The sequence below is a fragment of the Leisingera thetidis genome (assembly GCF_025857195.1).
Taxonomy (GTDB): domain Bacteria; phylum Pseudomonadota; class Alphaproteobacteria; order Rhodobacterales; family Rhodobacteraceae; genus Leisingera; species Leisingera thetidis.
The window spans coordinates 1-57,671 of record NZ_CP109790.1 but is presented as its reverse complement, the minus strand read 5'-3'; the positions used below and the strand labels follow the sequence as shown (position 1 = coordinate 57,671).

Sequence of the window (57,671 nt, the reverse complement as noted above, 5' to 3'; positions counted from 1 at the left end):
GAGACCCGCAGGGACAGCATCACCGCTTGCCATTCCTCAGGTCCCAGCCATGCCGCCTCAGTGCTCACGGCGCCGGGACTCCGAAACCGTGCCGCTGAAAGATGCTTCTGGAGGCCGGGCTTTGCAAGTAGTCCAGAAACGCCTGGGCCTCATCCTCATTGCCGCCGGAGACCCTTGCAGCGGGATAAGTGATCGGGGGGTGGCTGTCTCCGGGGAAATCCGCGATCACTGTCACATTCCTTTCCGCAGCTGCATCGGTGGCATAGACCACGCCCATCGGCGCCTCGCCGGACGACACCAGCGCCAGCGCCGCCCGCACATTGGCGGCCTGCGCCACCTTTGGCGCCACGGCAGCCCATTGCCCCAGTGCGGTCAGCGCGGCCTTTCCATAGATGCCCGCAGGCACGGAATCGACCAGCCCCATGGCCAGGCGGCCTTCGCCCAGAACAGCGCTCAGATCAGCGGTTTCCAGGTCCAGCGGAGCCGCGCCGGTGCCATGGGCGATGAGGACCAGCCGGTTGGACAGAAGATCCAGCCGCGACGTCGCCGCCACCAGCCCGTCCTGCTGCAGCACGTCCATCCAGCCGGGATTGGCCGAGATGAAGACATCCGCCGGAGCGCCGAGCTGGATCTGCCTGGCAAGGGCCGGGGAACCCGCATAGGAGATGGTCAGAGCCCGCCCGGTTTCAGCCCTGTAATCTGCGGCCGCCTCATCCAGCGCGGTTTTGGTGCTGGCCGCGGCGAATACCGTGACCTGGGCCTGGGCCATGGCTGCCAGGCCCGCAAACAGGACGGCGGCGGCCAGCAGGCATTGCCGGAGTCCCGGCAAAACCAAAGAAACTGCAATTGAAATCTGGTTTGTTCTCATAGCCCCTAAGGGACTACCTGTGCCGGCCGGCGCGGGCAAACGGAATTTGCTGCAGGCCCGGCGGCCCGCAATCCCCGCGCATGCGGATCAGAACAGGGTGACCGCGCCCACACCATCGGCTGCCGGGGCTGGTGCCGGCGCCGGACGGATTGCCGCGCGCTGCTCCAGTTCGCCGAGCTTGCGGTCGTCTTTCACATGGGTCTGCTGGGCGGCGCCCGAGCAGGGGTGGAAACGCACCCGCCGTGCCGAAGTGCCGCCTACGCTGGAGGATATGCAGGGAATGCCCTCATCCCGCAGGAAGCGCTGTACGAAATCGGCATTGGCGGCACCAATATCCGACAGGTTTGCCGACATCTTGGCGCCGCCGAAAACCTTGGCTTTCAGATTGGACCGGACCGCGCCTTTCTTCATGATCCCGTTGATCAGCAGCTCCATTGCGTGAATGCCGTAGCGGGCGTTGGCCGCTCCGCCCTGGCGGGCATTGGCCAGCAGAAAATGGTTCATCCCCCCCACGCCATTTTCAGGATCATAAATACACGCCGCGATGCACGAACCAAGCACTGTGGAGAACATGGTTTTCGGATCCATGCTGACCTTGTATTCCCCTTGCAGAACCGTTACGGATTTCGAGTTTGCGAAAACAGTGGTCAATGTCAGGTCCCTTCTTGCGGTGAGTTCAAGCCTTGCTGGCCTGTAGTATTGTGCTGGCCATCCGGGTCAGCGGCACCTGCTGCTGGGCGGCGCCGATGTCCCAGGCTACCCTGGGCATCCCGTAGACGACCGAGGACTTTTCGTCCTGGGCAAAGGTTTTGGCGCCGGCCTTGCGCAGTTCCAGAAGGCCCCGGGCACCGTCCTGGCCCATCCCCGTCAGGATGGTGGCAACAACGTCCTTCCCATATGGCACGGCGGAGGTGAACAGAGCGTCAACAGAAGGCGTATGGCCGGAAATATCCGGACCTTCCTTCATCCTCAGGCGCAGCGGCTTGCGGTTGCTCAGCCCCATGTGGCGGCGCTGGCCTGCGGCAATGTATACATAGCCGGCTTCCAGTGCGATCCCGTCCTCGGCAGCGCGCACCCGCGCCGGGCAGATCCGGTCCAGCAGCGAGACCAGACCGCTGCCGAAGTTCTTGCCCGTATGCTGCACAATCAAAGTAGGCGGGCAATCGAAGGGGAAGCCGACCAGCACACTGCGCAGAGCTTCCACCCCGCCGGTTGATGACCCGATCAGAATCAGCTTTTTGCTGGCGCCGGCGGCGGCAGCCGGGCGGCTGGCAGCAGGGCCGCCGGCGGCACGGGGGCTGCGGCGCGGCGCCTTGACCATCATGTCGAAATACTGCGCGAACTGGCTGGGATGATCGGCTTTCGTCAGTTCGAAGATGCCCGCCCCGACATCCAGCAGCGGCGAGGATTTCCGGGCTGGTGTGGCGCCTTGCGTGTCCATGACGGACACCCAGCGGGTATCCATGGCGGAAAACAGCGCCATCATCATTTCGAACTCGGGCAGCTTGGTGAACCCGTCTTCCACAAACGCAAATACCGGCTGAGCGGCTTCAGCCTGGTTGTAGGCCATCATCAGATTGTTTGCCAAGAGCACTTTCATGCCGGAATAGGCGGTTTCCATATAGCTTTGCAGGTTGCGGGCAAAGCTGCGGTCAGTGGTAATGATCAATAAGTTTCGCGAAGGCAATGGATTCCCCAGTTGGTTTGCAGTGCCCTGGGAATTTCAGGCACAGGTTGCCAAGGTCTGAAGGCGCCGCAGCCTGAGCCGCGGCGCCTCCGGTGAGTACTTAGAAGTCCTGCCACAGATCGCGGGCCGCATTGCCGGCGCCCGCAGCGGATGCCGCTGCCGGTGCCGGGCTGGCCTCAATCTCCCAGCCTTTTTCGCCATGCGCCGAAGGCGCCGGTTTGGCCGCAGGAGGCGCCGCAGGGGCGGAGCGGACCGCCGGGCTGCCGCCCGCCACCCGGAACCGGGAAACCAGTTCCGACAGTTTGGTGGCATCGGTGTTCAGCATGTGGCCGGCTGCGGTGGCCTGTTCCACCATGGCCGCATTCTGCTGGGTCACCTGATCCAGCTGAGTGACTCCGGTGTTGATTTCATTGAGGCCGGTCGACTGCTCGGCAGCGCCTTCGGCGATGCCGGAAACCAGCTGCGAGATATGAGTGACCTGCTCGACAATGCTTTGCAGCGCCTCGCCGGCCTTGCCGACCAGATCGACGCCGCGCTCCACCTGTTTGGAGCTGTCGCTGATCAGGGTCTTGATCTCCATCGCCGCATCCGACGAGCGCTGCGCCAGGGCACGCACCTCGGAGGCGACCACCGCAAATCCCTTTCCGGCCTCGCCTGCCCGCGCCGCCTCGACACCCGCGTTCAGGGCCAGAAGGTTGGTCTGGAAGGCGATGTCGTCGATCACCGAGATGATCTGGCTGATGTGGTTCGAGCTCTGCTCGATCTCGGTCATCGCGGAAACCGCGCTTTGGACCACTTCACGGTTGTTCTCCGCTTCGGTGCGTGCCTCCGACATTGTGGATTCGACGCTGCGGGCGCCTTCGGCGGCGGATTTCACCGACGCAGTCAGCTCATCCAATGCCGCGGCGGTTTCTTCCAGCGTGGCTGCCTGGCTTTCGGTGCGGTGCGACAGGTCGTCCGAGGCCTGGCTGATCTCGGCAGCGCCGTTGCGGATACTGCCGGACGCTTCGATCACCTGCTGCACGGTAGTGCTGAGGTTGCTGACGGTGCTGTTGAAGTTCTGCCGCAGCTGTTCGTATTCCTCCGGGAACCGGCCCGTGATCGGCTGCGAGAAGTCCCCGTCCGCCAATTGCACCAGGCCGGCGCTCAGGCTTTCGACCACCTGCTGCTGCTGGCGCTGCATTTCAGCGCGTTCTTCTTCAGCCGCGCGCGCTTGTTTCAAGTCGTCCTGCATCGACACCAGCGTTTTGCCGATCTTGCCGATTTCATCGGTGCGCCCGGCCGCTTCAACAGTGATATCGAGGTCGCCGGAAGACACTGCCTCCATGTTCTCGCAGATCCGGTCAATCGGCTTGGTGATCGAACGGGCGAACAGCCAGCCGAAGAACGACATGCCGCCGGCGCAGATCAGCGATGCCATAAGCAGCATGTTGCGCTTTCTGGCAGCCGGAGCCATCAGCTCCGCCCAATCCTGCTCGGCAATGATCACCCAGTCCGCAAATTCAAGCGGCAGCGGCTCGGAATAGGCAAGTACCGGATGCCCGTTGAGACCGGGAACACCAGGCAGCGCATGCGACTTGCCGTCAAAGGCTTCAACCACTTGTTTGGTGGATGGCAGTTTCGAGAGCACTTCGAACCCGCCTTCGAACCGCGAGCCGGTCCGGGCCAGCATGTCAGCCCCCGCCAAGTAGATCTGGGTGGTTTCCCCCATGCCCTGCTCATTGTTGATGATGGTCCCGAGCAGGTCGACAGGGATTTGAACCGCCAGGACACCCACCGTGAGATTGGCGTCATTCACAACCGGCGCCGCGGCAAAGGCCGCAGCAGCCCCACCCGAAGGCGCGTAAGGCTCCATATCGGCAAAGAACACTTCGCCACGGCTGCCGTCAAGCGCCGCACGGTAAACCTTGGCCAGGCCGGAATCCTTGAACGGGCCGGACATCATATTGGTGCCGAAGTCGTTTTCCTTGAACACCGAGTAGACGATGTCGCCCGCCAGATTGATCAGGAAGGCATCATAGTAGCCCTTGCTTTCGATCAGGGTCTTATACGCCGGGTGGAAGCTTTCATGATGCATGTGGAAAGGCGAGTCGCCCTTCGCGCGCGCCAGCAGATGCTTCTGCCCGATGGGGTGCGGGTTGTCGTCGATATAGGCCTGGCGCAGGACCTGGCCCGGATTGCCATCCAGATCATTCCAGGTCATCGTCAGCCATTCAATTGCTGTCGCCGTCGACGGCACCGCCGACAGTGTCTGCACGTCCGCATGAATTCCGTCCAGCAGTGTCTGCACCGAGAGTTTCCGGTCCGCCACCATTGAACTCAGCCGGTCCTGGGCATTGCTTTCTGCACTGCGCTGAAAGCTGATCGTGCTGATCGTGACGAGAATCGCCGTCACCAGCACACCGAACCCAACAACAAACAGCGGCAATTTATGTGCCAGCTTGAGCGATTTAAGCGCTTTCATTCCGTCCTCCTAAGAGTAATGCGGTCTAGGCCACCGCAAAAGTGATGCCTCTCAGGATGCGGCGCATATGTTAATTTGCAGCTTACGGAAGGGCCGGTGCGCCCCGATTCTCCGTCAAATTTCCAGGATGTCCGCAGCGCTCCAGCGTCACTCTGTAAAGACCCGGTAAAAATGCACGCCCTGGCTGCGCGCGGCCGTTGGAGCACACTCCGCTATGGCCTGGGGCGGCCGACGGGGTGATTCCCCGGCCTGCCGGATGCCGATAAAAATTGAGGGGAATTTCTGTGCGGATTTGCCCGCGAGCTCCTTATGAATCCTCCTCTGTGCGCGCGGGTCGGCAATCAAATGTTAAGGACCGGCGCCTATCAATTTCATCATCAAACTCGAACTGATCGCCGACAACGGGGGTGCGAATCGCCGATTATGACAACGGAAACGCAAAAGCACATTTTGGAGCTGCCGAACGCCTTCGCGGAACTGGATCCGCTGATCGCATTTTTGCAAGGGGCACGCTCCCGGGCAGTCGAAATTGACTGCCGCGGCGTTGCTCTGATGCCCTCGCGCTGCCTGCAGCTCCTGCTCGGCGCAGAGCAGCAGTGGCGGTCCGAGGAGGTAGGCTTCTCAGTCACCAACATCACCGCATCCTGCCGCAAGTCCCTGACCCTTCTGGGGCTGGAGCCCAACCGTTTTGAAGACGAGGAAACAGCATGAAAACCAAAGTTCTGGCAATCGACGATTCCCGCACGATCCGGAATCTTCTGGCCGCGACCCTGGAAGAGGCCGGATTTGAATACCACTGTGCAGTGGATGGCCGCGAAGGTGTGGACATGTATCCTGACGTCGATCCCGATGTGGTGATCACCGACATCAACATGCCCAACCTCGACGGCTTCGGCGTGATCGAGGAGCTGCGCGGCGACGGCATCAACTCCAAGGTTCCGATCCTCGTGCTGACCACCGAGAGCGCGCCTGAGCTGAAAGCCCGCGCCCGCGGCGCCGGCGCCACCGGCTGGATCACCAAGCCGTTTGACGATGCCTCGCTGATTTTCGCGCTCAAGCGCGTCACCGGAGCCGCGGCCTGAGATGTCGGGGTCGATTCAGGATACCTTCTTCGAGGAGTGCGAAGAGCTCCTCGAAGCAACGGATGAAGGGCTGACTGCCATCGAAGGAGGCGATCACGACCCTGAGGTTGTCAATGCGATCTTCCGCGCTGTGCACTCGATCAAGGGCGGCGCCGGAGCCTTTGGCCTGGATGATCTGGTGGCATTTGCGCACCGGTTTGAAACCGTCTTTGACGAAGTGCGTGCCGGCCGGATGGAGCTGGACGAAAAGCTGATCCAGCTGCTGCTGCGCTCAAGCGATCATCTCTCGGCGCTGGTCGAGGCCGCCCGCGACGGCGGTGAAATCGATGAAGCGCATCACGATACGCTGCTGGCCGCACTGGATGAATACATCCCGGAGGAAGAGGAAGATCTGACCTTTGAGCCGATGGGCCTCGGCGCCCCGGCCCCGGTGGAAGACCTTGGCGCCGGGCCGTCGGCGCCGGCGGAACCGCAGGAGGAAACCTATCGGATCCGCTTCCAGCCGCTGAAGGAAATGTACGGCACCGGCAACGAGCCTTTCTTCCTGTTCCAAGCGCTCAGGGACATGGGTGAGCTGACGGTGAAGCTCGACGAGAACGAGCTGCCCGGGTTTGACGCCATGGACATGGCTGAAAGCTATCTGGCCTGGGACCTGACCCTGGTAACCAAAGAGTCCCGCTCAATTGTCGAAGCCGTCTTCGAATTTGTCGAAGGGCTTTGCGAACTGTCGATAGACGGCGACGGCGACGCGGAGGCAGAAGCGAATGCCCTGGCAGCGCTGGATGCCATGTTCAGCGCGCCTCCTGCGGATGATGCCGCACCTGCCGGCGAACCGTCCCCTGACCCAGACACGGGTTCTGCCGCAGTCCCTTTTGAGCCGCCGGCCCCCGCACCAATTTCCGAAGCCAAGCCGGCAGCTGCCGAAAACAAGGCATCGGCCCCGAAAGCCGAGAGCGGCAAGCAGGAGCAGCGCGGCGGTCCGAAGCCGACGCTCCGTGTCGAGCTCGAGCGGGTGGACCGGCTGATCAACGCTGTCGGGGAGCTTATCATCAACCATTCGATGCTGGCCCAGCAGATTGCCAATCTCAACGTTTCGGACACCCGGGATGTTGAAACCGAGCTGGAAGGCTTCAAGAATTTGGCGCGCGATATTCAGGAAGGCGTCATGGCCATCCGCGCGCAGCCGGTGAAACCCCTGTTCCAGCGCATGGCGCGGATCGTGCGCGAAGCATCGGCCGCGACGGGCAAAACCTGCAAGCTGGTGAACGAAGGGGAAAACACCGAAGTCGACAAGACAGTGATCGAGCGTCTGTCCGATCCGCTGACGCACATCCTGCGCAATGCGGTCGACCACGGCGTTGAAAAACCCGAGGACCGGGAGGCGGCAGGCAAGCCGAAGACTGGTGAAATCCGGCTTTCGGCATCGCACCGGTCCGGCAGCGTGTGCATCGAAATCAAGGATGACGGCGCCGGCGTGAACCGCCCGCGGGTCAAGCAGATCGCCATCGAAAAAGGCCTGATCCCGGAAAATGCCGAGCTGACCGACAGCGAGATCGACAACCTGCTGTTCATGCCCGGTTTTTCCACCGCCAAGGAGGTCTCCAACCTCTCCGGCCGCGGCGTGGGCATGGATGTTGTGAAGAATGCGGTGACCGGCCTTGGCGGCCGCATCAATATCTCCTCCACCCCGGGCAAGGGCTCGACTTTCACCATCATCCTGCCGCTGACCCTGGCGGTGATGGACGGGATGGTGGTGTCGGTTGCCGACCAGACCATGGTGGTGCCCATCACCTCGATTGTCGAGACAATGCGCGGCAGCGATGACATGATCAACAGCCTCGGCGCCGACGGCACCCTGCTGTCGATCCGCGGCAATTTCGTGCCGATCTGCGATGTTGCCGGCGGTCTCGGATTGTACCGCGAGAGCGATCAGCAGGCCGGCGTCTATCTTCTGGTGGAAACCGAAACCGGCCAGCGCTGCGCCCTGGCGGTGGATGACATTCACGACCAGCGGCAAGTGGTGATCAAGAGCCTGGACGGCGTCTGCGGGGAGATCCCCGGCGTCGCGGCGGCAACCATCCTGGGCGACGGCAAGATCGCCATGATCCTGGACCCTGAAAGCATCATTGCGGCTTCGCCCACGGCGGCCGCCTTTGACACCGAGCGGAGAATGAGCAATGCAAGCTGAAGTGAAGCAAACCGATCAGGAAGTGAAACACGCTGAACACAGCGAGTTTGTCAGCTTCACCGTGGCCGGGCAGGCGTTCTGCCTGAAGATCACCCAGATCCGTGAGATCCGGCGCTGGTCGCCGGTGACCATCCTGCCGCATGCCCCGGCCGATGTGCTGGGGGTGATGAACCTGCGCGGCGCGGTGATCCCGATCTACGACCTCTCTGCCCGCTTCGGCCTGCAACAGACCGAAGCCAGCGAGCGCAACGTGGTCATCGTCGTCTCGGTCCATGGCAAGCCGGTTGGCTTGCTGGCGGAATCGGTTTCCGAGATCATCTCGATCAACCCGGATGACATCCAGGACACACCGCCTGTGGATAGCCGCAACACGATGGAGTACATCCAGGGCATCATCTCGCATGATGACACCATGGTGCGCATCATCAATCTGGATGCGGTGATCTCGGCCCCGGAGCAGGTGATGCCGTGAGCGCTGAAGGTACCATCACTCCCGCCGCCGAAAGCTTTTCGCTTACGGACCAGGAATTCGAGGCCATTGCGAAATTCGCGCATAAGCACTTCGGACTGGCCCTGGCGGCAAGCAAGAAGCCCCTGGTGTCCTCCCGCCTGGCGCGCAAGCTGCGCCAGCGCAATTTCACCAGCTTCAAGGATTACCTCGCCTGCCTGGACGGTCCCGATGCCGAACAGGAGCGCAGCGGGCTGCTGTCGCTGCTGACCACCAATGTGACCCATTTCTTCCGGGAACCGCATCATTTCGAGACGCTGCGCCATGACGTGCTGCCGCCGCTGATCGAACAGGCGCGCCGCGGCGGGCGGGTCCGGCTGTGGTCGGCAGGCTGCTCCAACGGGCAGGAGCCGTATTCGATTGCGATGACAGTGCTGGATCTCTGCCCGGACGCGGCAAAGCTGGATTTCAAAATCCTGGGGACCGACATCGACCCGGTTGTGGTGCGCCATGCCCAGGCCGCCAAATACCCCGAGGACGAACTGGCCCAGATCGACGCCAAATACAGCAAGCTTGTGCCCAAGCGGGATCCGGACGGGCGGCTGCCGGACAGTCTGCGCAAGCTGATCACCTTCGGGGTGCTGAACCTGATCGAACCCTTCCCGTTCCGGGGCAAGTTCGATGCGATCTTTTGCCGGAACGTTGCGATCTATTTCGACAATCCGACCCAGCAGAAGGTGTGGAGCGCCTTTCAGAACGCCCTGAACCCGGGCGGCACCCTCTTCATCGGCCACTCCGAGCGCATGTCAGGCCCGGCAGCGCAGCACCTGAAGACGGCCGGGATCACCACTTATGTCAACTCACCCGCTGGCAGAACATCCTGACCACAGCTGCAAGCAGAGCAGAAGGAAAGAAAAATGAGCTTGAAAGACTCTCTCCGCGTTATGGTTGTCGACGACATGTCGACGAGCCGGGGGATCATCACACAAAGCCTGGATGAGATCGGCATCAAGAACTACATGGTCGAAAACGCCGGCCAGTCTGCCTACCAGAAGCTGACCCAGACTCCGGTTCACCTGGTGCTGTCGGACTACAACATGCCGGGCATGGACGGGCTGGGACTGCTGCAGGCGGTGCGCGGCCATCAGGTGACCCAGCGGGTCGGCTTCATTCTGGTGACCGGAAAGCCGACCCCGGAGATGATCCAGGTTGGCAAGAAGCTGGGCCTCAACAACATTGTCCGCAAGCCGTTCACGGTGGCCACGATGAAACAGGCCATTGAACAGGTCGTCGGGCGGCTGTAACCATGCAGCACCCCGACAAAGCCCTGAGCGAACTCTGCGCCGCTTCGGCGTGGGAGATGGAACAGTTGCGCAGCCAGATGCAAACGCTGGAAGACGTTGTCCTCGACGTGCTGGAACGGGGCACCGCCCCCACCAGCCAGGAGCTGCGCTCTTTGCAGGACTTTGATCTGGTGATCCAGACCCTGGCCGGGCTGTCCGGATTTTACAAACGGGTGCAGGACCAGGTCGAAGAGTCCGGACCGGCCGATCTTCCGGCGGCGGCGGCCGGCGTCACCCTGGAAAAGCTGCGTGACCGGCTGCGCTCCGCAAGCAGCCTGGCAAGCACCTGATATCTGACTGCCCCGCCCTGGACCGGACGGGGCAGTATTGCCGCTGCCGGCCGCGGCGAATTTTCTTTTTCTTTGCCGCAGCCGCGGACTACATTGGGCCATAGCAGAAACTGCCAGCCCGGATATTCGCATGTCTTTCCTTTTCAAATCCTTGATTTTCACCGCCTGCCTGCTGCTCGCGGCCGGGGCGCAGGCTGCAAGCGACCGTATTGCCCTGGTGATCGGCGTGGCAGAGTATCAGCATCTGCCGCCGCTGGAGAATACCCGCAACGATGCGGTGGCAATGGCGGACACTCTGGAAGGGATCGGTTTTGACGTCAGCCTGGCGCTGGATCCGGGCACTTCGGAAATGGTGCAGCTGCTTGATGATTTTGCCTTCCGCTCGGAAGTCGCCGATTTGGCGCTGGTCTATTTCGCCGGCCACGGAATCGAGGTGCAGGGCGAAAACTTCCTGATCCCTGCAGATGCCAGAGTGGCCAGCAACCGCGATGTGCAGCGCCAGTCGCTGTCCCTGAAACAGTTGCTGGGTGCGGTGGACCGGGCCCGCAAGATGCGTATCGTGATCCTCGACAGCTGCCGCGACAACCCGCTGGGCGATTCGATCGCTCTGGATGAGCAAAGCAGCACCGAAACCGCCGAAACCACCGAAACCACCCGCGGCGGCGGCGGCATGGCGCCAGCCGACCCGGACCGCGGCACACTGGTGGCCTTTGCCGCCAAGGATGGCCAGGTCGCGCTGGACGGCAGCGGCAGCAATTCGCCCTATGCCACGGCGCTGATGGAAAAAATGGTGCAGCCGGGACTGGAAATCAGCCTGATGTTCCGCCAGGTGCGGGACCGGGTGCTGGAAAACACCGCCAATCTGCAGGAACCCCATACCTATGGCTCGCTGACCGGAGTGCCCTTTTATCTGGCCGGCCCGGGCGCGGATGACGCACCGGTCACGGTTGCGGATGCTTCCGAAGCCTGGGCCGCGCTGAAACCGGATCAGGAAGAACAGCTGCTGGCGCTGGCCGAACTTGGCGATACCCGCTCGATGCTGGGTCTGGCATATATCCGTCTGAACCCGAATGAAGGCCGGTTTGACCCCAAGGCGGCGGTGGACTTCCTTCAGCGCGCCGCGGAAGCGGGATCGCCCGAGGCGCAATTCGAGCTGGCCAAGCTTTTTGAGCGCGGCACCGGGGTCGAGGCGGACCCAGCCAAAGCGCTGGAACTGTATCAGGCGGCCGCGGCTCAGGATTTTGCGGATGCGATCAACGATCTCGGCTTCCTCCACTATCAGGGGGGATTGGGTCTTCCGGCCAACCCGAAGAAAGCGCTGAGCTTTTTTGAACGCGCCGCAGACCTGCGCCATCCGCAAGCGCAGTTCAATTTTGCAGCGTTGATCGATGATGGGCTGATCCCTTCGAAAGGACCGGAAGATTCAGCACATTACCTGTACGCAGCACTGCGCAGCGGCAGTTCCGATGTGCTGAACCTGCTGAGCGAACGCCCGAATATGTTCACTCCGCAAACCCGGCGTGCCCTGCAGCAGAAACTGCAAGACAACAACTTCTACGCAGGCGCCATTGACGGGGACTTCGGCCCCGGAACCCAGCGGGGTATCCGTCAGGCGTATGGACTGGAAGGATAACCGTCCTATTTCAAGCTGATGTCGTTACATCGTGCTTTGTTCCTGGTCCTGATTACTTGTTTCCTCAACAGCCCCTTGGATAGCCAAGCCGGCGGCTGCGGCTGCGGCGGTGGTGATGGCGGCGGCGATGGCGGCGGCGATGGCGGCGGTGACGGCGGCGGCGATGGCGGCGGTGACGGCGGCGGCGATGGCGGCGGTGACGGCGGCGGCGATGGCGGCGGCGATGGCGGCGGCGATGGCGGCGGCGATGGCGGCGGTGACGGCGGCGGCGATGGCGGCGGCGATGGCGGCGGTGACGGCGGCGGCGATGGCGGCGGCGATGGCGGCGGCGATGGCGGCGGCGGTGACGGCGGCGGCGATGGCGGCGGCGATGGCGGCGGCGGTGACGGCGGCGGTGACGGCGGCGGCGATGGCGGCGGTGATGGCGGCGGTGATGGCGGCGGTGACGGCGGCGGTGATGGCGGCGGTGATGGCGGCGGTGACGGCGGCGGCGATGGCGGCGGCGATGGCGGCGGTGATGGCGGCGGTGGAGGTGTCAGTGCCGGTGGCGGCAGCGGCGGCGACGGCCAAGCCGGCAACATAGGTTTTGCAAACGGGCGTTCCGTCTCCAAACGTCTGAGATCGCCAGATGAAGTTGATGGCCGGGTTGAAGAAATCCGTACGCTCTGCGGCGGCGCCGGCCCCTATCTCATTGACTGCCTGGCTGAGAGGTTCGAAACACTGGAAAAGGACATGGCGGGTCTGCCCGGCCATGCACCGGTGCGCAAAGTCCTGCGCCAGGCGTCGCGCGACCTGCGCCAGATCGCACTGGAGAACCGGGATCCGGCAAAACCGCGGGCCAAGCTGCGCACCATTGACAATACGCAGAAATCGAACCGGCCGCTGATAGCGGTTGCCCCCGAACGGCAGGCCATAGCGGCGGCCCAGGCCTTTGCGGTCCTGGAACAGGCGCAGACCCAGCTGCTGCGCTCAGCTGAAACCTCGCCGACGCGGTCGATTGTGCGCTACCAGCGGATTGCAGCAGCCATCAATTCCAGCAAAGTCCTGCTGCGGTCCGCCTGACCGGGGCCGGGACAGAGCCTTTACAGCTGGCCCTCAGCCAGCCACGCATCCAGCTGGCGGCGGCTGATTTCGAAATGCATACTGTCCTCGCGCCGGAAGCCCGCGCCCCAGACCCAGCCCTGATCATAGAAGAAATCCGCCATGATGGTGAGCCCGAGCTGGGTCTTGCCATCGGTGAAATTGTCCAGCTTGCCGTCGATGTTCAGGTCGACTGCCAGCCCGTAGCTGTGGGTGGACAGCGAATTCGACGTGCCGCGGATACGGCGCACGCACAGCGCCCCGGCGGTATTGATGCGGGCGTAAAGATCCGGATCTGCCTGGCGGATATTCTCGAACACCACCTTCAGGCTTTCGATTGCCGGGCGCAGCATGCTGACGCGGATCGGTCCGACCTGCTCGGTCACCAGCTTCTCCTTCAGCTCCGGGTTGGTCATCGGCTGGCAGGTGTCGTTCAGATCCTCCCGCGGGCGGCCCAGTTTCTCCGTCAGATACCTGCCGCCGGTCACTCTCAGCCCGCGGTTCACATTCAGCCGGTCGGCAATCAGAACCACCTGGGCATAGTCCAGATCGGCGCCGCCAGTCTGGTTCCAGATAGCGGCCTCGCCGGCCGCGTCATCAGTGAAAGGGCTGCCGTCGCCTGCCCCTCCGGCGGGCAGGCTCGCAATCTCGTTCTGCAGATCGGACATCCGGGCCTGCAAATCCTCAACCTGCTGGCGCAGCATCTCGATCTCGATCCGCGCGGTGGAATCCACGCCGCCCGCACCCTGGAAGTCCTCTTCGCTCAGCAGCCAGCTGAGCCCGAACCAGACGGCCGGGGCCAGCACCAGGCCAATGGCTATTATGACAGCTGGAAGAACCCGCATTTTCCCTCCCGGTCCATTTGCGCCCATTTCAATCGTTACCCGCCCCGCAGTAAACCCCCCTGATTACAACTTGCCGGAAACACCGTGTTTTTTTCCCGCGCGGCACTCTGCACGCCATTGGCAGGCTGCAGGTGCTGGTATAGACTGCCAGCAATGTTGCAACGGTAGGGGAGGGTGCTGAGCATGGTCCGCCTGAATGGAATTTTTGCTAGTGTATTGGGTGCCGGCCTGGTTTTCGCACCACTTGCGCAGGCGCAGTCATCCGGCGGCGAACTGTCGGTCGAGGAAATCACCGAAGCGTTCAAGAAACAGAAGACCCGCGGCCTAGTGATCGTGCCAAGCAGCGCATCCGCGGCAGAAGATCCGGCGGCAGAAACAGCAACCGTGGCCGCGGCTGCAGAAGCATACAATCCGGTCGACCGGCAGACCCAGATCAATGTGCAAATCTCCTTTGATTTCGACAGCGCCGCGCTGCGTGCCGACCAGGCGCCGAAACTGGCCAATATGTGCGCGTCGATGAAGGCGCTGGATGGCACCGTATTCCAGATCATTGGCCATACCGACAGTTCCGGCTCGGCGGCCTATAACGAGCGGCTGTCGCTGCTGCGCGCACAGGAAGTGCGCCGCCACCTGATCAGCTCCTGCGGCGTTGCCGAAGATATGCTCAAAGCCATCGGCATGGGCGAAACCGCACCCTTTAACGAGAACAACACGCGCGCCGATGAAAACCGCCGCGTTGAATTCCAGGCTCTGGGCTAAGCGCAGCCCGGACCCGCGCCGGATTTAGGGCCAGGGAGAACTACATGCTTGAATCGCGCCCTGGCGACTTGTTCCAGCCGGGTGATCTGCTGAACAATACCTACAGGATTGAATGCCTGCTGGGCCGCGGCGGCACGTCCCATGTTTACAAGGCACGCTCGGAAATTTCCGGCAACCTGGTGGCCTTGAAGGTACTGAAGCAGGAACTGGCCGCCAATGAGGACTTTACCGTCCTGATGGCGCGCGAAGAGAATATCCGCGAAATCCGCCATGCCGCCGTGGTGCGATATTCGGAAAACCACCGCACGCCGGACGGCCATATCTACCTGCTGATGGACTACGTCGAAGGGCCGGGACTCGACAAACGGCTGAAACAGGGGCCGATGGCGGCTGAGGACCTGCTGGTGATCTGCCGCCGGGTGGCGGAAGGGCTGCAGGCCGCGCATGCCCGCAACATCGTCCACCGCGATCTCAGCCCCGACAATATCATCCTGCGCGGCGGCGACCCGGCCGAGGCGGTGATCATCGACTTCGGCATCGCCAAGGACACCAACCCGGGCGCCCAGACCATTGTCGGCAATGAGTTTGCCGGCAAGTATTCCTATGCCGCGCCCGAGCAGATGAGCGGCAACACCGACGCGCGCTCGGATATCTACTCGCTGGGCGCACTGCTTCTGGCCAATTTCCGCGGCGCAGCGCCCAAGCTGGGCGCCAATCCGATGGAAGTGGTTGAGAACAAACAGAAACACCTTGACACGGATGGTCTTCCTGAGCCGCTGAAAACACTGATCGAGCGGATGTGCGCGCCCGATCCGAACGACCGGTTCCAGACAGCTGCTGAGGTGCTGGCATTTCTGGACACCCCCGATGGCGGCAGCCTGAGCGATGTGCTGGATGCCCCGGCTGAAGACGCCACCATCATCGTGCCGCAGACCAGCAAACCCGCACCGCCGCCCGCCCCCGCTTCCAAGCCGTCTCCGGCCGGGGCATCAGGGGGCAAGGGCGGGCGCGGCGGGCTGTGGGCTGGACTGGCGGTCCTGCTGCTGATCGGCGGCGGCGGGGCGGGCGCCTTTTTCACCGGAAAGCTCGACAGCTTCCTCGGGCCCTCCTACCCGGTTGCGCGCCCGTATTCACTGATTGCCGAGAAACCCGCCGATGGCCCGCTGCAGATTGTCGGCAATGTGCCGTCCGAGGCGGCGCGCAACGCCCTGCTGGCGCTGTCCCAGGATGCCGATCTGACTCTGGCCACTGGTGCAATCGCCGACACCTGGGGGGCCGATGTGCTGGACACGGTGAAGCCGCTGGAGGGGCTGCGCGAATGGCGTCTGGTGATCAGCAACAACAAGGCGCGGCTCACCGGCACCACTGACGACACCAATGTTGCGGAAATGCTCAACGAGATGTTCCGCAACGGTCTGCCCGGCGCGCTGGAAGGCAAGGCCGAGATCCGGTTCGAACTGCCAATGCTGCCGTTGGCAGAGGTCAAGGCGGTGATGGAGGCCTTTGCCGATTGCGGCCCGCTGCTGCGTGACGGAAACGGTCATTACGACGGCTATGCGCCCAATGATCCCGTGCTGATCAGCGGCCGGGTTGCCAGCACCGCCACCCGGCTGGAGCTGTTCGACGCGCTTCGCGCACTGGCCCATGAACGGCAGGTTGTTCTGGATGTGGAGGTGCTGAACGACTCGCTCTGCGTGGTTGAGCAGCACCTGCCCAAAGCCCCCCCCGGCGGCGCCGAAGTGGCGTTTGCCGTCGGCGGCGAGACCGTGGAACCCAACCCTTCCGGCCGCTTTTTTGTCGGCGAAAACCCTGTCATCGATGTGGTGCTGCCGGATGACGTCACCGACGGCTATTTGACCGTGTCGATCCTTGATGTGTCAGGCAATGTGTTCCATTTGCTGCCGAATATCTCGCGGTCGGATAATGCGGTGGCCAGCCTGCGCGGCGGCGCGGCCGGCGAAGTCCCGGTCCGGGTCGCCTACAGCCTGGAGGAATCCGCATCCGGCGGCGGCATCGCGTTCAAAGTCGATGACAGCACCCTGGGCAAGAGCAAAGTTGTTGTGTTGCATTCGTCGGAGCCGCTGTTTGACGGCATGCGCCCGACCTCTGAAAGCGCGGTGGGTTTCGCCGAAGCCTTGCAGGCCAGCTATGAGGCGGATTCCAGCAGCATCCGCTCGCTGGACAGCCGCATCCTGGTGACTGCCAAGCCCTGAACCAATGGCTGCTCAGGCACCCGGCCCGGAGAATACCCGCTCGCCCGGCGGTCCGGCGGCGGCAATGTCCTGCGGGAAAATCTTCTGCTTGGATCCTAGCGGAAAACGGCCGTGTCAGGTCACGTCGACCACCACCGCCGTGATGTTGTCCCCGCCGCCGCCATTCAACGCGATTTGAATCAGCTGGTCGCCAACGGTTTCCAGCGGCGTGCCGCCCAGCACGTCCTCCAGGATCTGAAAAGTCGCATATTTGGTCAAACCATCAGAGCAGATCAGAAACCGGTCGCCAGGCACAGTCTCGCCACGGATCTTGTCGATCTCCAGCTCGTCTCCCACACCCACTGCACGGGTGATGGCATTGGACTGCGGATGCTGTTCCGCTTCGTCCCAGGTCATCTTGCCGGCCAGCACAAATTCAGCCACCGCCGAGTGATCCTCGGTCAGCATTTCGATGTGCCCGCCGCGCAGCCGGTAGATGCGGCTGTCCCCAGCCCAGAGGCCGACAAAATGCTGGTTGGCCATGATCAGCGCCGCGACCGTAGATCCGATGGTGCCGCCGCCGCGCGCCGCCGCCTCGGCGCGGATGGCTTTATGCGCATTCTGGATCGCATCCCGCAGCGCATGCATCCGGGCCGCCGGATCCAAGCCCAGCGGAATCATTGCCACGGCATCGGCAATCAGCCGGCTGGCAAAATCACCTGCATCATGGCCTCCCATGCCATCCGCCACCAGCCAGATGTCATGCTCCGGCAGCGCCAGAACCGCATCCTCGTTGACCTTGCGCACGAGCCCGACGTGGGTCTGCGCGGTGTAGCGGTATTTGCGCAGCGGGTTCATCATAGCGGCCGTGCCCCGCTCCAGACCGGAGCAGCCAGATCAAACAGTCCCATCGCACTGCCGCCCTGCGGCAGGCCGGGACAGGCCATCATGCGCGGCTCCCCGTCCAGCACCGCGGCCCACAGGCTGCAGCCGGACAGACGTTGCTCCAGCAATTCGCCCGACAGGGCTGGCGGCAGCGCCTCCCGCCCCTGCACCCCGGTCACTGTGATTGCCGCACCGGCAGAGCCCAGCGGCACAACCGTCTGCCTGTCCGGAACCGGAATACCTGCAAGCGCCTCTGCCAGGCTGTCTTTGGTCATCTCGTCCTCCAATGCATCCAGTGCCACATCCTCCAGCCGTTCAAACAGCGCCCCTTCGCTGAGGTGGTCCAGGGCCGCAGGCCCCGGCGTCGGCACACCCGCCATCAGCGTCAGCGGAAACCGCCGCCCGACCCGGTCGACCGAGGGCATCATCACCCCCATTACCTTCCCTGCTCCGGCCTGCCCGGCCGGCAGGGTGAACCGCCAGATCGGCGCCGACATGTAATGCGCGTCGAACCCGGAGCCATAAGCCCCCTGCCCCTCCAGCATAACCTGCTGCAGCCATTCATCCCACACCCGCACGAACCCGCCCGGCGTGTTCAGCCGGAAAAAGTCGCCAACCGAGGGCATCTTACCGAATGCGCCGAACCCTGCCATCACATCGACTTCGGGCAGCTGAACTTCGCCATCGCCGGCAGGGCGAAGGGGTTGATCACCGAACCGGACTGCAGCTCGAACAGCGCCAGCCGGCCGCCAACGCGGAAATTCACCCGGCGCCGGTCGGAGACATTGGTGCGCCGCACTTCGGCAGCATCCAGCAGCCGGAACCAGGCCCAGGGCCCGTCCCGCGACATCACGTTCTCGGCGTCACGCTTCTGCGGCAAGAGGGTGATCCGTGCCAACCCGACCGAGCCCGGCCAGGTCACCGCCACCGGCGTCGGCGCGCCGGAACGGTGGTTGTAGGCCACTTTGGTGCCGTCGATCTCCAGCACGACCTCCTTGGCCTTGGGATCCAGCGCGTTGACGGTGATCTGGAACTGCACCGCGGGCTGGGCGCCGCCGGCAAAAAATGCCTCCTTGATTTCAGCCGCATACTGCATCTGCTGCAGCACGGCCGGGCTGATGCCCAGATCCACGTCATTGACCCGTTTCCAGGTCCAGGGGCGGCTGCGGGTATCCACATATTTCAACAATTGATCATTGAAGAACCCGTCTATCATCCCGCCCGGCGCGAACAGTTTGGCAAAATCCGCCATTGCCACATCGGCCCGTGCCGAGCGGTTGAACGGATAGCGGTTGGCCAGAGCCTGTTCGCAGAATGGCAGCACTGCCGATTGCCAGCGCGCGTTGATCGAGGCGCGGGTGCCTTCTGAGGTGATCCCGGAAGAGCCAGCAGAGATTTGCGTCGCCCAGCGGGGCAGAGGCCCACCCATCCGGCTGGCGGTCTGCTGGAACTGCAAGAGCGCCTGGCCGCTTTGCCCGCCCGTGGCCACGCCAGAGAAGGACATCTTGTTCAGCTCCTGATAGACCAGCTGCAGCTGCCCCATCAGATCATCCAGCTGCGAGGGCTGGCCCTCAGGCCGGTTCACCAGATTAAACAGCCATTCGAACCGCTCCTGCACATAGGCGCCCGGCGGCTTGGCCGCCTGCCCCGGTGCGTTTGTGGCCGAATTAACCAGCGCTTCCAGCAGGATCTGGCCCTGGATCGACAAGTTGGACCGCGCCTCGATCGCCGCTACATTCTGCGCGCCTGCACCAAGCGTGCCTGCATCCAGAACCGACTTGTCCTCGTTCAGCCGGGTCTCGTTGCTGACCTCAGTCAGGATATTGACGATCGGCGAGGTCGGCCCGGACAGCACATTTGTCACCTCCACGGCATGGGACAGCGATTCCAGCGGGATGATGTCGATATCCCCCAGGATCTGGTCATACCGGCTGATGAAGTCGTTATAGTAGAGATCCAGCACGTCGCGGCTGAGCTTCAGCAGGACCGCCTCATTTTGGGCAGCTTCATTCTGCTCGCCCAGCACCCAGGCCTCGCGATGCACCCGTTCGGCGACACTGACTGCCTCCGGCAGGAACACGTTGTGGAAGCCGTCATAGGTGAAGATCCCCTCGATCCCGTCGTTGAGCGGTTTGCCGGAGCTCCTGACCAGCACGCGCGTGACCGACGGCCCGCCAACATCGGTAATCCGCCATTTCGGCAGCGCCGTCGCCTGCTGCGAATTCAGGATGCCGTTGTAGACCCGCTGCGCCAGCGGCATTTCCGACAGGATGTTCTGCGCCTGGGTGATCAGCGGGCCATTCAGCGCAATCTCCTCCATCGGCTGCGACAGGAGCGCGGTCAGGTGGTCCATCAGATCGGCGCGCAGCTGGCTGCGGGCGATGCCGGGATAGGCAATGTTTTCCCAGTCCAGCCGCATCCACTCCTTGACCAGATCGGGGTTCATCGGTCCCTGCAGGCCCAGCATCAGATAGATCTTCAGCGCCTCATAAAGCGTGTCGGGGTTGCTGATGTTGCCCTCGATCTGCTGCTCCAGCCGAACCAGCAGCCGCGGCAGCAGCCGCTGGTTCAGCGCCGCGCGGTAGGTTTGCGCCGCCTGGGTGCCGATCACCTCGCCCTGGTACAGGCCATAGGTCATCGCCCCATCCGGCTCCGGATCGGACAGCACCGGGTTGCCCGGCATATCGCGCAGATTGTTCAGCGCCGCTGCCACCGGCACCAGGTCGGTGTCCCCGACAGGGCTCGGCGGCAATTGCGCTGCGGCGGCTTGATAGGCCGAGACCTGGCCCTCGGCCTGGGCGATCAGATCAGTGTTCCTGAGGTAGGAGCGCACCCAGAGCGCGCCCATTGCAAGCGCCACCAGCACGGTGGCGGTGATGGCAATCCGGCGGGTCCAGCGGTAGCGGCGCTCGACCTTGTCGTCAGCCGACACCAGCCCCGCTTCCGGGAACATCACCCCCTCGAACAGCCGGGTCAGGAAGAAGCTGCGCCCGGTGCCCTGCCCCGAGCCAATCGCCTGCCGCCCGATGCCGAAAGTCTGCGCCATCCCCAGCATCAGCCGGTCGATGGGCGTGCCTTCCTGAGTGCCGGATGTGAAATAGATCCCCCGCAGCATCTGACGCTGCTCATAGCGGTTGTCCTGGAACACCTCGGTCAGGAACTCGCGCGCCACCCCGCGCATCGAGGCCACCTGTGCCGGGAACCCCGCAATCAGTGCCCGGCGCTGATGGTCGGTCTCGGTCTGCATCTTTTCCAGAAGCTGCGCATTGAGCTGCCCCAGCAGCAGGCCGAACTCCTCATCGAACCCGGCAATCGGCGCCTGCTCCTTCTTGCCCTTGGGCAGCGGCAGGGTGAAGCCCCAGACCTGTTCGCGGTCTTCCTTGCCCAGGCTGTCGTGGAACTCCTGGAAGCCGGCAATCAGGTCGGCCTTGGTGAACAGCACATAAACCGGGAAACGCACGCCCAGCTTTTCGCGCAGCTCCGCCAGACGGCGGCGTACCGCGGCGGCGTGGCTTTTCTGGGTGATCTCATCCTGCAACGACAGATCCGACAGCGAAATCGCAATGATCGCGCCGTTGATCGGCTGCCGCTTCCGGTACTTCTTCATCAGCCCCAGGAAGCCCAGCCAGGCCGCATTATCTGCCTCCGCATCGCTTTCCTGGGTGGTATAACGCCCCGCCGTGTCGATCAGCACCGCGTCATTGGTGAACCACCAGTCGCAGTTGCGGGTGCCGCCGACACCGCCAATCGCCGCCTTGCCCAGCTTCTCGGCCAGCGGAAACTGCAGGCCGGAATTGACAATTGCCGTGGTCTTGCCCGCGCCCGGCGGGCCGATCATAATGTACCACGGCAGATCGTTCAGGTGGCGGCGGCCGCCCTTGGACTTGCGCAGCTCCTTCATCGCATTCTTGAACTTGCCGCGCAGCTCGCCGATTTCCTCGGACAGCACATCGTCTTCCGAGGTGTCGGCCGCTTCGGCCATCTCCTCGGTCATCTCCTTGTCCTTGCGGCGGCGGCGCCAGAAGATCAGGCCGATGATGATGAAATACAGCAGGAAGATCACCCCGATGGTGATCAGCCGTGCCATGACCCCGTCAAACGGGCGCCAGTCGCCGCTGCCGATGAACGGCGCGAAAAACCACACACAGGCCGACAGCACAGCTGCCAGGATCAGCAGGATGGTATAGATCGACCGGAACAGGGGAAAAATATAACGGCGGATCATCCTTCAACCTCCTGAACCAGCAGGATTTCGATCCTGCGGTTCTTGGCCCGCCCGGCGCGGGTGCTGTTGTCTGCTATCGGTTCCTTGTCGGCGCGGCCCTCGGCCGACAGCCGGTCGGGATCGGTCATCACGCTGGCCATGCCCGCCATCACCGATTTTGCGCGTGCCAGCGACAGCGCCATATTGGACGGGAAGCGGGAGGAACGGATCGGCACATTGTCGGAATGCCCTGCCACGATGATCTTGCCCTTTTCGTCATTCAGCGCCTCGGCCACCCGGTTCACCGGACTGCGGAACGCCTTGCTCAGCTGGTCAGAGCCGGAGCCGAACATGCCCGAGCCGGTCAGCCGGATGATCAGCGTGTTGCCCTTCTGGAAGACCTGCACGATGCCTTCCTTGATCTCCGGCTCCAGGAAGCCCGCAACCTTGGCAACCTGTTCTTCGGTCGTTGGCGCCAGCGGCGGCGGCGGCGGCGGCGGTGCGCGCCGTTCCAGTTCTGCCTTGCGCCCGGAATCAACGATCGTCAGCTGCCCGACCACATTCTCTGTCTGGTTCGACAGCATCCAGCTGAGGCCCAGAAACTGCAGCATCAAGAGCGCAGCCGTGGCCGCCAGCGTGATCCACACCAGCCGCCAGACCGACAGCGCCTTGAACGGTTTGACCAGCCCTTCCCAATGCGGCGACAAGTCCCGCTCAACCGGTCCGCGCTGATTGCGGATGATCCGGGCCAGCGCGCCGCGGATCTGCAGGTGCTTTTCAGAGCCGCCCTGCTCCACCCTGAGCCGCCCCTCGAACCCCAGCGACAGGCACATGTAGAGGAACTCGAGCATGTCGATATTGCTGCCCGGCTCCTTCTCCAGCCGTGCAAGCAGGTCATAGAACCGGTCGCCGCCGACCACCTCCCGGTGGAAGGTCGCGACCATCGACTGCAAGCCCCAGGAGGACTGGCCGCCCCAGGGCGTGTTCAGCACCACATCGTCCAGTGTTGCGCACAGCGCATACCGCGCGATCTTCACCGTCTGCGCGGCAATGCCCGCCTGCAGGGCGCGGTTTTCAAATGCGCGCACCTCGGCCACGACATTTTTGCGCAACCCGTCCGGGTCCATATGCTGGGCCCGGTTGCGGATGCGGGAAATCAGCGCAAACAGGGTCGACGCACAGGCGGTCAGCTGGTTCATCCCCGTCAGCGCCATCTTCGGCGCCTTGGCGCCGCCTGCCGCCGCCTGCGGTTTCGGTGCGGCGGCCTGCGGCACGCCATAGGCGTCCAGCGCAGGCTCGGCAGTCTGTCCTGCCGCGGGCGGGGCCTGCGGCACCTCCGGCTGCTGCATCGGCGCGGCCGGGCGCCGCCCGCCCGGGTTCGGCTTGATCACCGTCTTGTCGGTATCCCCCGGTTCGGCAAAGGGATCGTCATAATCAGCCATCTCAGCATCTTCCCTTATGCATTACGGATCGCCCAAAGCTCCATCTTGAGCCCGGGATACTGTCCCGACACATGCACCGCGATCCCGCCCGAAGTGGTCATCTTGCGCCAATAGGGGCTGTCTGCGTCCATCTCAAAGTAGACCACACCCGAATGATAGGGGATCTGCCGCGGCGCCACCGGCAGCGGGCGCAGGGTGATCCCCGGCAGCGCCGAGTTCACCAGCTGGCGGATCTCCTCCACGGGTCCGATCTTGGCCTGGCCGGAGAAATGCTTGCGCACGTCCTCCGCCGGGATGTCGGCGCTGACCGCCAGCACAAAGCCGGCGTTGCCCAGCAGCTTGCGGTCGGCAATCACCCCCACCGAGATGCCGTATTTGCGCGCCTCCAGCTTGATCGGGATCGCGGTCTGCTCCAGCACCGAGCTCAGATACTGGCGCAGCACCCGGATCACCGGCGCAAAGCAATCCACCAGATTGTCATGGGTGTAGGGCGGAAACTCCGGCGCCTGTTTTTCGGTCGACATGAACACCGACAGCTCTCCGGCCAGCCCGGCGCAGAGGGTGAACAGGCGTTCGGGGTGCAGATTCTCGATATTGCGCAGATGGCGCACCTGCGGCAGCATCCGGTTGACCACCGCCAGCAGCATGAAGTCCGACACATCCGCCACCCCGCGGGCGCCGCCCGCCTCCGACAAACGGCCCGCCAGCGCCTCCATCCGGTGCGCCAGCAGCCCCTCCAGCTCGCGCAGGAAACCGCTGAGCGCGGGCGCCGCCCGCACATCCAGGCAGGACGGCACAAAGGCCTGGTCCAGCACGATCTCCTTGTCGGCGCGCACCTCGATGATGCGGGCCAGCGGGATCGCCAGCAGGTCGGCCAGGTCATCCACCTCCAGCGCAAACTGCAGACGCATCTTGCCCACATCCAGCTCCACCGGCTTGCGCTCGGTCGAGGTCACATCGGTCACTTCCTGCTTGTCCGGGCGCAGGCGGCTGGCCGACCGTTCGGCGCCGCTCAGATCGACCTCCGTCGCGCCCTGGCGGCGCTGCGGCACGGTCAGGTAGACGATGCAGTCCTTGACCGTTGTCGGCACCTCCATGGCCGGCGGATGCGGATCCGCCATCGGCACCCGGAACACCGTGCCGTCGTGGGTCAGCCCCGCGCAGGACTTCACCGCAAACTGGCCGATCTTCAGCGCCTCATGGTCGATCTCCAGCCCGTTCACCCCCCAGGCATAGGGGCTGAGCCGCCGCGCCAGCCCGGCAATCAGCGCCTCGTTGTATCGGTCGGACTGCTGGAAGTGATGCGGCTGCAGAAACAGCCCCTCCGTCCAAAGTACCTTGCTGTCCCAGGACACCGGGATCTCCTTTTACTTGCGGGCACGCGCCAGGGCGCGCCGCCAATCATTCCTTCAGCCTGTCCAGCTGTTGCTTGTAGGCCCGCGCAAATTCGCGGCTGAACAGGTCGTGAAAATCATTCTCAGCCTGGTCGGAAATCTCCGCATAAAGCTGCTCGTAAACGTCCCAATACCGCGCCTTCTTGCCGCGCAAGAGGCCGGTAAAGCCGCCCTTGTCCTCGATCTGAGCTTCCAGCGCCTTGGGATCGAGACGCTTCAGCACGCCCTTCAGCGCCGCCTCCATGCCGGTGACCATCGCCACCTCATGCGCCTTGATGTCCCGCAGCGCCTCCTCGGCGGCGGTCTCAGGCGACAAATAGCCTTTGGTCGCGGGGCGCACCATTGCCTCCACGGCCTGTTCCGGTGTGATCGAAAACTTCAGCGGGTTGTTCCCGCCTGCCGAGATCATCGTCTGCTCGATGCGGAATTCCGACTTGATCGAAGTCCGCGTCATCAGGATCTCGCGCAGACCCGTGACCAGCGTTCGCATCACCCGGCCCATACGCGCCATGGTGCTGGCGTGATCCGCCGGGTCCAGGCTGACATCGGCGCCCACCCCGTTGAGGAAGGCGGCAACCGCCTCCTGCGCCTCCGCCGAAGGAGCAGCGGAGGCCTGCGCCGGAGGGATTTCCTGCGGCGGTGCCGGCGGGGCTTCCTGCGGCGGCGCGGCAGGCGGCAGCTCTGTCGGCGGCTGCGGCACTTCGCGCGGCGGCGGTGCAGGCTGCGGGTCCGGCTGCGGCGCCGGCGTTTCCGGCTCGCCGATGCCCGACAGGAAATCATCGTCCCAATCGTCCGGAATCACGCTTGACTGCGCAGCCGGCGCGGCAAACCCGTCCGAGGCGGTCGGATTGTGGTTTGCCAGGCTCGCGCCCTCGCCTTCGCGCCCGTCGCTGGCTTTCTGGAAGAACGGATCTTCTTCCTCGCCCATCGGCGGCAGCAGCTCGTCAATCGGGTCGACCGGGTTCAGCTGCGCGGGGCCCTTCAGCCCCTCGCCAAGCAAATCATCCAGAAAATCGCCGCCTGGGCCTGCATCCTCCAGCAGTTGCAGCGGATCCGGCGCGTTGGCCGCATTGCCGTGGGAAGCCGGGCCCTGCGCCGCCGGTGCCGCGATCATGTCGCCCACATCCGCCAGATCATCGCGGATTTCCACAACCAGCTCATAGTTGCCGACGCACAGCACATCGCCATTGTTGAGCGGTGTCGGCGTGCGCCCCAGCGGGATCTTGGAATAGTTCAGAAAGGTGCCGTTGGAGCTGAGATCCACCACCACCACATTGCCGTTGTGGTCCTCGATCACGCAGTGATTGCGCGACAGCATCTGATCCGGGTCGGGCAGCACCAGGTCGCAACTGGCGCCGCGCCCCACCGTGAGACTCGGCCCCCGCATCGGAACAGGCGCCGCATCGCCGGGCATTGCACCCGAACTCTGAAATTTCAGCGTCACTCCCATATTCGGGCTTATCCTCCCACCAGCACGGTGAATTCCCCCTTGGCGATCATACCGCCGCAGGCGGTGCTGTCCAAAACCCGCGCCGCGGGCATACTGTTGATCAGCACCGTCGCCGAGCCCTTGATGATCGGGTGCGGCGAGGGCGCCGCCGTGCACATGTCGCCCAGCCGTGCAGCCGGCAGGTTGGCCACCAGCACGGTCACCGCACAGGGCGGCAAAATCGGCGTTGGCACCGGCAGCACCGGCGGCGGCGGGGTGGAGGGCAGCATGCAGGCATGCAGATCCGTCACCCGGGCCTGTGGCATTCCCATGTCTTACATCCTCCCCTTCAATTCTGCGCCGCGTGCATCGGGACTTCGATGACCTGCCCTTTGCCCCCGCGCGCAATATCCAGTGCCCGCTCTACCAGAACGGCGCCGTGTTCTTCAAACTTATCAGACAATTGACCCAAGGCCACCATATTCATGGCAAAGGCCGCCGCCTCCGAGGCACCCGCCGGGGCGGGATACTGGTTCAATTCCCCCGGTCCCAGCGTTCCCGCCGCATACAGCACCGCCAGCGCGCAATTCACCGTGTCATCATCGACATAGGCATGATCCAGAGTGATCCGCGCCTTGTCGCGGTTTTCCTCGCTGGGCTCGAACACCCAGGCCTCCGACGCCGTCAGCGAGGCCGGATCCTGGTCCGATCGCGGCCCGATGTAGTCGCGGGCCGCCAGACAGGCCCACCAGACCCGCTCACGCGGGGGCAGCAGCACCGCCAGCAGCCGCAAAAGATCAACCAGGGCCCCCTTGCGGTCGAGTTCCTCCAGCACCGTTCCCGCCAGCGCCGTAGGCGGCGCTTCCAGCGGCGTCTTCAGGATGACATTTGCCCGCGACAGCAGCTTGGCCACCGGGTCCTTGGGCATTTTCACCAGCTTTTCAAATCTTGCCGACATCTGTGCCCACCTAGTTGATCATCGTGAGGCCGCCCTTAAGGGTCAGCATCGCCTCGCCTTTGACGGTGGTCATCGGCGCCTTGGCCTCGACCATGCCGGTGCCTTCGATCTTGATCATCGGCCCCTTGATGGAGACCCCGGAGTTGTCGATCTTGACCTCGGAGGCCCCCACGGTCAGCTTAATTTCCTGGCCCGCGCTCATCGCGATCTTGCCGGCGGTCACGTCAATGGTCAGATTCCCCAGAGACACGGTTTCACTGTGATTGCCCTGGGCAATGGTCTCGGTCAGGTTGCCGGTATCCACGTCCAAAGTCATGTTGCCCGTCTGGATGGTCTCCGACTTGTCGCCGGTCTCCACCACTTCGGTCCGGTCCCCCTCGTGCACGGTTTCCGTCATGTGCTGCTGAACCGTGAACACATAGCTCTTTTCATCCGCGGACGTCACCTCCGGGTCCGGCGCATCCATGCCCACCGTCACCGTCGAGCGGTCCTTGACCAGCATCTGGTGATCTTTCTGGGCCTGCACCCGCATCAGTTCGCTGTCCTTCTTGTCATCGAACATCAGCTCGTTATAGCCACCGCCGCCTTTTGAGGAGTTGGTCTTGATCCCCAGCTGGGTCTGATCGTCGGGGTAGGTATAGGGCGGCATGGTTTCAGCATTGTAAAGCATGCCGGTGCAGATCGGCCGGTCCGGGTTGCCGTCCTCGAACTGGATCACCACCTCCTGGCCCATGCGCGGGATTGCCACCATGCCCCAGTTTTTACCGGACCAGGGGGTCACCACCCGCACAAAGCACGACGAAGTCTCGTTCTTCTTGCCCTCGCGGTCCCAGTGGAACTGGATCTTGATCCGGCCGTGCTTGTCGGTCCAGATCTCCTCGCCGCTCTGGCCGACCACGGTTGCGGTCTGCAGCCCCTGCACTTCCGGCCAGGGGGTCACCAGCGGCGCCCGGAACTGTTCGGATTTCAGAATGGCGCTGAAGGTCGACGCATAGACGTCGTGTTCCATCTCCTCAGGCACATCCATATTGCGGGGCTTCAGGTCGCGCCGCATGGCGCCCTTGGTTGCGACCTCCTTCTTCTTCTGGCTCTCCCGCTCGCCATAATCCCAAGCCACCTTGACATGATGTTCCGTCTCGATGACGAGGTATTCCTTGTTGTTCTCCTTCACCGGATGCTTTTCCATCGTGAAGGTGCTGCCGGTGCCCAGCGTCGCCACGCTCGACGCGCCGCGCCAGCGGATGTGCCTGACCGCCTCCGCTTCCATCCGCACCCGCGACCGCTTGTCCCCCAAAGGCGTCTTGGACGGATAGCGGCCCTGGTAGTCGTAAACTTCGTAGTTCTTGTAGGAGTGGCTGCCCTTGGCAATCGCGGTGGCCGCGGTCAGATCCGCCGAGGGCGTCTCAAAGTTGAAATCGTTCAGCGTGACCTTGCCGCGGGTCAGGATTTCCTCCTTGGCCCATTCCGAGATATGCTCCTCGCGCCGCCGGTCACTGTCGTCGCGGGCGTGAAACTCGATGCTGGCGCCGCCCTTGATGGGAGAGTGCCCGCTGACACCATCGCACAGCACCAGCTTCTCGCGTGCGGTGTCGCCGGCCGGGCTGTCGAAATAAAAGTAAATGCCCTCTTCCTCCATCAGCCGGCACAGGAAGGCATAATCGCTCTCACGGTATTGCAGGCAGTATTCCCGCGTTTCGTAACTATCGCTCAGCTTGTCGGTGTAATCGCTGAACCCGTACTCGCTGAACAGCTGCTTGATGATGTCGACCGTGGTCTTTTCCTGGAACACCCGCAGATCGCTGGTCCGGGTCAGCAGCCAGAACCAGGGGCGGACCTCCGCCACATACATCTCATAGCCGTTGCGGAACCCCAGATACTCGGCCGAAATGCACAGCCCATTGAACTGATGCTCCGTCTGCTGGCGCATCACATGCACATTCATCTGCTTGCCGACCAGGTCCTGCAGCTTGGGCTGGCTCTTTGTGGCCGCAAATTCGATGGTGGTCTCGGTGAGCTTGCTCAGCCCCTCCCTCACAATCGCACGGCTCATCATCAGGCCGTCGGCGGAATATGTCCCCGACATCCAGGCGAGGTCGTTTTCATGGCCCTTGCTTACAACCATGGCTCCTCCTTTCCGCGACGGGAACCGGGCCGGAAATCGCCGGCAGTGTTCTCAAACATTCGCATCATAAATCATCCAAAAGCGCGGCGAGATCCGCATCCATTTCGTCGTCGCCGCCGTCATCATCATCATCGCCGTCATCCCCGAACGACGACAAAAGGTCATCCAGATCCCCGAGGCCATCGTCATCACCGTCATCGCCCCCGAAATCAAGATCATCCAGGCCGAGATCATCCCCATCATCTCCGCCCGGATCCAAATCAAGATCCAGATCTTCATCTTCCTCCCCGCCGCCCGCAGGTGCTGCCGGCTTCGGCAGCCCGCGCGGGTCCGGCGGCGACGGCTCAGGTGCCGGCAATCCGGTCCAGGGGCCCAGGATTTCACTGCCTTTCAAAGAATTGAAAGACGTCAGCCGCACTTCATCCCGCCCCTTGACCGCGCTCACCGCCATGTAGCCGCGTTCCTGCGCCTGCGCGATCTTGTTCAAGTCGATGTTGCGCTCGGTGCACGGCAGCGCCACCTGGTCACCGAACTTGTCGTTCACATAATGATAGGGCATCCCTCCCAAAGTCATGATCTTGCCCAGCTGCAGCGAAGGACCGTTCTCCCGGAAGGACCGCGCCAGGAGGATCGCCACCAGCACGGCCGGGTTGGCCCAGAGCATGCCCTTCAAGCCTTCCGTTTCGGTAAACTCTTCGAATTCAAACTCGTAACAAGGCTCGGTTTTTTCCCCATAGGGCCTGCGCAGCAGGAACCGCGGGCTGACCAGCCCCAGATGCCCGGCCTCGGCCATGCCCTGCAGCGTGTTCCAGGCATCGGCCACCAGCTTGGGCCGCTCCGCCTTGGGCGTCTTCAGGAACTCCGGCGAGATCGCCGCAAAGAACGGCGCATCCACATGCGCGGCCACCCGGGCAATCCGGCCCAGCAGCTCCGCATGCGGCGGGGTTTCCTCGAACTGGTACATGCCGATCAGCGCCGAATACCCGCCGCGCCCGTTCTCCTCATCCAGCGGCTCCTCCGTCAGAAGCCGCACAAAGCCGGTTTTCGACAGGTCCTCTTCCGCGGCCAGATCCGCCGCCAATTCCTCTGCCGAAATGTCATACAGCATCACATCCAGCGTGTCGTCGTCCTCGATCGAGCGCGCCATCAGGTCCAGTGAGCGCCACTGCGCCTCGATCGACTGGAACTCCGGGTGGTGCAGCACCAGCCGCATCGCGTGCCCCAGCGCTTCATCCACCGCCTTCTGCATCGCCGCCACGTCGGGATCCGGCAGCGCCCGGATATGCGGGCCCACAACGCGCGCCAGCAGCTCCTCCACCGGCGACGCCGCGCGCGGGGTGATGCCGGCCGCGCCAATCAGCTGTTGAAAGGCGCTCAGGCGCTTGTCTGCCGGCACCGAATTGCCTGCCGAAGTCCGTTTCGGCGCCCGCGCCTTTGTGCCGTGCTTTTCGGCCCAGGCCTTCAGCGTAGTCGCCGCATGATCTGCCGTCGCGCCGCTTTGCAGCTGCTTGCGCAGGCCCACCAGTTCCGAGAACAATTCAACGTTTTCATAAAGCTCATCCGGATGCAGCCCGTCCAGATCCTCCAGCTTCACCGCAATCCCGGCACCATCCTTGCCGATCGGCAGGACCAGCTCGGTGGCAAAGCCCGCGATCACATCCTCGACCGTATCCGGATCCAACAGGATCGCCTTGCGCGCCGCCAGCCCGTCTCCGGTCTCCAGCTGTCCTTTTGCCGCGCGGCCGGAGAAATCGCCCAGCACCGCCAGCCGGAACCGCTTCCGCTCCAGCTTCTGCGCCGCGGGGCGGTCTGCGCTCATGGTGCCATAGGCAAACTCAGGCTCTTCAGAGGCATCTGCTCCTGCCGCCGCCGGCTCTGCGCCGCCGTCCCCCAAATCCCCCAGCAGATCGTCAAGGTCCATATCACCGTCATCGCCGATCAGATCATCCAGCTCAGAGTCCGCATCTCCCAAGCCGCCCAGCAGCGCATCAAGGTCATCCTCGGCGCTGTCCGCTTCCGCGCTTTCTTCTTCCGCCGCCTCTTCGCCGAGGCCCGCCAGAAGATCGTCCAGATCACCGTCGTCCTCATCGCTGCCCAGATCCCCCAGAAGATCATCGAGGCTGGCATCTTCCTCCGCTCCGGGATCCTCGTCTGCCGGTTCGGGCGCGGCGCTGTCTTCCGCATCCAGGTCGCTCAGAAGCTCGTCCAGACTGCCGTCGTCCGAAACCTCCGCGGCAGCGTCTTCCAGCTCCTCCCCGCCGGCCAGCAGCGCAGCCGGATCAGAGCCGTCTTCACCTTCAGCCTCCTTACTGTCCAGACTGTCCAGATCCCCCAGCAAATCGTCCAGCCCGCTGCCGTCCTCAGCGGCTTCCGCAGGCGGCTGGTCCTCCGCATCGCTTAACAGCGCATCCAGATCATCCGCCGCGGCGGAGTCATCCCCGCCGGTCAGATCGCCCAGAAGACTGTCCAGACCGTCGTCCTCCGCGTCGTCCTGCGTGGCATCGCTGTCAAGATCTGCAAGCAGATCATCCAGCCCGCCATCCTCGGCTGCGTCCTCTGCCGGCGCGTCCAGCGTTTCCAGCGCCGCACCCAGATCAACCTCCTCCGTGTCCTCATCTGGTTCCTCCAGCCCGGCCGTCACATCCGCAGTACCGTCCGCGCCGCCGCTGCTGTCCTCCGCGTCCAGGCCGTCTTCCAGCAGACTTTCCAGAATATCACCGGAGCTGTCCTCCGCGGCGTCCGCGCCTTCAACCGGACCCAAGCCCGCCAGCGCATCCTCCGCCGCGCCGGCGGGGTCCTGCTCTTCCGGTGACTCCTCCAGCAGGCCGTCAAGAACATCGTCCAGACCGCCGTCACCAGACTCTTCCTCAATTGCGGCACCCGCCAGACTCTCCAAGGCCGCGGCAGCCTCCCCGCCGTCATCCTCATCGGTGAGTTCCGTTTCGGTCAGCCCATCCAGAACGCCGGTGATATCCTCGTCCCCTTCCACGCCGGCCATACTCTCCAAAGCGGCGTCCAAGGCTCCGTCTGCCTGGACTTCCTCAGGCTCCAGTTCCGCCAGACCCTCCAGGATGCCCGAGTGGTCCTCGGCCTCCGGCTCGTCCACGCCGGCGGCGGCAAGGCTTTCCAGCGCGCCCTCGGCGGCGTCATCGCTTTCTTCTTCAATCCCGGCCGAGGCCAGCTCTCCCAGAACCGCAGAATGGTCCTCGGCCTCTTCGGCTTCCGGCACATCCGCCGCCGCCAGGCTCTCCAAGGCAGCACCAGCGGTATCGTCTTCCGCGGCGTCTTCCGGCGCCTGTTCCGCAAGCCCGGCAAAAATGCCGGAGTGATCTTCAGCGGTCTGCTCTTCGATGTTGGCATCCGCCAGGCTGTCCAGCGCGTCATCGGCTTCAGTGTCGGCCTCTTCCGGCAGTTCGGTGCCCGCAAGCGCGTCCAGAACGCCGGTGTGATCTTCCGCTTGTTCCTCAGGCTCTGGCGCTGCTGCAAGGCTCTCCAGCACGGATGCCGCGGCATCGTCTGCGCCACCGTCCTCCGGTGCCTGCGCCGCCAGCCCCGCGAGCACCTCGCCAGAGCGGCCCGCGTCCGCCGCTTCGGGAACATCGGCCTGCGCCAACCCCTCCAGAACAGAATCCGCCTGATCTTCCTCTTCAGACTCCGGCACCTCTGCCGACGCCAGTGACGCAAGCGCATCCCCGGTTTCGTCGTCCGGATCTTCCGTGACCGGTGCCGCGGCGCTCAGGCCTGACAGAATCTCGGCCGACTCGTCCCCGGGTTTCACCGCCGCGGGTTCCGCCGCACGCAGCCCCTCAAGAACACTGCCTGATGCATCCTCCGCGGCATCTTCTTCCGGCGCCTGCGCCGACAGGCCGGCCAGCACCGCGCCAGTGGCTTCCTCCGCTTCCGGGTCCGGGTCCGGCACATCCGCCTGCGCAAGCCCTTCCAGAACAGAGTCTGCGCTATCCTCGTGCGCAGCCTCCTGCACCTCTGCCGCAGCCAAGGACGCCAGGGCACCTGCGGTTTCATCCGGCTGGTCTGACTCCGGCGGGGCGGCCTCACTCAAACCCGCCAGCACGCCTGCCGAGTCATCTTCTGCGGCCTGATCCTCCGGCGCCGACTCGCGCAGCGCATCAAGAACACCGCTCGATGCATCCTCCTTGGCTGCATCCTCCGGGGCTTGCGCCGCAAGCTCTGCCAGAACGTCACTGCCGTCATCTTCCGCCGCCTCAGGCAGCTCCAGATTGCGCAGGCTGTCCAGCGCGGCGGCGCTATCGGCATCCGCCGCAGGCGCCGACACTGCCGAAAGCAGTGCCGGATCGTTCAGGATCGTCTCGATCAGCGCTTCCGCCCCGGTCTTGCCGTCCATATAGGCCATCAGGTTCTGCAGCTGGGTGCGCGCTTCCAGCAGCGGGCGCAAAGCCTCCACTTTGCCGGCAATGGCGCCGGGCGAGAAATCCGCCATGCTTTCGAACGTCAGATCGACCGCCAGATTGCCCTCGCCGGTCAGCGTGTTGGGCACCGTGAAGGCGGCGCGCGGCGCCAGTGCCTTCATCCGCTCGTCGAAATTGTCGACGTCGATCTCCAGGAACTTGCGGTCCGCAATGGCGGGCTGCTCCACTTCGGACTTGCCCGCAAGGTCGCTCATCACCCCCATCACAAAGGGCAGCTGCACCTTTTTCTCTGAGCCATAGAGCTCCACGTCATATTCAATCTGAACGCGCGGTGCCCGGTTGCGGGCGATGAACTTCTGCGAGCTGTCAGCCATCGCCCCGCCCTTTCAGCTCCGCGATTTCAGCCCGCAGAGCCTTGATTTCCTCATGCAGCTCCAGCACATGCGCATCCACCACGTCGGTCTCCGACTTGACCAGATCGCGCAGCTGCTCGAACTCGGCCTCCGCTTCGGCCTCCACCGCCGACTGCATGGTATTGACCAAAAGGCCGATGAACAGGTTCAGGACCGAGAAGGCGGTAATCACGATGAACGGCACAAAGAACGCCCAGGCATAGGGGAACTCCTTCATCACCGGACGCACGATGCCCATCGACCAGCTTTCCAGCGTCATGATCTGGAACAGCGAATAGAGCGACCGCCCCAGGGTGCCGAACCAGGCGTCGAAAGCATTGCCATACATCAGCGTGGCCATCACCCCGAACACGTAGAACACAATGGAGATCATCACGATCACCGCGCCCATGCCCGGCAGCGCATCCAGCAGCGCCTGCACCACGGCGCGCATCTGCGGCACCACCGACAGCAGCCGCAAGGCGCGCACCACCCGCAGGCCGCGCAGCGCTGACAAGCCCTGGCTGTCCGGCAGCAGGCCCACCGAGACCACCAGAAAATCGAAGATGTTCCAAGCCGACGTGAAGAAGCGCAGCCCATAGGCAAAAAGCTTGAGCGCCAGTTCGGCGACAAAGATGCCCAGAACCACCCTGTCGATCGCATCCAGCAGCCCGCCGGCATGCGCGTTGACGGTATCAGAGGTGCCCAATCCAAGGGTAACGGCATTGAAGATGATCACGCCCAGGACCGCATTGGTCACCCACGGGCGCTCAACAAATTCCCGGGCCCGGTCCCGAAGCGTCACTGATGTTTGCGCGCTGCTGTCCAATCTTTCTCTCCACCCGGTCGTTCCGTTTCGGCCGGGCGTCTGCTGCGCCCGGCGGTCTTTTGTCTTGTCTCAGGCCGCGTCGAACACGGTCCCGTCCAGCGCCTTGCTGGTGATCTTGTCATAGGCATAGCCGCCCGCGGCACCGCCAACGCCCAGGGCCAGGTCCTTGGCGCCGGTGGCGATCGAGTTGCCGTCGATCGGCGACAGCGCCAGCGCCGCGAACTTCAGCCCCTCGCGGAACACTTTCAGCGCCTTGGGATCCTTGATCGTCAGCGCCGTCACCCGCTTCATCAGATCCTTGATCTTGCTGGCCCAGTCGCGGGCCTCGCCATACATGATCTGGATCTTGTCGATGGCGCTTTGCACCGCATCGTAATTGTTGGCCAGCGCCGCATCCAGCGCCTTGCTGACCATCACCAGCTGGGTCTTCTTGTCCTTGATCGGGTGCTTCTTCAGCTTCTTGCCGACCTCGGTCAGAAACTCCTTCTTGAGCTTTTCCTGCTGCTTCAGGATCTTGTTCAGGGTCTTGGACAGGTCATGCATCTTGACGATCATCTGGGCATATTTCGCCTTCAGCGTGTCTGCCGCATCCTCCACCGTCTTGACCGAAGGCTGCGAGATGCCGAGGAACTCCTGGAACACCGCCGCCGAGACCTCGTTCGCCGCATTGAGCTTGGGGTTGGAGGCGGCCTTTTCCACCACCGCCAGATTCTTCACCAGGATCACCTTGGACTGCTCGATGTTGACCGCCAGCTTGCCGATGTCCTTGGCCAGCGACACACCCGACTTGATGAAACCGATGATGGCAAAGGCCGCGCCCGCGCCGCCCGAAAACGGCGAGGTCGCCATTGCCGCAATGCTGACCGCCAGGCCGGCCAGGGTGCCGGCAATCGAGACGCCGATCTTGATCTTGAACTTGGACCATTCCTTTTTCTTCTTCTGCAGGTTGGCCCAGGCCTTCTGCGCGGCCAGTTCGGCGGCTTTTTCACCGACCTTGATGTCGTTCTTGATCGCTTCGTTCAGCCCTTTCAGCTGCTTCGCCATGGTCTTTTCATCAGCGCCCTTGTTGACCATCTCGACAAAGGCCTTGTCGAACACCTTGCACTTCTTCTCTATCGTGTCGCGGGTCTGCTCGAACACTTCGCTGGCGCCGGCGTGAAACTCCTGCTGCAGAAGCGGGTCTTTCTCGACCCCCTTCTCCATTTTCTTGTCCAGCTCGACGACAACCTTGAAGGACAGTTTGGGCGGCACAACCATCTCCAGCCCCGACGCCTTGATGTCGACGTTCTTCATGTCCATGACAACATGTTTAACCATTGGATTCCTCCCCACTAACTACCCTCGGGCGCGATCAATCAAACGCGTATGAAAACTCCCCGTCCGTGACGCCGATAGCCACCTTCCTGACCTCCTCGCCCTCCATCAGGCGGCGCAGGAATTCATTGGAAATGTCCGGCAGCATCGAATTGGTGACAATGGCGTCGATCATCCGGCCGCCCGATTCCAGCTCCTGGCAGCGCTCGACAATCTTGTCGACGACCTCATCCGAATAGGAGAACGGCACCGCATGCGCCTCCTCCACCCGCTTCTGGATGCGGCCCAGCTGCAGCTTGGTGATCTCGGCGATCATGCCGGGCGACAGCGGGTAATAGGGGATCGTCACCAGACGCCCCAAAAGCGCCGGCGGGAACACCTTCAGCAGCGGGTCGCGCAGCGCCTTGGCCATGCCCTCCGGCTCCGGCATCAGATCCGGGTCCGAGCACAGGTCCATGATGGTCTCGGTGCCGACGTTCGAGGTCAGCAGGATCAGCGTGTTCTTGAAGTCGATGATGCGACCCTCGCCGTCCTCCATCACCCCCTTGTCGAACACCTGAAAGAAGATCTCATGCACATCCGGGTGCGCCTTTTCGACCTCGTCCAGCAGCACCACCGAATAGGGCTTGCGCCGCACCGCCTCGGTCAGCACCCCGCCCTCGCCATAGCCGACATAGCCGGGCGGCGCGCCTTTCAGCGAGCTGACGGTATGGGCCTCCTGGTATTCCGACATGTTGATGGTGATGACATTCTGTTCGCCGCCATACAGCACCTCGGCCAGCGCCAGCGCGGTCTCGGTCTTGCCGACACCGGAGGTGCCCGCCAGCATGAACACCCCGATCGGCTTGTTCGGATTGTCGAGCCCGGCCCGGCTGGTCTGGATCCGCTTGGCGATCATCTTCATCGCGTGGTCCTGGCCGATCACCCGTTTCGCCAGATGCTCCTCCAGGTTCAGAATGGTCTCGATCTCATCCTTGACCATGCGGCCGACCGGGATGCCGGTCCAGTCGCCGACCACGCTTGCCACCGCCTGATGGTCCACAATCGGCAGGATCAGCGCGGAATCGCCCTGCAGCGCCTCCAGCTCGGCGTTCTTGTCCTTCAGCTGCTGCATGAGTTCGGCGCGTTGGTCGTCCGTGAGCGGGCTATCGGCGGCGCCCTCCGCGGCGTCATCCCCGGCATCCGGGACAGCGTCCACGGGCGCGGCCCCCTCCCGGAGCTTGGCGCGCAGTTCCAGGATGCCTTCGACAACCGCCTTTTCCTTGTCCCAGCGTTCGGTCAGCCCGGCCAGCCGTTCCTCTTCGGCAGCCTTGGCGGCCTCCGCCGCCGCGCGCCGCTCAGCAACCTCATAGCCAGCCGTTTCATCGCGGCCGATGATCTCCAGCTCGGTGGTCAGCGCCTCGATGCGGCGCTGGCTGTCGTCGACCTCGGCCGGCACCGCGTGCTGGCTGACCGCCACCCGGGCACAGGCGGTGTCCAGCAGGCTCACCGATTTGTCCGGCAGCTGCCGCGCCGGGATATAGCGCGCCGACAGGCTGACCGCCGCCTCGATCCCCTCGTCCAGCACCTGCACCCGGTGGTGGTTTTCCAGCATCGAGGCAATGCCGCGCATCATCAGCACCGCCTTCGGAATGCCCGGCTCATCGACCTTGACCACCTGGAAGCGCCGGGTCAGCGCCGGGTCCTTCTCGATGTATTTCTTGTACTCGGCCCAGGTGGTGGCGCCGATGGTGCGCAGCGTGCCGCGCGCCAGCGCCGGTTTCAGCAGGTTGGCCGCATCGCCGGTGCCGGCCGCGCCGCCTGCCCCCACCAGCGTGTGGGTCTCATCGACAAACATCACAATCGGCACCGGGCTGGCCTGCACCTCATCGATCACCTGGCGCAGGCGGTTTTCGAACTCGCCCTTCATGCTGGCGCCGGCCTGCAGCAGGCCCACGTCCAGCACCAGAAGCCGCACATCATGCAGTGCCGGCGGCACGTCGCCGCGCGCGATCCGCAGCGCAAAGCCCTCGACCACCGCCGTCTTGCCCACCCCGGCCTCGCCGGTCAGGATCGGGTTGTTCTGCCTGCGGCGCATCAGGATGTCGACGATCTGGCGGATTTCCTCGTCGCGGCCGACAATCGGGTCGATCTCGCCATTGCGCGCCTGTTCGGTCAGATCGGTGCAGAACTGCTGCAGCGCCTCGCCCTTGCCCATCGCACCGGGCGCCATCGAACCGGAGGCCTCGCCCGGCTCCGCGCCGCCGCCGGTGACGTTGGAGCCGTCCTGCGCGCCCAGCCGGTCCTCGGGCGAGCCATCGGTGGCTGCGTTGAAATGGTCCGCCAGGTCATCGGCTCCGATCCTGGCCAGCTCCGGCGACATGGTCGTCAGGATATTGCGCAAGGCCGGCGTCTTCAGCATGCCCAAGAGCAGATGCCCGCTGCGCACCTGGGAGGAGGAGTACAGCAGCGAGCCCCAGACCCAGCCGCGTTCCATCGCATCCATCAGATGGTCCGACAGATCCGAAATCGTCGAGGCGCCGCGCGGCAGCATGTCCAGCGCGCGGGTGAGTTCGGAGGCAATCTTGCCCGCATCCAGATCGTAATGCTGGATGATCCGGTGCAAATCGCTGTCCTGCTGCGCCAGCAGCTGATGCATCCAATGCACCAGCTCGACATATGGATTGCCCCGCATCTTGCAGAACACGGTTGCGCTTTCAACGGCCTGGTATCCCAGCTTGTTCAGCTTGCCAAACAGCGCCACGCGGCTGATCTCGGTCATCTCAAATCCCTCCCTCTACAGGCATCTCGGCCCCGGCGCCTAATCCCGGGTACAGGTATAAGTCATTCACGTCCGGCTGATCCGCGTCCGGATCGGGGCGCGACCGCACCCAGCTGGTGTGCCCCAGCCGCGTCGTGCCGCCCAGGGACGCCCGCGGCACCTCGTCTCCGGCCAGCACCAGGTTCACATCCCAGTCCAGCACATCGCCGGCATAGGACCGCACAATCGCCCGCAGCCGTTTCAGCGCCGCGCCGCCCGGCAGCAGCCGCTCGTAGTCCTTCAGCGTCAGCGGCCCGATGCGGATGCGGAACTTGGCCGACCGGCTCCAGACCTTGTCGCCGATGCTGGTGCTCTGCCCCAGCCCGCCGTAGCCCAGCTGCCAGCGGTCGTCCGGCTCCAGCTCCAGCCAGCTGCCGACATATTCCTCCAAGGAGACCGGCACCTCGAAAAACGCCGACAGGATCGACACCAGCCCCTCGGCGTTCTTTGCCCCTTTCGCCAGATGACCCGCAAAATGCAGCTTGGCCAGATCGGGCATGTCGTCCCGGCCGGTGAACTTGAAGCCGTTATAGCCGATCAGCGACGACACCTTGCGCGCCATCGGATCGTCCGCGCGGTCAAAGCTGACGGCGGGCGAGCCCTGCGTCCAGGCGCGGTACAAGAGGCTCATCAGCCGGTGCGTCAGCATGTCGGCAAAGGCCACCATCGTCGGATCGCGGTGGTTGCGTTTGCGGTCGCGGGCATATTCGGTCAGATGCAGCGGCAGCGGCCCCTGCGGCCCGAACAGGCCAAAGAAACGGTTGGTCAGAACCGCGGGCTTGTCGCCTTCGGCCGGTTTGAACGCGGCAATGGTCGACGGCGGGAACGCCAGTTCAGCCTCCTGCCCCAGACGCAGCCGGTCCTGGCGCGGGCGGCGGCTTTCGCCAAGGCGCGGGGCGTCACCGAAATGCGCCTCCAACACCCTCAGGGCCTGAAAAACGTGGTGTTTCTCAGGCTCCATGGCCAGCCGGCCATACAGGCTCAGATCATCCGGCCGAGGCCCTTTTCCGGTCGCCATCTGGCAATTTCCCCGCGTTTTTCAGTCGTCAGGACTGTCTCCGTGAATGAGTTGATGCTGGCATAACCGCGGAAGAACCGCTCCAGCACGGCCCCCAGCGCATAGATGTTGCTGCCTTCGAAAAAACTCTCGTCAAAGCCCAGGGTGATCTCCAGGCCGCGCACAGCGGTCGACAGGATCTCATCGCTCATCCGCCGCACGATGGGCCGCGCGCCCACCGACAGGATCCCCTCCAGCTGCTTCTCCGTCACCCGGTCGCCCAAAGGCGCATAAAGGCCGACCAGCTCGCGCAGCGCCTCTGCCGACTGGCCCTTGCCGGTTTCGGCAATCGACACGTAGTTGAGGCTGAGATGCGAGATCAGCCGCCAGGCGGTATCGCCCTGCGCCAGCGTCGGATGCGGCCGCGTCGGCGAGACCGGCAGCGTGACCTTGGTGACCGGGCCGCCTTCGGGCAGGTGGAACACGTCGTCATTGCCGGTGGCCAGCAGCATCGGCAGGTCGCGGTTGGTGCACAGCGCGTTGACCGCCAGCTGCTCCAGTCCCGAGGAATACGGCGCCTGCGCCCGGTCGACCAGCGTCAGGTAGACCTCCGACCCCAGATAAGAGCTGCGCACCCCGCGCAGCCGCTCCTTCTCCGAACGCTGCCGCATCCGCCGCTTGACGGTGTAATAGGCCGGGTGGCTTTCGCCGGCGGCGGTGAAATCATTGGCGGAATAGAACGGGCGGAAGATCACGTCATCCTCGCCCTCGCCGCTGATCCCGACCACGCTCTGCAGCGCGTAGACTTCGAAATCCAGGCCGGCGGTGCGGTTGGGGATCACGTGATGCTCGGTATCGATCGGCGCGATCCGCACCCGGTCGCAGCGTTTCTCGAACAGGTTCACGGCCGGCACCGCGTTCAGCTGGAACACCTCCGGCACCACGATCGGGGCAACCTCCGGCATCCCCTCGCGCAGCAGGATATACAGATCGACCTCATTGCCTTCGGATTTCGCCAGCCCCGCCTGCAGCCCCTGCAGTTCGACAAAGCGGAACCGCTCCGGCATCGCAAAATACTCCTGCAGCAGCCGGTAGCCGTCATAGACCCGGCGCGGCAGCGGCAGCAGCGCCTCCTCCTGGCTGAACCCCTTCTGCACCACCTTGGCGCCGCGCAGCGGCAGCTGCCAGTCCGCCCGCCGGTCGGTGGAGCGCGCCACGATCCCCTGCACCTGGGTGCACAACAGCTCCAAAAGCGGCCAGCTGTTGCCTGCCCCGCTGGTCAGGTACAGCGACAGCTTGTCCATCTCCAGCTTGCTGATCGGGTCGCCGTCGATCCGCTTGATCCTGAGCCGGATGCCCGCCCGCGCGTCATATCCCGTGGCCACGCCCGCCGCCACCAGCTCGCCGCGCCCGTCGATATACTGCGCCTCGGTGATCCGGATCGGCCACATCGTCAGGTCGGCGGCGGTGCGGAACTCGCAGGGCGTCTGCTCGCCCTCGGTCAGCCGCGACCGCAGGGTCGAGCCGCGCGGCAGCACATAGCCGCTTTTGACGGCCGAGTTGGCCGCATCCGGCTCGAACGCCGCAATCATCATCGACGGCGTCGGCGCCAGGTAATGCGGATAGATGATCTCCAGCAGATTGGAGGTGAAATTCGGATACTGCAGCTCCAGCTCCAGCTGCACCCGCGCGGTCAGGAAGGCAGCGCCTTCCAGCAGCCGCTCGACGTAAGGGTCGAGCACCTCGACCCCCTCCATCCCCAGCCGCGCGGCGATCTTGGGATAGGCGGCGGCAAACTCCGCGCCCATGTCGCGCAGGTAGTTCAGCTCGTTCTCGTAATGGGTCAGCAGCCGTGTGTCCATCTCACTGCGCCCTTTCCATTTCCACTTCGCCGGTGGTCAGATCGACCTTGCTGCGCAAATACAGCTCCAGCGGCATCGGCTGCGCCCACATGTCGGCGCGGATCTCCAGCCCCACGGTCATCTCGGTGGCGTCGGTGCCATCCTGCAGCCGCACATCCACCGATCCTTCGATGATCCGCGGCTCATAAGCTGCAATCGCCTGCTTGATCGAGCGGCGGATCGACTCCGCCTTCTCACTGGTCGAGGCCTCGCCCGCCACTTCCACCAACCCGTAATTCAGCACCGAAGCCGACACCGAGGGATATCTCTCCGCATCGAAATGGCTTTCCACATTCTGGGTGTTCAGCAGCCAGGACAGATCGCGCTGGATGATTTCGCGCAGCCGCGCAAGGTCGATCACCCGGCTCTCGCGGGTTTCCTTCAGATCGCCAGGTGCATTGTCGGTCAGCCGGTCCAGCAGCGACGGCTGCAGGCGCTCGGCCAGTGTCTTGTCAGCCATTCTCTATTTCATGCCCATCCATACGGAGCGAGCGCACATCCATGATGGCAATGTCCTCTTCGCCGATCGTCAGCAGCCGCTGGCCCAGACCGGTATAGGTTTCGCCGCCGGCGTCCTGCCACACGGTGGCGCGCGCCAGCATCGACAGCCCGTCGGCCTTCTCCGAGCCGGGATAGCGGGTCGGGATCATCGCCGCCACCGCGCCGCCGCCCGCCAGCGTCAGCGTGCCGGCCGTCCAGACCGCATCGCGCAAATCGCTCGGTTCTTCGGCTTCAAACGAGACGATCTGCGCAAACGGCAGCCAGTAGTATTTGCCGTTGACCACCGTCTCCAGCACCGGGCCCAGCCGCATGTCGGCATCTGCGATCCACTCGAACCGCTTGCCGTTGACCTCGCCCGGGCTGGCGGGGGCCGCATCAAAGGCGCGGTTGCGCAGTTCCGCGGCTTCCTTGGGGTTGCCCTGCGCCAGCAGTTTCTGCGCCTCGATCAGATGCGCCAGCCATTCCTCCGGCTCGCCCAGGATCAGCGGCGATTTCTCCCCGGCAAACACCTTGTCGCGGTAGACCTCGCAGATGATCGCCTCGCGGTAGGCCTGTGCCATCACCGTGGCGCCGTCATCCAGTCCCGCCGCCGCCTTCAGCTGGGCCACCGCCCGGTTCCAGTCCCCCAGCACGCACAAGAGCTGGAACAGGAACACCCGCAGCTTGGCATTGCTCGCGTCGGCCCTGATTTTCTCCTGCAGCGCCTCCAGCGCCGCCCTGGGATCACCGGCTTTCAGATGCTCTTCAGGTGTCATGGGGCTCTACTCCGGAACAAGGATGGACGGCTGGAAATGCTTCAGAAAAAACGGGCCCCGGGCGCAAATACACCCGGGGCCGGCCAAAAGTGTTACTCGACCTTGCCGGTCTGCACGTTCCACTTGAAGGTGCCTTCGGTGGTCAGCTTGCCGGTCTTCTGGTTGGTCGACTTGTACTCATGTTCCAATGCAGCATAGGCCAGCGACCAGGTTTCTTCCGGAATGCCGTCTTCGCTGGCAGAGATCGAGTAGCTGTCGACAACCACGTCCTTCATCTTCCAGACCGAATAGACCAGCAGGCCCTGGCTGGCGCTGTCGCCCGAGCGGCACCAGTGCATGATGATTTCCGGACGCACGGTGCCGTTGGCAACCGACAGCGCCAGGTCGTTCGACGCTTTGCCCATCTGCGAGGTCAGCTCGATCTTGCCGAAGTTCGAGTTTGCGTGCATCCGCTGGGTCGAGCCCAGGTCGGTCATCTCGACCGCGCGCTCGACATTCCAGCTGGCGGACTGGATGACGATCCATTTCTTGTGCTGTTCCTCGGTGGCATCGCCTTCGATATCCGAGATCTGTACGAACATATTTGCAGCCATTTTTCTATCCTTTCAAAATTTAAGAACTCTACTGCACTATGAGTGTCTGAGGCTGGGGAGTGGGTAATCAGCCTCCCTTTTCCGAGGGCAGTTTGGATACCAGCCGCAACGAGACAGAAAGCCCCTCAAGCTGGTAATGCGGGCGCAGGAAGAATTTTGAGGTGTAATACCCCGGGTTGCCCTCGACCTCTTCCACAACCACTTCGGCTGCGGCCAGAGGCTTGCGCGCCTTCTCGTTCTCCGAAGAGATATCTGCGTTGAAATCAACATAGTTGTTGATCCAGTCCTGCAGCCAGGACTCCATGTCCTGACGGCTTTTGAACGAGCCGACCTTGTCCCGCACCATGCACTTCAGATAGTGCGCGAACCGGCATGTGGCGAACAGATACGGCAGCCGCGCGCCCAGGTTGGCGTTGGCGGTGGCGTCCGGATCGTCATATTCGGCCGGCTTGTGCAGCGACTGCGCCCCCATGAAGGTGGCCACATCGGTGTTCTTGCGGTGCAAGAGCGGCATCATGCCGTTCTTCGCCAGTTCCGCCTCGCGCCGGTCGTCGATGGCAATTTCGGTCGGGCATTTCTGATCGACGCCGCCATCGGTGGTCGGGAAAGTGTGGCTGGGCAGGTTTTCCAGCGTGCCGCCGCTTTCCACCCCGCGGATGCGCGAGCACCAGCCGTACATCTTGAACGACCGGGTGATGTTCACCGCCATGCCATAGGCCGCGTTGACCCAGCCGTATTTGTCGCTGGTGGCGCCTGCGGTGTCTTCCTCAAAGGCAAACTCGTCGACCGGATCGGTCTTGGAGCCATAGGGCAGACGGCCCAGGAAGCGCGGCATCGCGAGACCCACGTATTTGGCATCCTCGCTGTCGCGCAAAGAGCGCCAGGCGGCATATTCCGGGGTCTGGAAGATCTTGGTCAGATCGCGCGGGTTCGACAGTTCCGACCAGCTGTCCATCTGGAACAGGGTCGGCTTGGCGCCGGTGATCAGCGGCGCATGCGCGGCCGCGGCGATCTTGGACATCTCGCCCAACAGCTCGATGTCCGGCGGCGAGTGGTCGAAATGGTAGTCCGCCACCAAAGAGCCATAGGGCTCGCCGCCCAGCTGGCTGAATTCCTCGGTGTAGATCTTCTTGAAGATCGGCGACTGGTCCCAGGCCGTGCCCTTGAATTTCTTCAGGGTCTTCGACATCTCCTTCTTGGTGATCGGCATCACCCGGATTTTCAGCTGCTCATCGGTCTCGGTGTTGTTGACCAGATAATGCAGGCCGCGCCAGGCGCTTTCCAGCTGCTGGAAATCCTCGTTGTGCAGGATCAGGTTGACCTGCTCGGTCAGCTTGGCGTCGATTGCCGACACGATGCTCTCGATCGAGCGCAGCGCGTCGTCGGAAATCAGCGCGGTGTTTGCCAGCGCCTGCTCGGCCAGGGTCTTGACCGCGCTTTCGACGGCGGTCTTGGCCTGGTCCGACTTGGGGCGGAATTCCTTCTGCAGCAGGCTTGCGAATTCGGCAGAGCCAAAGGCGGCTTCACCGGCAGCGGCTTCCGCCTGGAGTTCTTCTTCAGCCATCTTTGTCCTCCCCTATTATTCTTTGCTCTCGGCGTCGCCGCCGGGCTTGGGCTGCGCTGCCAGGGTCTTCAGCAGGCTCGGGTCCTGGATGATCTTCGAGATCAGATCCTCGGCGCCGGTCTTGCCGTCCATGTAGGTCATCAGGTTCGACAGCTGGGTGCGGGCTTCCAGCAGCTCGCGCAGCGGCTCGACCTTGGCGGCAATCGCGGCGGGCTTGAAATCATCCATGCTCTCGAAGGTGATGTCGACCGCCAGGTTGCCCTCGCCGGTCAGCGTGTTGGGCACCGTGAAGGCGGCGCGCGGCGCCATCGATTTCATCCGGTCATCGAAGTTGTCCACGTCGATTTCCAGGAACTTGCGGTCCGCCACCGCGGGCTGCTCCACTTCGGATTTGCCCACCAGGTCGCTCATCACGCCCATCACGAAGGGCAGCTGCACCTTCTTCTCGGCGCCATACAACTCCACGTCATATTCGATCTGGACCCTTGGTGCCCGGTTGCGGGCAATGAATTTCTGTGAACTTCCGGCCATCTAGGTCTCCTTACTCGTCTTGCTTTCACGGCTGCCGCAGCAGGTTCCGCCGCGGCAAACTCCGTGTCCGTCAGTCGTCATCGTCTTCGATGCCGCCGATGAGGTTGACGTTGTCCACCCCCTGCGGCGCCATGTCGTTCATGATGGTGAGGAAGTCGGCCCCCACCAGCCGCTTTGCCCGCGCCAGCAGGATCGGCAGCGGGCTCGACGGCTCCCGCCGCCGGTAATAGGCAATGATGCGGTCCAGCGCGTTGGACACATCCGCAGGCGAATTGATCACCCCCGCCGCCGCCGCAGCCCCGCCCGCCGGCGGCGCGTCCGCTCCGGTTTCATCGGCCGCGGCGTCCGCTGCGGCATCCGCGTCTCCGGCGTCGTCCTTCGCGCCCATGTTGCCATAGTCGCGCATCCGTTTGGCGATCTGCTGCAACAGCTTGATCAGCGCGCTCAGGTCCGGCCCCTGCCCCGGCGTCTGCTCATCGAACACCGCCGAGATCGCCCGGACATTCTCCTCCGCCGTCTCGATCGCTGCAAGACGCGCGGTCACGATTTCTGCGTCGCTGTCCTGAAAGGCGGCGCCGATGGTGGCGGTATCGGGGATATGCTCCATGCTTTCGGGCGCGGTCATCACCCCTTCGGCAATCTCGATATCGCGCAGGCAGAACCGGCCGAAGCCGCGGCTCTCGGCCAGCGGCGCCCGGCGCAGCGAGCGGTACAGCGGCGACGCCCCCGCCATCCCGTCCGGCTGGCCGCACAGATCCTGAATGGCGTTGATCCGCATGGTGGGATCGCCATCGTCCTCATCCAGCTCCGGATGGCAGCTCTCCCAGAACTCTTCCAGGCAGCCGCGGATATAGGTGGTGGCGGCGGCAAAGCCGGTCAGCCCCTCGGTGTGCAGCAGCGCATCGCCCAGAAACACCGCCGCGCGCAGGTCGTGGCTGCGCTCCAGCACCTCCAGGGCTTTTTTCTGAACTTCGCGGTAATCGGGATCCGTCGCCTCGATCGTCTCGTTGCCCACCACCGATTCTTCACCGGGCTGGGCCGCCAGCTCCATATCCGTGAAGGCTGGATCGTATTCGAGGTTTTCGCCGCTGGGTGCGTCGTCCCCTTTGGATTGCAGTAATACTGCCGGATCCATCTAATTGCCCCCCGCTTCTTCTTCCGGTTTGCGGCCTCTGCTAACGTAACAGCAGGCAGCCCCCCACCCTTTTCAGAACTGGCGGTTAAGGATGCCCTAATCTCAAACTAAAACTTGACCCCAAGTGAGCCTTATCGGCATCCTAAAGTCAAATGTTTTCATACCTTTTTGCGGCGGACGAATGATGAGTATTGAGCGCATTTCAGGCAAGGAAGTCAAAGCGATGGCCCGCGAAGGCGCCAAGAAACGGATGAGTTTCGCCTTCTGCCTGGATCAGAGCAATGACCCCCTCCTGATGATTCAGCCGGGCAAGAAACCGGAAACCCTGCGCAATCCGATGAAAAAAGACGGCGGCGGCCCTCCGATGGCCTGGGGCACCTATGTGGTGCGCTCCGGCGAAATGGAGTTGATTTGCGAAAGCGCGCCGCAGCGCATGGTCGCCGAGCTGAAGAAATTCCTCAAGCGCGCCAACCTCAAGATCAACGTGCTGTTCTACGACGACGGCGGCAATCTGCTCGACAGCCTCAAGCCGGAAAAAGCAGAAGGCCAGGTGACCGAGGAGGACGCCGCCGACATCTCCGCCGCCGGCATCGACGCGCAAGCCATCGCCCCGCTCAAGCGCCGGCTCAAGCGGATCCAGCCGCGGATCGGCCAGGCGCCCGGCCCGCTGGAGCTGAAGCTCAAGCGCGCCCTGGCCAAATCCGTCAGCCTGATCAACGACGGCCGCCTGCAGGAGGCCGAGACGATGATCGTGGTGATCGAACGCGCCGTCGCCCGCATCGGCAAGGACCGCGAGGACGAGGCCGCGTCGATGAAACGCGGCCAGCGCGAGATGGACCAGCGCTCCCTCGGCGCCCAGGTCAAGCGCGCCCAGTCGCTGCAGGCCAATGTCGCCCGCGCCCCGGGCAAGGTCCGCGACCGGCTGGGCCGCGCCCTGCATGTCGCCGCCCGCCACCTGAAACGCCGCGACCTCGACTCCGCCCGCGACGCGATGGACCGGATCGAAAAAGCCCTGACCGCACTGGTCTGACCCCAAGGTCCAATCCGCGCGCCGCGGGCTGGCCAACGATCACCGGAACCCGGAGACAGTGATGCCCCTGAACCGCCTGCTATCTGCCCTTGCCCTGATCTGCCTGCCGCTGGCCGCCGCGGCTGAAACCGGCCCGCTCGGGGTCGAGCTGAACAAGACCGAGGAGATCGAGGGCGGCGGCTGCCGCGCCTTCTTCCTGTTCCGCAACCAGACCGGCAAAAGCTTCGAAGGCTTCGAGATGTCGCTCGCCATCCTCGACGGCCAGGGGGTGATCGACCGGCTGCTGTCGATCGACGCCGCCCCCCTCCCCGTCCAGCGCACCACCCTGAAACTCTTCGAGATTCCGGAAATCGCCTGCAGCAACATCTCCGAGATCCTGCTGCATGACATCACCTCCTGCCAGCCCCAGAACGAGGAGCAGACGGACTGTTTCCCGATCCTCGAGCTTGGCTCCCGCGCTGCCGCGCCGCTGGTGAAATAAGCCATGAGCGGCACCTGGGACATGCTCGGCACCGGCGGCCCGGTGATTGCGCTTCTGGCGCTGATGTCATTGCTGTCGCTGACGGTGATCGCGGTGAAGCTGATCCAGCTCTGGCCGGTGCGCGCCGGCGGCGACGCCCGCGAACAGGCCCTGGAGCTGTGGAAGGCGGGCGACCGCAAACAGGCGCAGGACAGTCTCGCGGACGGCAGATCCCCCGCCGACCGGGTGATGGCTTACGCCATGCAGGCACTGCAGGAGGGCCTGCGCGGGCCACTGCTGCAGGACGAGCTCACCCGCCGCGGCAACGAGGAAGTCAGCCGGATGAACGGCCTGATCCGCCTGCTGGAGCTGATTGCCATGGTCTCGCCGCTGCTGGGCCTGCTTGGCACCGTGCTGGGCATGATCCAGTCCTTTCAGGAGCTGGAACTGGCGCAGGGGGCGGCCAATGCCTCGGTGCTGGCGGGCGGCATCTGGCAGGCGCTCTTGACCACCGCCGCGGGCCTCCTGGTGGCGATCCCCGCCGCCGTTGCCGCCGGGCTGTTCGCCGCCCGCATCGACGCCGCCGCCCAGGCCATCGAAAGCGCCGCCGGCCGCCTGCTGCTGATAGACGGGTCGCGCTGACACGAGGGATACCGCCATGCAGATCAACCGGACCGCCCGTCCCCGCGCCCTGATTTCGCTGGTGCCGATGATCGACGTCATGCTGATCCTGCTGGTGTTCTTCATGGTGACCTCCACCTATCTGAACCTCGACATGATCCCGGCGGTGAAACCCTCCGAAGGCGCTGCCGGCAGCCCCCAAATCCCGGCCGGCACCCTGATGATCCGCCTCGGTGCTGACGGCGTGCCGGTGCTGCGCGGCACCGCGCTGGAGGGTGACACCCTGCGCGCGGCCCTCGCCGCCGCGATGGCTGAGGAACCGCTGACCCAGGTCGTCATCCTGCCCTCCGGCGCCGCCCGGACCCAGGCGCTGATCACGGTGATGGACACCGCCGCCCTGGCCGGCGTCACCCGCCTGCGCGTGCTGCGGCTGGAGGCAGCGCCATGAAGCTCAACCGCCCGGCCCGCAATCCGCATTCCGAAACCATCATCGCGCTGATCGACGTGGTGTTCTTCCTCTTGGTGTTCTTCATGCTGATCGGCCGGATGGACGCCACCGCCCCCTTCGACGTCCGCCCCGCCACCGCCGCCACCGGCCGCGACATGCCGGCCGGCGGCATCACCCTGGCGGTGTCCGCCGCAGGAGATCTGGCGCTCGACGGCGAGGCCATCCCCCGCGAAGGCCTCTCCCCTGCCCTTTCCGCCCTCTTGGCGGAAAACCCGGAACTGCGCCTGCGCATCAACGCCCACCGCGCGGCCGAGTTGCGCCGGGTGCTGCCGCTGGTCGCCGAAGGTGAAACACTCGGTTTCAAGGACGTGGTACTGGTGGTCACCCCGGAACCGGACGGGTGATGCGCAGCCCGGCCATATGGGCGCTGGGGCTTGCCGCCTCCGCCCTGGTCCATGCCGCCGGCGCCGGCGCGCTGCTGATCTCGCTGGTGCCGGGTCCGGTGCCGCAGCAGCCCGCCCCGCAAAGCCGCCTCGACCTGCAGGCCCACCGCATCCCCCGTTCCGAGGCCGTCCCACAGGCGCCTGAAAGCGAACAAGCACCTGAATCCGGGGCGCAAAGCCAAGGCCTTGCCGCAGGCAGCGTGCCGCTCTCCAAGGCCCAGCCGAAGGCCCCCGCAGCAGACCGCCTCGCCTCTGCCGCCCCGCCGGCAGCCAGCCTTGCACCCTCTGCCGCTCAGGCCGCTGCGGCATCCGCTGCACAAGCTCCGTCAAGCAAACTCGCCAGCGCCGCGGCGCCTGCCGCACGCCTGCCTGACGTCCGCCCGGCTGCCCGGCCGGCCCAGCCGTCTGAGCCGCAACCCGCCTCAGCGGCCCCGGCACCGGCAGCGGTGCAACCGGCCGCTGCCGCCACTGCCGCTCCCGTCCTGCTGACCGCCGCGCCGGATCCGGGCCGTCCTCTGGCAGATACCGCCGCGCCGCTGACCGCAGCCGCCGCCGCGCACCCCGACCCGGCTGCGCTGCCGCAGACCGCCCCCGCCAGCCGGCCAAGCCCGGAGGCGCAGCCCGTGTCCGCGCCGCTGGCGGGCACCATTCCGCCATCCCGGCAAACTCCAGCCGCCGCCCCGGACGCCCCCCGCATCAAAGCCGCGCTGGCGTTCCAGGGCGGCTCCGGCGATATCGATCCGGTGTCCCTTGCCGCTTTTCAGGCCTTCATGCAGCCCGGCGATGCGGTGGCCGCAGGCGACCCCCTGCGCGATGGCGTCTCCGGCATTCTCGCCGCCGTCCCCTGCTCCCGGCTGCAAGTGGCTTTTGTGCCGGAAACCGCCACCCTGGAAGTCCGCGGCCACCTGCCGGAAGACGGCTTGCGCCCGCCGGTCCTGGCCGCCCTGCAAGCGCAGATGGGCGCCGATATCACAGTCTCCGACCAGATGCGCCTGCTGCCGCGCCCGCAATGCGGCGCGCTGGCGGGAATCTCAAACGTCGGCCTGCCGCAAAGCACCGACCAGATCACCAACCCGCTGCTGGTCGGGGAGGACGCCCATGCCCGGGTGCTCGACTATTCCGGCGGCGAGCGGCTGTTCTTCGACCTCACCGCGCCGGACTACCCGGCCTATGTCTATGTGGACTATTTCGACGCCGGCGGCGCGGTGCTGCACCTGTCTCCGAATGCGCTGGTGCCGCTGACCGAGGCCGCCCCGCAAAGCGCCTTGCGCGTCGGCGCCAGGGAGGCGGGCGATCCCGGCTTGCAGATCACTGTCGGCCCGCCCTTCGGCCAGGAAATCGCCGTCGCCTTTGCGGCCTCGCACCCGCTGTATGACGCCGCCCGGCCGCTCAGCGAACCCGCCGCGCCATACCTGGAATTCCTGCGCGCCCGGGTGGCGGCCGCCCGCAGCCGGCACCCGGATTTCAAAGGCGAATGGGTCTATTTCCTGATCACCACCCACGCCCCGTAATCAACTGATTGAAAAGGCAGAACTCCCGCGCCCGCAGGCCCGCGGCTGGCGCCGCCATGCCTTGGCGGCCTTGGGCCGGGCGCTGCGCTGACGCGCAGCGCTCCCACCCGCTCTTTACGGGATCAAAGGCGGCGCCCGGCAGCCGCGCGGCAGACCCGCCCCCCTTCAGGCCGCAAAGGGCGGACTATCCCCGGCATGGCGCCTGAAGGGCACCCCTGCCCTTCAGCGCATCCTCGCAAATGCACCTGCAGATGCTGTTGCGCGAACGCTCTGCTGTTCCGAAGGCGGCCGCCCGCGCTGTGCGCAGCACAGCGCCACGCCCAACTGGGAAGGCGCATTCCGCGGAATGCGCCGGCCCCGGGCGGGAGCCCCTCGCCTGCGCGGGTCCGCCAGCGGCTCCGGCCGCTACTGGCAGCCGCCCGCGGCCCAACTCTTCAGCGCCTGTTTCAATGCCCCGCCGAACGGGTGCTGCTTGCCCAGCGACCGCTGCATGTTGAGGCTCAGATACGTGTTGCCCTGGGTGCACAGCCGCTCCCGCGTCCACTGGTGGCAGGAGCTGCAGGACTGGTCCTTCCAATAGCTCTCCGGCAGGCCTTCGACGGGCGGAAAGGCCGGCGAGCGGGTCACCGCCTCGGCCAGGGTCAGCCCGGCAATCTGGGGGACTCCGGTGTGCAGCGGGCTGGCATAGGTGACCGGCCCGGCCTCCGCAAGGCCGGCCGGCGCGGCTTCCGGCTCCGCCGCTGCCGGCGCGTCCCCGCCCGCCGCGGGATCCTGCCCGGCCCCGGCCGTCCTGGCCGCCACCTCCGCCGCTGCCATCTCTGCGAACTGCCCCTGGGGATAGGCCATCAGGTAGGTCTCATAAGCCGCCTTGCTGCCATCGTCCCGCGCGGCCTGGAACATCGCTGTCTCGGCGTCCTGCGCCGGCCCGGCCGGAGCCTTAGCAACCGCCTGCCCGGCGCTGCCCTTCAGTTCCTCCTGGACCAGCTCTGCCAGCAGCGCGCGGGCCTCATCCGCGTGTTTGCCAGCGCCATAGCCGCGCAGGAACAGCATGATCTGCATCGCATCGCGCGACGCCTTGACCGAGTTCCAGATCTGCGCCTCTTCCACTTCCGCCGCGCTCATCACCGCCTCCGGCTCGGCCGCGGCAAAGGTGAAATCGCTGACCAGCGACGACGTGTCCCAAGGCGTCTGGCTGCCGCCGCTCTGGTCCAGCACCGCCCGGCGCACCTGTTTGAACACCTGCTCCACCGGCCGCCCCGGTGCCGTGATCTCGCGCGCCAGCGCTTCGGTAAAGGGGCTGTTCACCCCCTCCCCGTCCAGCGCCACGCCGCCGGGCGCCGTGGCATAGGCCAGGAAGGTGCCGGTCGGCGCCTTCATCTCCGCCAGGCCGCTTTCATTGAGGTCCGCCACGTCTTCGAACGGGTTGTTGCGGCAGGCGTCGAGGATCACGATATTGGTGCGGTTGCGGGCCGACGCCATCTGCCGCAGCACCGACTGCGCCTCCACCGCCATCAGGTCGAGATCGGCCGCATCCGCCAGCGCCACATCCACCGGCAGCAGGTAGTTGCTGCCAAAGCTCTGCACCCCGTGCCCGGCATAGTAGAACAGCCCGGTGGCGTCCTCCCCTGCCCCGCGCAGGCGGCGCCCGAACTGGGCAATGGCGCGTTTCATCTCGATCTGCTTGGCATCGGCGGCCAGGGTGACATCAAAGCCCAGCCCCTCCAGCGTTGCGGCAATCAGCCTTGCATCGCGCACCGGATTGTCGAGCGGTGACACCGCGCCATAGGCCGAATTGCCGATCACCAGCGCCAGCCGCTCCTCCGCAGACGCCGCGCCGCCGCCGCCAAGCAGCGCCGCCGCAAGCAGCAGAAGGGCCAGCCGCACTCGGGCCGCTGCAGCCAGCCGGATCCGGGTCAGAATAACACGCACGCACCTGCTCCAATTCTTGCCCGCTTGGGGGCAGCTTCCCAATTATTAAGGGTATTTGGTTACCAAACTATCGCGTCCCTTGCACCCGGCAGCAAGCCTGCTGTTAGACTGGAGGGATCTCTTCCGTCCCTGCCCGCTGGCAGGGATGCCACTTTCGCCAACTCAAATGGATCGCGCATGCTCCGCTTAACCATCTCAATTTTAACAGTTTTACTGCTTCTCCTTCGTCCGGCGCTGGCCTCCGGCCCGTTTGAGCACGGCTGGCAGCTCAACGCCGAATCCTCCGCCATCCGCTTTATATCGATCAAAAAAGGCAGCATTGCGGAATCGAGCCGCTTTGCCGCCTTTTCCGGCGGCATCTCCGAACAGGGCGATGCCAAGATCCATGTCGCGCTGGATTCCGTCGATACCTCCATCGACCTGCGCAACGTGCGGATGCGGTTCCTGTTCTTCGAGACCTTCACCTACCCCGAGGCCACCATCACCGCCCGGATCGATCCGGCGCAGATCGCCGATCTTGCTGCAGTGCAGCGTAAGCAGATCGCGCTGCCGGTCACCCTGTCGCTGCATGGGGTCGAGGCGCAGCTGACCGCGCCGGTAGCGGTAACATTGCTGGGCAAGGACCGCGTCGCCGTGGCCACCGTGCAGCCCATCATCCTCAAGCTGGAGGATTTCGCGCTGAACCCCGGCCGCGAAAAGCTAGAGGAAGCGGCGGGCGTCACCATCACCCCCGTCGGGCTGGTCAGCCTGGACCTGATGTTTGACCGCGCCGCCCCCGGCAGCGCCTCTGTCCCCGCGGGGACAGCAACCGCGGGTGCCGCCACCGCGCTGGAAGCCAGCGGCGATTTCAGCCGCGAGGCCTGCACCGGCCGGTTCGAGATCCTGTCGCAGGGCCGCAGCGTCAACTTTGCCCCTTCCACCGCCCGGCTCGATGCCAACTCCCGCGATTTTCTCAACAGCCTCTCGGACATCATCCGCCGCTGCCCCGGGCTGGTTGTCGAGGTCGGCGGCCACACCGACAGCCAGGGCAAGGCGGCCTGGAACATGCGCTTGAGCGAGGAACGCGCGGCCGCGGTCAACAGCTACCTGCAGAACATGGGCATCCCGGCAGAACGGCTGATGGCGGTCGGCTATGGCGAGACAACGCCGCTGGTGCCCAACAACACCCCGCAGAACCGGGCCAAGAACCGGCGGATTGAGTTCAAGGTTCTGAACTGACCGGCCGCGGATGCCGAAAAAATCCCCCTGTCCCCGCGGGGACAGCTGCTGAAAACACCAAGGCCCGGCCGCTCCGCCGGGCCTTTTTCATGGCCGGACATTCCGCCGCGGCTGCAAGACGCCCGCCTGTCCCCGCGGGGACTGCGCCGCAAAACGGCCTCCCGGGGACCCTGCCTCCCGCACGTTTATGTCCCGAACCTTCCGGCACAGCGCCCGGGTGTCTTGCGGGCCGGCGGCAGCCCTGCCCGGCCTGCCCCCTGTCCCCTGTCCCCGCGGGGACAGGCCGGTATTTTCTGGGTGCCGGGCTGATTTCGGCCATCTGTCCCCGCGGGGACAAACCGCGGTCTCCGCCCCTCCGGCGGCCTGAACCTTGTTGCTGTGCATTGTATCCGGGCCGTTTTCTTGCGCTGTCCCCGCGGGGACACTTGCCGGTTCCGTGCCGCAGATGCCTTCTCTTCCGGCCTGCCGCGGCCGTTTGTCCCCGCGGGGACAGCTGTGAATAACAGGCTCGAACAGGCCAGTCAGACATGAAAAAGGCCCGGCATTTCTGCCGGGCCTCACCTGTTTTCCAAGACTGTCCCCGCGGGGACAGACTGTCAGTCTTCCTGTTCCAGAGCCGCAAAGAACGCGGCAATGGCGTCCTCCAGCTTGTGCCGGTCGATCTCGGAGAAGTCGCGCTCCATCGCCATCTCGATCTTGCCGTCGCGGGCCTGGCAGCGGACTGTCCCCGCGGGGACAGTGCAGCGCAATGTGGTCTTGGCCACGCCCGGACGCGGCGACGACGGGGCACGCGGGGCGTTCTTGCGCCGGCCCTCGGCAAAGCTGCGCAGCACCTCCAGCTCCGCGTCCTCCGTTGCAGGCTGCCCCCGCGCCAGCGCGTCGCGCAGCACCTGCGCGTTCATCGCATCCGCTTCCAGCCGTTTTTTCAGATCCAGCCCCAGCGCCCGCGGGATCGCCTCGGGGAACTTCAGCGCATCGCCCACCGCCTTCAGCACCTGGGCGAAATGGCGGATATAGATCCGCTTCTGCCGTCCGGCGGAGGCATAGAGATCATTGACCGCGTCCTCGATGGTCTCGGCACCGGTCTGGGTATCCTCGGCATAGCGCAGCGCCAGCTGCGCCATCTCGGCAAAGGAAATGTCGCGGCGCACCAGGTTCTCGTCCACCATCCGGCGGTAGAGCTCCTGCAGGCTGTCGCCCTTGGCCACCAGCCCCGCGGGGATATGGCCATAGGCTTCGTCGGCGGTCTCGCTGAGCAGCTCCATATAGGCCCGCATCCGCCGGTAGCCCTGGATCAGCTCATAGGTGCCGTCGTCCCTTTCCTCGACCCGGATCGGGTTGGAGAGGCCGACCGACCGGATCGACTCCTTGAGCTCGTCCAGGTCCGGATCGCGCCCCTCCTTGCGGTCGCGGGTCAGTTTCTCCAGCCGGATCCTGCCGATCGGGATCCGGTCGACCACCAGCCCCAGTTTCTTCAGCCGCACGAACTCATGCGCCAGCCGGTCGTTCTCGGCGCGGATCCGCTGCTCGGCCTCTGCGCGGGTGCGCAGCGCGTCGGCGTTTTCGGAGATCGCGGTGGCCATCGGCCCGCGGCGCGCCTCGGCGGATTTTTCGGCCGACTTTTCCGCGGCTGTCCCCGCGGGGACAGGGGCCGGTTCGGACGGGAAATCTATATCGAAGACTCTGCGCTTGCTCATGCCTCATCCTCCAGCTTGTCCCAGGCTTCCAGCGCGTAGGCCTTGAACTCGTCATAGGCCTGATCGAACGAGGCCCGCGCGCGCCGCCAGGTTTCGCGTGTCATGTCCCGGTAGTCGATTTCGTAGATCGAACTGAGGAACCGGCCCGACTGCTCGACGGCGCGGGTCATCTCGATCGGGTGTTCGGTCATTCTGCCCTCAAACACCTTCATAAATGCCGAACGCATCGCACGGTGCAAATCGTTACCGGATTCATAACGGGTGAGCAGGAAGCGGACGTCCTGGAACACCTTGGGCAGCGCAAATGTCCCCGCGGGGACAACGCCGTTGAAGGCCGACAGATCCTCCAGCGCCTCGGACAGCTGGCCGATGAAGGAGGTGGTGGAGTCATATTCCCAGTAGCCTGGGCCGGAGGGGATATAGAGCATGTCGGCGGCAAACACCGCATTCATCGACTGGTAGCCGATGGCGGGCGGGCAGTCGAAGATCATCAGGTCGTAATCTTCGGCCGGAAGCTGGTCGAGGTAGCGGGAGACCGCGGCAAAGAACGACCACTCCGGATTCAGGTGGCGGTACTGGGCGGAGGCAAATTCGACAAAGGCCGCGTTGGCGCAGGAGGGGATGATGTCGATGGTCGGCCAGCTGGTGGGTTTGACAAAGTCGCTGACCCGCAAATCCTGCAGCCCCATGCCGGTGATCGCATCCGGCAGCTGGCGCCGGGGCAGGGCGGTGCCGGACTCGGCGCCCTGCGGCACGGCGTTCATCCGTTCGGTCTCGCGCACCAGATCGCGGGCCATGATGCCCCAGACGGTGTAATCCTCGGTCACGTCGCTGAGGCCCATGGAGTGCGACAGGGTGGCCTGCGGGTCGAAGTCGACACAGAGCACCCGGTAGCCGTCCAGCGCCGCGGCATGGGCGAAATGCAGCGCCACGGTGGATTTGCCGGCACCGCCTTTGAAGTTGGAAATCGCCACCCGCAGCGCCCGTTTCCCCGCGGGGCGTTTGGGCAGCAGCGATTTGCGGTTGATCTTGATGCGGCGGCGCAGCTCGTTGATCTCCTCCAGCGAATACCAGCGCTGGCGGCCGTCCTCCTCGACATGGCCCTGGGGCAAGGAGGGGTCGGTGGCGAGCCGTCCCCGCAGGGTCGACTGGTTGACGCGGAAGATCAGCTCCGCCACCTCCCAGGAGGAGAACCGGCGCAGGGTCTTTTCCATTTCGGGGGAGAAGGTCTGCTGGCGGATCCAGCTTTGCATCTTCAAGGATTGGGCCTGCATCTTGGACAGGTCTTCGTGTGTAAACAT

Annotated in this window: 49 protein-coding genes and 1 pseudogene (1 of these 50 running past the window's edge); 18 read left to right on the top strand and 32 right to left on the bottom strand. The window is 64.5% G+C overall.

Going from position 1 to position 57,671, the window contains the following annotated elements:
* The 5 genes from modB to OKQ63_RS24060 all read right to left on the bottom strand — a co-directional run.
* Positions 1-68: the 5' end (the start) of a molybdate ABC transporter permease subunit gene (modB, locus tag OKQ63_RS24080; protein WP_264214523.1), read on the bottom strand. It extends 637 nt beyond the left edge of the window; only the first 68 of its 705 coding nucleotides appear in the window; it begins with the start codon at positions 66-68; its stop codon lies beyond the left edge, outside the window.
* Complete coding sequence (modA, locus tag OKQ63_RS24075; protein WP_264214522.1) at positions 65-769, bottom strand: molybdate ABC transporter substrate-binding protein; 705 nt, start codon at positions 767-769, stop codon at positions 65-67. The genes modB and modA overlap by 4 nt, the downstream gene beginning before the upstream one ends.
* A gap of 186 nt (positions 770-955) precedes the next feature.
* The gene (locus OKQ63_RS24070) at positions 956-1,519 is read right to left on the bottom strand and encodes a chemotaxis protein CheD (protein WP_264214521.1); all 564 of its coding nucleotides are present in this window, start codon (positions 1,517-1,519) and stop codon (positions 956-958) included.
* 25 nt (positions 1,520-1,544) lie between these two features.
* Positions 1,545-2,489: a CheB methylesterase domain-containing protein gene (locus OKQ63_RS24065; protein ID WP_264214537.1), complete on the bottom strand. Its 945-nt coding sequence runs from the start codon at positions 2,487-2,489 to the stop codon at positions 1,545-1,547.
* A gap of 166 nt (positions 2,490-2,655) precedes the next feature.
* Complete coding sequence (locus OKQ63_RS24060) at positions 2,656-5,019, bottom strand: methyl-accepting chemotaxis protein (protein ID WP_264214520.1); 2,364 nt, start codon at positions 5,017-5,019, stop codon at positions 2,656-2,658.
* 423 nt (positions 5,020-5,442) lie between these two features.
* Here OKQ63_RS24060 and OKQ63_RS24055 point away from each other — a divergent pair, with 423 nt between their 5' ends.
* The 8 genes from OKQ63_RS24055 (at position 5,443) to OKQ63_RS24020 (ending at position 12,003) form a co-directional block, all read left to right on the top strand.
* Positions 5,443-5,730, top strand: a complete 288-nt coding sequence (locus OKQ63_RS24055; RefSeq protein WP_264214519.1) for an STAS domain-containing protein — start codon at positions 5,443-5,445, stop codon at positions 5,728-5,730.
* Complete coding sequence (locus tag OKQ63_RS24050; RefSeq protein WP_264214518.1) at positions 5,727-6,101, top strand: response regulator; 375 nt, start codon at positions 5,727-5,729, stop codon at positions 6,099-6,101. The genes OKQ63_RS24055 and OKQ63_RS24050 overlap by 4 nt, the downstream gene beginning before the upstream one ends.
* Position 6,102: 1 nt before the next feature.
* Positions 6,103-8,289, top strand: coding sequence for a chemotaxis protein CheA (locus OKQ63_RS24045; RefSeq protein WP_264214517.1), 2,187 nt, complete (start codon positions 6,103-6,105; stop codon positions 8,287-8,289).
* Entirely contained in the window at positions 8,279-8,761 is a 483-nt protein-coding gene (locus OKQ63_RS24040) for a chemotaxis protein CheW (RefSeq protein ID WP_019297432.1), read from the top strand. Before OKQ63_RS24045 ends, OKQ63_RS24040 begins: the two co-directional genes overlap by 11 nt.
* Complete coding sequence (locus tag OKQ63_RS24035) at positions 8,758-9,621, top strand: CheR family methyltransferase (protein WP_264214516.1); 864 nt, start codon at positions 8,758-8,760, stop codon at positions 9,619-9,621. Before OKQ63_RS24040 ends, OKQ63_RS24035 begins: the two co-directional genes overlap by 4 nt.
* A 33-nt stretch (positions 9,622-9,654) precedes the next feature.
* Positions 9,655-10,041, top strand: a complete 387-nt coding sequence (locus OKQ63_RS24030) for a response regulator (RefSeq protein ID WP_264214515.1) — start codon at positions 9,655-9,657, stop codon at positions 10,039-10,041.
* A gap of 2 nt (positions 10,042-10,043) precedes the next feature.
* Entirely contained in the window at positions 10,044-10,370 is a 327-nt protein-coding gene (locus tag OKQ63_RS24025) for a DUF8776 family protein (RefSeq protein ID WP_264214514.1), read from the top strand.
* 130 nt (positions 10,371-10,500) lie between these two features.
* Positions 10,501-12,003 carry a caspase family protein gene (locus tag OKQ63_RS24020; RefSeq protein WP_264214513.1) on the top strand — a complete coding sequence of 501 codons (1,503 nt, stop codon included), beginning with the start codon at positions 10,501-10,503 and terminating at the stop codon, positions 12,001-12,003.
* Between the two features lie 24 nt (positions 12,004-12,027).
* On the opposite strand, the gene OKQ63_RS24015 is transcribed toward OKQ63_RS24020, so the two are convergent.
* Complete coding sequence (locus tag OKQ63_RS24015; protein WP_264214512.1) at positions 12,028-12,573, bottom strand: hypothetical protein; 546 nt, start codon at positions 12,571-12,573, stop codon at positions 12,028-12,030.
* Between the two features lie 162 nt (positions 12,574-12,735).
* On the opposite strand from OKQ63_RS24015, the gene OKQ63_RS24010 reads away from it, so the two are divergent.
* Positions 12,736-13,065 carry a hypothetical protein gene (locus OKQ63_RS24010; RefSeq protein ID WP_264214511.1) on the top strand — a complete coding sequence of 110 codons (330 nt, stop codon included), beginning with the start codon at positions 12,736-12,738 and terminating at the stop codon, positions 13,063-13,065.
* A 20-nt stretch (positions 13,066-13,085) separates the two neighbouring features.
* Here the strand turns inward: OKQ63_RS24010 and OKQ63_RS24005 are convergent, their stop codons facing one another.
* Positions 13,086-13,928 (bottom strand): M15 family metallopeptidase, encoded by an 843-nt coding sequence (locus tag OKQ63_RS24005; protein ID WP_264214510.1) that lies wholly within the window; start codon positions 13,926-13,928, stop codon positions 13,086-13,088.
* Between the two features lie 183 nt (positions 13,929-14,111).
* Between OKQ63_RS24005 and OKQ63_RS24000 the strand changes: the two genes are divergently transcribed.
* On the top strand, positions 14,112-14,687 hold the full coding sequence (locus tag OKQ63_RS24000) for an OmpA family protein (protein WP_264214509.1): 576 nt from the start codon (positions 14,112-14,114) through the stop codon (positions 14,685-14,687).
* Between the two features lie 44 nt (positions 14,688-14,731).
* Positions 14,732-16,900 carry a serine/threonine protein kinase gene (locus tag OKQ63_RS23995; protein ID WP_264214508.1) on the top strand — a complete coding sequence of 723 codons (2,169 nt, stop codon included), beginning with the start codon at positions 14,732-14,734 and terminating at the stop codon, positions 16,898-16,900.
* Between the two features lie 114 nt (positions 16,901-17,014).
* Here OKQ63_RS23995 and OKQ63_RS23990 read toward each other — a convergent pair whose 3' ends face one another.
* The 22 genes and pseudogenes from OKQ63_RS23990 to tssA all read right to left on the bottom strand — a co-directional run bounded on the left by OKQ63_RS23990 (position 17,015) and on the right by tssA (position 47,013).
* Positions 17,015-17,737: a PP2C family protein-serine/threonine phosphatase gene (locus tag OKQ63_RS23990; protein ID WP_264214536.1), complete on the bottom strand. Its 723-nt coding sequence runs from the start codon at positions 17,735-17,737 to the stop codon at positions 17,015-17,017.
* Positions 17,737-18,417, bottom strand: a complete 681-nt coding sequence (gene tagF / locus OKQ63_RS23985; RefSeq protein WP_264214507.1) for a type VI secretion system-associated protein TagF — start codon at positions 18,415-18,417, stop codon at positions 17,737-17,739. The genes OKQ63_RS23990 and tagF overlap by 1 nt, the downstream gene beginning before the upstream one ends.
* Positions 18,417-21,989 (bottom strand): type VI secretion system membrane subunit TssM, encoded by a 3,573-nt coding sequence (gene tssM / locus OKQ63_RS23980; RefSeq protein ID WP_264214506.1) that lies wholly within the window; start codon positions 21,987-21,989, stop codon positions 18,417-18,419. Before tssM ends, tagF begins: the two co-directional genes overlap by 1 nt.
* Entirely contained in the window at positions 21,986-23,410 is a 1,425-nt protein-coding gene (gene tssL / locus OKQ63_RS23975) for a type VI secretion system protein TssL, long form (protein ID WP_264214505.1), read from the bottom strand. Before tssL ends, tssM begins: the two co-directional genes overlap by 4 nt.
* Positions 23,411-23,424: 14 nt before the next feature.
* Positions 23,425-24,765 carry a type VI secretion system baseplate subunit TssK gene (tssK, locus tag OKQ63_RS23970; RefSeq protein ID WP_264214504.1) on the bottom strand — a complete coding sequence of 447 codons (1,341 nt, stop codon included), beginning with the start codon at positions 24,763-24,765 and terminating at the stop codon, positions 23,425-23,427.
* Between the two features lie 46 nt (positions 24,766-24,811).
* Complete coding sequence (gene tagH / locus OKQ63_RS23965) at positions 24,812-26,254, bottom strand: type VI secretion system-associated FHA domain protein TagH (RefSeq protein WP_264214503.1); 1,443 nt, start codon at positions 26,252-26,254, stop codon at positions 24,812-24,814.
* Positions 26,255-26,262: 8 nt separating this feature from the next.
* A complete protein-coding gene (locus OKQ63_RS23960; protein WP_264214502.1) occupies positions 26,263-26,565 on the bottom strand; it encodes a PAAR domain-containing protein in 303 nt (100 codons plus the stop codon).
* A 17-nt stretch (positions 26,566-26,582) separates the two neighbouring features.
* Positions 26,583-27,191, bottom strand: a complete 609-nt coding sequence (locus tag OKQ63_RS23955; protein WP_264214501.1) for a DUF6931 family protein — start codon at positions 27,189-27,191, stop codon at positions 26,583-26,585.
* A gap of 10 nt (positions 27,192-27,201) precedes the next feature.
* Positions 27,202-29,313 (bottom strand): type VI secretion system Vgr family protein, encoded by a 2,112-nt coding sequence (locus tag OKQ63_RS23950; protein ID WP_264214500.1) that lies wholly within the window; start codon positions 29,311-29,313, stop codon positions 27,202-27,204.
* Between the two features lie 64 nt (positions 29,314-29,377).
* Positions 29,378-32,812, bottom strand: a complete 3,435-nt coding sequence (locus OKQ63_RS26210) for a type VI secretion system contractile sheath domain-containing protein (RefSeq protein ID WP_350356324.1) — start codon at positions 32,810-32,812, stop codon at positions 29,378-29,380.
* A 765-nt stretch (positions 32,813-33,577) separates the two neighbouring features.
* A pseudogene (tssB, locus tag OKQ63_RS23940) lies at positions 33,578-34,075 on the bottom strand (type VI secretion system contractile sheath small subunit); the annotation flags it as partial.
* Positions 34,068-34,922, bottom strand: coding sequence for an ion transporter (locus OKQ63_RS23935; RefSeq protein WP_264214499.1), 855 nt, complete (start codon positions 34,920-34,922; stop codon positions 34,068-34,070). The gene OKQ63_RS23935 and the pseudogene tssB (OKQ63_RS23940), both read right to left, overlap by 8 nt.
* A 69-nt stretch (positions 34,923-34,991) precedes the next feature.
* Positions 34,992-36,239: a hypothetical protein gene (locus OKQ63_RS23930; RefSeq protein ID WP_264214498.1), complete on the bottom strand. Its 1,248-nt coding sequence runs from the start codon at positions 36,237-36,239 to the stop codon at positions 34,992-34,994.
* 34 nt (positions 36,240-36,273) lie between these two features.
* Positions 36,274-38,997: a type VI secretion system ATPase TssH gene (tssH, locus tag OKQ63_RS23925; protein ID WP_264214497.1), complete on the bottom strand. Its 2,724-nt coding sequence runs from the start codon at positions 38,995-38,997 to the stop codon at positions 36,274-36,276.
* A gap of 1 nt (position 38,998) precedes the next feature.
* On the bottom strand, positions 38,999-40,054 hold the full coding sequence (gene tssG / locus OKQ63_RS23920) for a type VI secretion system baseplate subunit TssG (RefSeq protein ID WP_264214496.1): 1,056 nt from the start codon (positions 40,052-40,054) through the stop codon (positions 38,999-39,001).
* Entirely contained in the window at positions 40,018-41,895 is a 1,878-nt protein-coding gene (gene tssF / locus OKQ63_RS23915) for a type VI secretion system baseplate subunit TssF (protein WP_264214495.1), read from the bottom strand. The genes tssG and tssF overlap by 37 nt, the downstream gene beginning before the upstream one ends.
* A gap of 1 nt (position 41,896) precedes the next feature.
* Entirely contained in the window at positions 41,897-42,394 is a 498-nt protein-coding gene (gene tssE / locus OKQ63_RS23910; protein ID WP_264214494.1) for a type VI secretion system baseplate subunit TssE, read from the bottom strand.
* Positions 42,387-43,190, bottom strand: a complete 804-nt coding sequence (locus OKQ63_RS23905; RefSeq protein ID WP_264214493.1) for a type VI secretion system accessory protein TagJ — start codon at positions 43,188-43,190, stop codon at positions 42,387-42,389. The genes tssE and OKQ63_RS23905 overlap by 8 nt, the downstream gene beginning before the upstream one ends.
* A gap of 92 nt (positions 43,191-43,282) precedes the next feature.
* Positions 43,283-43,783: an Hcp family type VI secretion system effector gene (locus OKQ63_RS23900; protein WP_264214492.1), complete on the bottom strand. Its 501-nt coding sequence runs from the start codon at positions 43,781-43,783 to the stop codon at positions 43,283-43,285.
* A 67-nt stretch (positions 43,784-43,850) separates the two neighbouring features.
* Positions 43,851-45,347: a type VI secretion system contractile sheath large subunit gene (gene tssC / locus OKQ63_RS23895; protein ID WP_264214491.1), complete on the bottom strand. Its 1,497-nt coding sequence runs from the start codon at positions 45,345-45,347 to the stop codon at positions 43,851-43,853.
* 15 nt (positions 45,348-45,362) lie between these two features.
* Entirely contained in the window at positions 45,363-45,878 is a 516-nt protein-coding gene (tssB, locus tag OKQ63_RS23890; RefSeq protein ID WP_264214490.1) for a type VI secretion system contractile sheath small subunit, read from the bottom strand.
* Between the two features lie 70 nt (positions 45,879-45,948).
* Complete coding sequence (gene tssA / locus OKQ63_RS23885; protein ID WP_264214489.1) at positions 45,949-47,013, bottom strand: type VI secretion system protein TssA; 1,065 nt, start codon at positions 47,011-47,013, stop codon at positions 45,949-45,951.
* 184 nt (positions 47,014-47,197) lie between these two features.
* Between tssA and OKQ63_RS23880 the strand changes: the two genes are divergently transcribed.
* The 6 genes from OKQ63_RS23880 to OKQ63_RS23855 all read left to right on the top strand — a co-directional run bounded on the left by OKQ63_RS23880 (position 47,198) and on the right by OKQ63_RS23855 (position 51,526).
* A complete protein-coding gene (locus tag OKQ63_RS23880) occupies positions 47,198-48,043 on the top strand; it encodes a hypothetical protein (RefSeq protein WP_264214488.1) in 846 nt (281 codons plus the stop codon).
* 61 nt (positions 48,044-48,104) lie between these two features.
* Positions 48,105-48,524, top strand: a complete 420-nt coding sequence (locus OKQ63_RS23875) for a hypothetical protein (RefSeq protein WP_264214487.1) — start codon at positions 48,105-48,107, stop codon at positions 48,522-48,524.
* A 3-nt stretch (positions 48,525-48,527) separates the two neighbouring features.
* A complete protein-coding gene (locus OKQ63_RS23870) occupies positions 48,528-49,145 on the top strand; it encodes a MotA/TolQ/ExbB proton channel family protein (protein ID WP_264214486.1) in 618 nt (205 codons plus the stop codon).
* 16 nt (positions 49,146-49,161) lie between these two features.
* Positions 49,162-49,572, top strand: coding sequence for an ExbD/TolR family protein (locus tag OKQ63_RS23865; RefSeq protein ID WP_264214485.1), 411 nt, complete (start codon positions 49,162-49,164; stop codon positions 49,570-49,572).
* On the top strand, positions 49,569-49,976 hold the full coding sequence (locus OKQ63_RS23860; protein ID WP_264214484.1) for an ExbD/TolR family protein: 408 nt from the start codon (positions 49,569-49,571) through the stop codon (positions 49,974-49,976). Before OKQ63_RS23865 ends, OKQ63_RS23860 begins: the two co-directional genes overlap by 4 nt.
* The gene (locus OKQ63_RS23855; protein ID WP_264214483.1) at positions 49,976-51,526 is read left to right on the top strand and encodes a DUF4384 domain-containing protein; all 1,551 of its coding nucleotides are present in this window, start codon (positions 49,976-49,978) and stop codon (positions 51,524-51,526) included. Before OKQ63_RS23860 ends, OKQ63_RS23855 begins: the two co-directional genes overlap by 1 nt.
* A 405-nt stretch (positions 51,527-51,931) precedes the next feature.
* On the opposite strand, the gene OKQ63_RS23850 is transcribed toward OKQ63_RS23855, so the two are convergent.
* On the bottom strand, positions 51,932-53,455 hold the full coding sequence (locus tag OKQ63_RS23850; protein WP_264214482.1) for a caspase family protein: 1,524 nt from the start codon (positions 53,453-53,455) through the stop codon (positions 51,932-51,934).
* Between the two features lie 177 nt (positions 53,456-53,632).
* On the opposite strand from OKQ63_RS23850, the gene OKQ63_RS23845 reads away from it, so the two are divergent.
* Positions 53,633-54,673: an OmpA family protein gene (locus tag OKQ63_RS23845; protein ID WP_264214481.1), complete on the top strand. Its 1,041-nt coding sequence runs from the start codon at positions 53,633-53,635 to the stop codon at positions 54,671-54,673.
* A 596-nt stretch (positions 54,674-55,269) separates the two neighbouring features.
* On the opposite strand, the gene OKQ63_RS23840 is transcribed toward OKQ63_RS23845, so the two are convergent.
* Together OKQ63_RS23840 and OKQ63_RS23835 are read right to left on the bottom strand one after the other, a co-directional pair.
* Positions 55,270-56,370: a ParB/RepB/Spo0J family partition protein gene (locus OKQ63_RS23840; protein WP_264214480.1), complete on the bottom strand. Its 1,101-nt coding sequence runs from the start codon at positions 56,368-56,370 to the stop codon at positions 55,270-55,272.
* Positions 56,367-57,671: an AAA family ATPase gene (locus OKQ63_RS23835; RefSeq protein WP_264214479.1), complete on the bottom strand. Its 1,305-nt coding sequence runs from the start codon at positions 57,669-57,671 to the stop codon at positions 56,367-56,369. The genes OKQ63_RS23840 and OKQ63_RS23835 overlap by 4 nt, the downstream gene beginning before the upstream one ends.

Coding starts and splice junctions, on each gene's coding strand:
- modA (WP_264214522.1), bottom strand. CDS start 769: ATGGCCCAGGCCCAGGTCACGGTATTCGCCGCGGCCAGCACCAAAACC.
- OKQ63_RS24065 (WP_264214537.1), bottom strand. CDS start 2,489: ATGGAAACCGCCTATTCCGGCATGAAAGTGCTCTTGGCAAACAATCTG.
- OKQ63_RS24060 (WP_264214520.1), bottom strand. CDS start 5,019: ATGAAAGCGCTTAAATCGCTCAAGCTGGCACATAAATTGCCGCTGTTT.
- OKQ63_RS24055 (WP_264214519.1), top strand. CDS start 5,443: ATGACAACGGAAACGCAAAAGCACATTTTGGAGCTGCCGAACGCCTTC.
- OKQ63_RS24050 (WP_264214518.1), top strand. CDS start 5,727: ATGAAAACCAAAGTTCTGGCAATCGACGATTCCCGCACGATCCGGAAT.
- OKQ63_RS24045 (WP_264214517.1), top strand. CDS start 6,103: ATGTCGGGGTCGATTCAGGATACCTTCTTCGAGGAGTGCGAAGAGCTC.
- OKQ63_RS24040 (WP_019297432.1), top strand. CDS start 8,279: ATGCAAGCTGAAGTGAAGCAAACCGATCAGGAAGTGAAACACGCTGAA.
- OKQ63_RS24030 (WP_264214515.1), top strand. CDS start 9,655: ATGAGCTTGAAAGACTCTCTCCGCGTTATGGTTGTCGACGACATGTCG.
- OKQ63_RS24025 (WP_264214514.1), top strand. CDS start 10,044: ATGCAGCACCCCGACAAAGCCCTGAGCGAACTCTGCGCCGCTTCGGCG.
- OKQ63_RS24020 (WP_264214513.1), top strand. CDS start 10,501: ATGTCTTTCCTTTTCAAATCCTTGATTTTCACCGCCTGCCTGCTGCTC.
- OKQ63_RS24010 (WP_264214511.1), top strand. CDS start 12,736: ATGGCGGGTCTGCCCGGCCATGCACCGGTGCGCAAAGTCCTGCGCCAG.
- OKQ63_RS24005 (WP_264214510.1), bottom strand. CDS start 13,928: ATGCGGGTTCTTCCAGCTGTCATAATAGCCATTGGCCTGGTGCTGGCC.
- OKQ63_RS24000 (WP_264214509.1), top strand. CDS start 14,112: ATGGTCCGCCTGAATGGAATTTTTGCTAGTGTATTGGGTGCCGGCCTG.
- OKQ63_RS23995 (WP_264214508.1), top strand. CDS start 14,732: ATGCTTGAATCGCGCCCTGGCGACTTGTTCCAGCCGGGTGATCTGCTG.
- OKQ63_RS23990 (WP_264214536.1), bottom strand. CDS start 17,737: ATGAACCCGCTGCGCAAATACCGCTACACCGCGCAGACCCACGTCGGG.
- tagF (WP_264214507.1), bottom strand. CDS start 18,417: ATGGCAGGGTTCGGCGCATTCGGTAAGATGCCCTCGGTTGGCGACTTT.
- tssM (WP_264214506.1), bottom strand. CDS start 21,989: ATGATCCGCCGTTATATTTTTCCCCTGTTCCGGTCGATCTATACCATC.
- tssL (WP_264214505.1), bottom strand. CDS start 23,410: ATGGCTGATTATGACGATCCCTTTGCCGAACCGGGGGATACCGACAAG.
- tagH (WP_264214503.1), bottom strand. CDS start 26,254: ATGGGAGTGACGCTGAAATTTCAGAGTTCGGGTGCAATGCCCGGCGAT.
- OKQ63_RS23960 (WP_264214502.1), bottom strand. CDS start 26,565: ATGGGAATGCCACAGGCCCGGGTGACGGATCTGCATGCCTGCATGCTG.
- OKQ63_RS23955 (WP_264214501.1), bottom strand. CDS start 27,191: ATGTCGGCAAGATTTGAAAAGCTGGTGAAAATGCCCAAGGACCCGGTG.
- OKQ63_RS23950 (WP_264214500.1), bottom strand. CDS start 29,313: ATGGTTGTAAGCAAGGGCCATGAAAACGACCTCGCCTGGATGTCGGGG.
- OKQ63_RS23930 (WP_264214498.1), bottom strand. CDS start 36,239: ATGGTTAAACATGTTGTCATGGACATGAAGAACGTCGACATCAAGGCG.
- tssH (WP_264214497.1), bottom strand. CDS start 38,997: ATGACCGAGATCAGCCGCGTGGCGCTGTTTGGCAAGCTGAACAAGCTG.
- tssG (WP_264214496.1), bottom strand. CDS start 40,054: ATGGCGACCGGAAAAGGGCCTCGGCCGGATGATCTGAGCCTGTATGGC.
- tssF (WP_264214495.1), bottom strand. CDS start 41,895: ATGGACACACGGCTGCTGACCCATTACGAGAACGAGCTGAACTACCTG.
- tssE (WP_264214494.1), bottom strand. CDS start 42,394: ATGGCTGACAAGACACTGGCCGAGCGCCTGCAGCCGTCGCTGCTGGAC.
- OKQ63_RS23905 (WP_264214493.1), bottom strand. CDS start 43,190: ATGACACCTGAAGAGCATCTGAAAGCCGGTGATCCCAGGGCGGCGCTG.
- OKQ63_RS23900 (WP_264214492.1), bottom strand. CDS start 43,783: ATGGCTGCAAATATGTTCGTACAGATCTCGGATATCGAAGGCGATGCC.
- tssC (WP_264214491.1), bottom strand. CDS start 45,347: ATGGCTGAAGAAGAACTCCAGGCGGAAGCCGCTGCCGGTGAAGCCGCC.
- tssB (WP_264214490.1), bottom strand. CDS start 45,878: ATGGCCGGAAGTTCACAGAAATTCATTGCCCGCAACCGGGCACCAAGG.
- tssA (WP_264214489.1), bottom strand. CDS start 47,013: ATGGATCCGGCAGTATTACTGCAATCCAAAGGGGACGACGCACCCAGC.
- OKQ63_RS23880 (WP_264214488.1), top strand. CDS start 47,198: ATGAGTATTGAGCGCATTTCAGGCAAGGAAGTCAAAGCGATGGCCCGC.
- OKQ63_RS23875 (WP_264214487.1), top strand. CDS start 48,105: ATGCCCCTGAACCGCCTGCTATCTGCCCTTGCCCTGATCTGCCTGCCG.
- OKQ63_RS23870 (WP_264214486.1), top strand. CDS start 48,528: ATGAGCGGCACCTGGGACATGCTCGGCACCGGCGGCCCGGTGATTGCG.
- OKQ63_RS23865 (WP_264214485.1), top strand. CDS start 49,162: ATGCAGATCAACCGGACCGCCCGTCCCCGCGCCCTGATTTCGCTGGTG.
- OKQ63_RS23860 (WP_264214484.1), top strand. CDS start 49,569: ATGAAGCTCAACCGCCCGGCCCGCAATCCGCATTCCGAAACCATCATC.
- OKQ63_RS23855 (WP_264214483.1), top strand. CDS start 49,976: ATGCGCAGCCCGGCCATATGGGCGCTGGGGCTTGCCGCCTCCGCCCTG.
- OKQ63_RS23845 (WP_264214481.1), top strand. CDS start 53,633: ATGCTCCGCTTAACCATCTCAATTTTAACAGTTTTACTGCTTCTCCTT.
- OKQ63_RS23840 (WP_264214480.1), bottom strand. CDS start 56,370: ATGAGCAAGCGCAGAGTCTTCGATATAGATTTCCCGTCCGAACCGGCC.
- OKQ63_RS23835 (WP_264214479.1), bottom strand. CDS start 57,671: ATGTTTACACACGAAGACCTGTCCAAGATGCAGGCCCAATCCTTGAAG.